The 48743-nt window shown below is 58.8% G+C and carries 43 protein-coding genes, 3 tRNA genes and 5 pseudogenes; 36 read left to right on the top strand and 15 right to left on the bottom strand.

Going from position 1 to position 48743, the window contains the following annotated elements; genetic code table 11:
- The coding region (locus AACS24_RS17955; RefSeq protein WP_258222989.1) for a LysR substrate-binding domain-containing protein at positions 1-547 on the top strand (547 nt) is incomplete at its 5' end.
- Positions 548-702: 155 nt separating this feature from the next.
- Here the strand turns inward: AACS24_RS17955 and AACS24_RS17950 are convergent.
- The 4 genes from AACS24_RS17950 to AACS24_RS17935 all read right to left on the bottom strand — a co-directional run bounded on the left by AACS24_RS17950 (position 703) and on the right by AACS24_RS17935 (position 5683).
- Positions 703-921 carry a hypothetical protein gene (locus tag AACS24_RS17950; RefSeq protein ID WP_108571525.1) on the bottom strand — a complete coding sequence of 73 codons (219 nt, stop codon included), beginning with the start codon at positions 919-921 and terminating at the stop codon, positions 703-705.
- A 184-nt stretch (positions 922-1105) separates the two neighbouring features.
- A complete protein-coding gene (locus AACS24_RS17945) occupies positions 1106-3082 on the bottom strand; it encodes a methyl-accepting chemotaxis protein (RefSeq protein ID WP_108571524.1) in 1977 nt (658 codons plus the stop codon).
- 195 nt (positions 3083-3277) lie between these two features.
- A complete protein-coding gene (gene glpK / locus AACS24_RS17940; protein ID WP_033112913.1) occupies positions 3278-4780 on the bottom strand; it encodes a glycerol kinase GlpK in 1503 nt (500 codons plus the stop codon).
- Positions 4781-4834: 54 nt separating this feature from the next.
- Entirely contained in the window at positions 4835-5683 is an 849-nt protein-coding gene (locus tag AACS24_RS17935; protein ID WP_033112912.1) for an MIP/aquaporin family protein, read from the bottom strand.
- 491 nt (positions 5684-6174) lie between these two features.
- Between AACS24_RS17935 and glpT the strand changes: the two genes are divergently transcribed.
- The 9 genes from glpT to AACS24_RS17890 all read left to right on the top strand — a co-directional run bounded on the left by glpT (position 6175) and on the right by AACS24_RS17890 (position 16062).
- Positions 6175-7530 carry a glycerol-3-phosphate transporter gene (gene glpT, locus AACS24_RS17930; protein ID WP_108571523.1) on the top strand — a complete coding sequence of 452 codons (1356 nt, stop codon included), beginning with the start codon at positions 6175-6177 and terminating at the stop codon, positions 7528-7530.
- A 102-nt stretch (positions 7531-7632) separates the two neighbouring features.
- On the top strand, positions 7633-8391 hold the full coding sequence (locus tag AACS24_RS17925; protein ID WP_033112910.1) for a DeoR/GlpR family transcriptional regulator: 759 nt from the start codon (positions 7633-7635) through the stop codon (positions 8389-8391).
- A gap of 293 nt (positions 8392-8684) precedes the next feature.
- Positions 8685-10172, top strand: a complete 1488-nt coding sequence (gene glpD, locus AACS24_RS17920; RefSeq protein ID WP_108571522.1) for a glycerol-3-phosphate dehydrogenase — start codon at positions 8685-8687, stop codon at positions 10170-10172.
- A 95-nt stretch (positions 10173-10267) separates the two neighbouring features.
- Entirely contained in the window at positions 10268-11356 is a 1089-nt protein-coding gene (glpQ, locus tag AACS24_RS17915) for a glycerophosphodiester phosphodiesterase (protein ID WP_108571521.1), read from the top strand.
- A gap of 219 nt (positions 11357-11575) precedes the next feature.
- Complete coding sequence (gene eco / locus AACS24_RS17910; RefSeq protein ID WP_033112907.1) at positions 11576-12058, top strand: serine protease inhibitor ecotin; 483 nt, start codon at positions 11576-11578, stop codon at positions 12056-12058.
- 299 nt (positions 12059-12357) lie between these two features.
- Positions 12358-12729 carry a DUF413 domain-containing protein gene (gene maoP, locus AACS24_RS17905; protein WP_033112906.1) on the top strand — a complete coding sequence of 124 codons (372 nt, stop codon included), beginning with the start codon at positions 12358-12360 and terminating at the stop codon, positions 12727-12729.
- Positions 12729-13601 (top strand): HTH-type transcriptional regulator HdfR, encoded by an 873-nt coding sequence (gene hdfR, locus AACS24_RS17900; protein ID WP_041208513.1) that lies wholly within the window; start codon positions 12729-12731, stop codon positions 13599-13601. The genes maoP and hdfR overlap by 1 nt, the downstream gene beginning before the upstream one ends.
- A 183-nt stretch (positions 13602-13784) precedes the next feature.
- Positions 13785-14726, top strand: a complete 942-nt coding sequence (locus tag AACS24_RS17895; protein ID WP_181364225.1) for a hypothetical protein — start codon at positions 13785-13787, stop codon at positions 14724-14726.
- A 145-nt stretch (positions 14727-14871) separates the two neighbouring features.
- Entirely contained in the window at positions 14872-16062 is a 1191-nt protein-coding gene (locus AACS24_RS17890) for an amino acid aminotransferase (RefSeq protein ID WP_108571519.1), read from the top strand.
- Positions 16063-16139: 77 nt separating this feature from the next.
- Here the strand turns inward: AACS24_RS17890 and AACS24_RS17885 are convergent, their stop codons facing one another.
- Positions 16140-16637: a DUF2062 domain-containing protein gene (locus tag AACS24_RS17885; RefSeq protein ID WP_033112902.1), complete on the bottom strand. Its 498-nt coding sequence runs from the start codon at positions 16635-16637 to the stop codon at positions 16140-16142.
- Positions 16631-17149 carry a DUF2062 domain-containing protein gene (locus tag AACS24_RS17880; RefSeq protein ID WP_033112901.1) on the bottom strand — a complete coding sequence of 173 codons (519 nt, stop codon included), beginning with the start codon at positions 17147-17149 and terminating at the stop codon, positions 16631-16633. The genes AACS24_RS17885 and AACS24_RS17880 overlap by 7 nt, the downstream gene beginning before the upstream one ends.
- Positions 17150-17176: 27 nt before the next feature.
- Here AACS24_RS17880 and AACS24_RS17875 point away from each other — a divergent pair, with 27 nt between their 5' ends.
- From AACS24_RS17875 to AACS24_RS17825, 11 genes are all read left to right on the top strand, one after another.
- The gene (locus AACS24_RS17875; RefSeq protein WP_108571518.1) at positions 17177-19393 is read left to right on the top strand and encodes a DNA internalization-related competence protein ComEC/Rec2; all 2217 of its coding nucleotides are present in this window, start codon (positions 17177-17179) and stop codon (positions 19391-19393) included.
- A gap of 383 nt (positions 19394-19776) precedes the next feature.
- A complete protein-coding gene (gene msbA / locus AACS24_RS17870) occupies positions 19777-21540 on the top strand; it encodes a lipid A ABC transporter ATP-binding protein/permease MsbA (RefSeq protein WP_108571517.1) in 1764 nt (587 codons plus the stop codon).
- Entirely contained in the window at positions 21540-22535 is a 996-nt protein-coding gene (gene lpxK / locus AACS24_RS17865; RefSeq protein WP_108571516.1) for a tetraacyldisaccharide 4'-kinase, read from the top strand. The genes msbA and lpxK overlap by 1 nt, the downstream gene beginning before the upstream one ends.
- Before the next feature lie 121 nt (positions 22536-22656).
- Complete coding sequence (locus AACS24_RS17860; RefSeq protein WP_005347033.1) at positions 22657-22845, top strand: Trm112 family protein; 189 nt, start codon at positions 22657-22659, stop codon at positions 22843-22845.
- Positions 22842-23591, top strand: a complete 750-nt coding sequence (gene kdsB, locus AACS24_RS17855) for a 3-deoxy-manno-octulosonate cytidylyltransferase (RefSeq protein ID WP_108571515.1) — start codon at positions 22842-22844, stop codon at positions 23589-23591. Before AACS24_RS17860 ends, kdsB begins: the two co-directional genes overlap by 4 nt.
- A 212-nt stretch (positions 23592-23803) precedes the next feature.
- A complete protein-coding gene (uvrY, locus tag AACS24_RS17850) occupies positions 23804-24448 on the top strand; it encodes a UvrY/SirA/GacA family response regulator transcription factor (RefSeq protein ID WP_033112896.1) in 645 nt (214 codons plus the stop codon).
- Between the two features lie 128 nt (positions 24449-24576).
- Positions 24577-26430 carry an excinuclease ABC subunit UvrC gene (gene uvrC / locus AACS24_RS17845; protein ID WP_041208502.1) on the top strand — a complete coding sequence of 618 codons (1854 nt, stop codon included), beginning with the start codon at positions 24577-24579 and terminating at the stop codon, positions 26428-26430.
- A gap of 223 nt (positions 26431-26653) precedes the next feature.
- Complete coding sequence (pgsA, locus tag AACS24_RS17840) at positions 26654-27208, top strand: CDP-diacylglycerol--glycerol-3-phosphate 3-phosphatidyltransferase (protein ID WP_041208501.1); 555 nt, start codon at positions 26654-26656, stop codon at positions 27206-27208.
- Between the two features lie 180 nt (positions 27209-27388).
- Positions 27389-27464 (top strand) — tRNA-Gly (locus tag AACS24_RS17835).
- Between the two features lie 35 nt (positions 27465-27499).
- A tRNA-Cys gene (locus tag AACS24_RS17830) sits at positions 27500-27573 on the top strand.
- A gap of 41 nt (positions 27574-27614) precedes the next feature.
- Positions 27615-27701: transfer RNA gene (locus AACS24_RS17825), tRNA-Leu, on the top strand.
- A gap of 188 nt (positions 27702-27889) precedes the next feature.
- Here the strand turns inward: AACS24_RS17825 and AACS24_RS17820 are convergent.
- Positions 27890-28696 carry a hypothetical protein gene (locus AACS24_RS17820; RefSeq protein WP_146181426.1) on the bottom strand — a complete coding sequence of 269 codons (807 nt, stop codon included), beginning with the start codon at positions 28694-28696 and terminating at the stop codon, positions 27890-27892.
- Between the two features lie 89 nt (positions 28697-28785).
- On the opposite strand from AACS24_RS17820, the pseudogene AACS24_RS17815 reads away from it, so the two are divergent.
- The 11 genes and pseudogenes from AACS24_RS17815 to AACS24_RS17760 all read left to right on the top strand — a co-directional run.
- Positions 28786-28929, top strand: a pseudogene (locus AACS24_RS17815) (IS5/IS1182 family transposase); the annotation flags it as partial.
- A gap of 67 nt (positions 28930-28996) precedes the next feature.
- Positions 28997-30163, top strand: a pseudogene (locus AACS24_RS21990) (IS3 family transposase).
- A gap of 9 nt (positions 30164-30172) precedes the next feature.
- Positions 30173-30655 (top strand): annotated as a pseudogene (locus AACS24_RS21985) (IS3 family transposase); the annotation flags it as partial.
- A gap of 244 nt (positions 30656-30899) precedes the next feature.
- On the top strand, positions 30900-31412 hold the full coding sequence (hcp1, locus tag AACS24_RS17795) for a type VI secretion system effector Hcp1 (protein WP_033115130.1): 513 nt from the start codon (positions 30900-30902) through the stop codon (positions 31410-31412).
- A gap of 24 nt (positions 31413-31436) precedes the next feature.
- Positions 31437-31724 (top strand): hypothetical protein, encoded by a 288-nt coding sequence (locus AACS24_RS17790; RefSeq protein WP_033115131.1) that lies wholly within the window; start codon positions 31437-31439, stop codon positions 31722-31724.
- Positions 31725-32001: 277 nt separating this feature from the next.
- Positions 32002-32289, top strand: coding sequence for a type VI secretion system PAAR protein (locus tag AACS24_RS17785; RefSeq protein ID WP_108571513.1), 288 nt, complete (start codon positions 32002-32004; stop codon positions 32287-32289).
- An 11-nt stretch (positions 32290-32300) separates the two neighbouring features.
- Entirely contained in the window at positions 32301-34343 is a 2043-nt protein-coding gene (locus tag AACS24_RS17780; protein ID WP_108571512.1) for a type VI secretion system Vgr family protein, read from the top strand.
- Entirely contained in the window at positions 34340-35134 is a 795-nt protein-coding gene (locus AACS24_RS17775) for a DUF4123 domain-containing protein (RefSeq protein WP_108571511.1), read from the top strand. The genes AACS24_RS17780 and AACS24_RS17775 overlap by 4 nt, the downstream gene beginning before the upstream one ends.
- Positions 35134-35529: pseudogene (locus AACS24_RS17770) on the top strand (hypothetical protein); the annotation flags it as partial. The gene AACS24_RS17775 and the pseudogene AACS24_RS17770, both read left to right, overlap by 1 nt.
- 213 nt (positions 35530-35742) lie before the next feature.
- Complete coding sequence (locus tag AACS24_RS17765; protein ID WP_258222990.1) at positions 35743-37686, top strand: T6SS phospholipase effector Tle1-like catalytic domain-containing protein; 1944 nt, start codon at positions 35743-35745, stop codon at positions 37684-37686.
- Entirely contained in the window at positions 37686-38387 is a 702-nt protein-coding gene (locus AACS24_RS17760) for a DUF2931 family protein (RefSeq protein WP_033115135.1), read from the top strand. Before AACS24_RS17765 ends, AACS24_RS17760 begins: the two co-directional genes overlap by 1 nt.
- 42 nt (positions 38388-38429) lie before the next feature.
- Here AACS24_RS17760 and AACS24_RS17755 read toward each other — a convergent pair whose 3' ends face one another.
- From AACS24_RS17755 to AACS24_RS17740, 4 genes are all read right to left on the bottom strand, one after another.
- Positions 38430-38591 carry a hypothetical protein gene (locus AACS24_RS17755; protein WP_161785987.1) on the bottom strand — a complete coding sequence of 54 codons (162 nt, stop codon included), beginning with the start codon at positions 38589-38591 and terminating at the stop codon, positions 38430-38432.
- 93 nt (positions 38592-38684) lie between these two features.
- Positions 38685-40217 carry a tripartite tricarboxylate transporter permease gene (locus AACS24_RS17750; protein WP_108571509.1) on the bottom strand — a complete coding sequence of 511 codons (1533 nt, stop codon included), beginning with the start codon at positions 40215-40217 and terminating at the stop codon, positions 38685-38687.
- Positions 40218-40226: 9 nt separating this feature from the next.
- Positions 40227-40658: a tripartite tricarboxylate transporter TctB family protein gene (locus tag AACS24_RS17745; RefSeq protein WP_108571508.1), complete on the bottom strand. Its 432-nt coding sequence runs from the start codon at positions 40656-40658 to the stop codon at positions 40227-40229.
- 11 nt (positions 40659-40669) lie between these two features.
- Positions 40670-41656: a Bug family tripartite tricarboxylate transporter substrate binding protein gene (locus AACS24_RS17740; RefSeq protein WP_108571507.1), complete on the bottom strand. Its 987-nt coding sequence runs from the start codon at positions 41654-41656 to the stop codon at positions 40670-40672.
- A 165-nt stretch (positions 41657-41821) separates the two neighbouring features.
- On the opposite strand from AACS24_RS17740, the gene tctD reads away from it, so the two are divergent.
- A complete protein-coding gene (gene tctD / locus AACS24_RS17735; protein ID WP_258222987.1) occupies positions 41822-42553 on the top strand; it encodes a transcriptional regulator TctD in 732 nt (243 codons plus the stop codon).
- Positions 42549-43952: a sensor histidine kinase gene (locus AACS24_RS17730; RefSeq protein ID WP_308810141.1), complete on the top strand. Its 1404-nt coding sequence runs from the start codon at positions 42549-42551 to the stop codon at positions 43950-43952. The genes tctD and AACS24_RS17730 overlap by 5 nt, the downstream gene beginning before the upstream one ends.
- Positions 43953-44017: 65 nt before the next feature.
- On the opposite strand, the gene AACS24_RS17725 is transcribed toward AACS24_RS17730, so the two are convergent.
- The 4 genes and pseudogenes from AACS24_RS17725 to AACS24_RS17710 form a co-directional block, all read right to left on the bottom strand.
- On the bottom strand, positions 44018-44266 hold the full coding sequence (locus tag AACS24_RS17725) for a GlsB/YeaQ/YmgE family stress response membrane protein (protein WP_033115141.1): 249 nt from the start codon (positions 44264-44266) through the stop codon (positions 44018-44020).
- Positions 44267-44499: 233 nt separating this feature from the next.
- Positions 44500-45234 (bottom strand): UDP-2,3-diacylglucosamine diphosphatase, encoded by a 735-nt coding sequence (gene lpxH / locus AACS24_RS17720; RefSeq protein WP_181364226.1) that lies wholly within the window; start codon positions 45232-45234, stop codon positions 44500-44502.
- Positions 45226-45948: pseudogene (locus AACS24_RS17715) on the bottom strand (DUF4269 domain-containing protein); the annotation flags it as partial. The pseudogene AACS24_RS17715 and the gene lpxH, both read right to left, overlap by 9 nt.
- A complete protein-coding gene (locus AACS24_RS17710) occupies positions 45938-46435 on the bottom strand; it encodes a peptidylprolyl isomerase (protein ID WP_033115878.1) in 498 nt (165 codons plus the stop codon). The gene AACS24_RS17710 and the pseudogene AACS24_RS17715, both read right to left, overlap by 11 nt.
- Positions 46436-46647: 212 nt before the next feature.
- Here AACS24_RS17710 and cysS point away from each other — a divergent pair, with 212 nt between their 5' ends.
- Together cysS and AACS24_RS17700 are read left to right on the top strand one after the other, a co-directional pair.
- Positions 46648-48024 carry a cysteine--tRNA ligase gene (gene cysS / locus AACS24_RS17705; RefSeq protein ID WP_108571503.1) on the top strand — a complete coding sequence of 459 codons (1377 nt, stop codon included), beginning with the start codon at positions 46648-46650 and terminating at the stop codon, positions 48022-48024.
- A 118-nt stretch (positions 48025-48142) separates the two neighbouring features.
- Positions 48143-48743, top strand: a 601-nt coding sequence (locus AACS24_RS17700) for a hypothetical protein (RefSeq protein ID WP_108571502.1), incomplete at its 3' end; no start/stop codon positions are given.

The raw sequence follows: 48743 nt of genomic DNA, 5'->3' as shown, positions 1-48743 counted from the left end.
CCCCGCCATCGAGCTGCAACTGCATAGCTCGGAGGGCTTTATCAATCTGATGGAGCGGCGGGTAGACATGGCCATCCGCATCGGCGAGCTGACCGACTCCTCCCTGCGTGCGCTGCCGCTGGGCCGTTCGCGGTTGCGGCTGCTGGCCTCTCCCGCCTATTTGAGCGGGCGCGGCACCCCGCGCCAACCGGCAGATCTGCTGAACGGCCACGAGCTGCTTGGCTTTTTGCATCCCGATCACCTCAACCACTGGCCGCTGCTCAGTGCCGAGCAGGGGGATCGCTTTGCCATCACCCCCAGTTTGCGTGCCAGCAGCGGTGAAACCTTGCGTCAGCTGGCGCTGGTGGGGCAGGGGATCGTCTGTCTGTCGGACTTTATGACCGGGCCGGATCGGGCGAGCGGGGCATTGGTGGAGGTGCTGGCGCGCAATAACAGCGGTGCCTCGCGCCCCATCAATGCGGTCTTCTACTCCGATGCCCAGCGGGATATCCGGCTGCGGGTCTGGCTCGATTTTCTCAAAGAGCAGCTGGGCAGCCATACCCTGTAGTGCAGCTTGGTTTATGCGGTTTGTTGCTGCTGTTTGCTTATCGAAGAACAAGTCGCTCATTCGTCGCAGTCAATCAGCAGCCAAGCGGCGGATAAACAGACGGCCAACTTGAGGGTCGGCCGTCTGTTCGGGAAGGTGTGTGAGCTGAAGCGCAGTTACCGTGGCAGTTTGCCCCAGACCCTGCTGAGCAGGGCGCCGCCGATGACGGGGGGGATGGCCAGCAGCAGGGTCCACTGCCATGAGAGCCCGCCCAGGGTAGCGGCCAGTACGATGGTGGTGAGGACCACCAGTTGAGCGACCATCATCAGAAAGGTGCCTTCGCGGGGGGTCAGTGCATTCTCTTCTTGGGCGGTGCGGGTGCTGGTCGGTTTCATGATCTCATTCCTCTTATTGAGCCTGATATCACTAAGCAACCGCCGTTCCATCTTTTTTCATGTTAATAATCAATATGTTGTGGTTTTTCTCGTTATTCCTGTTATGAGAGCGCTAGCAAAATGATTCGCAAAATGAAAACGCCACCTTGCGGTGGCGTTTTCATTTGCATGAGAGGCTGGCAGGTCAACGAATGCGGTATTGGCGGATCTGCTCATCGATCGCTTTTGCCAGCTCGAACAGCTCGCGACTGGCGGCATTGCTCTCCTCTGCATGCTCGCGCTGATGTTCAGCCACCATGGCCAGTTCGTCGAGGGCGGCCTTGGCTTGCCCCATCTGCTGATGCTGGGATTGGGCCAGCGCGCTTATTTCGTTGATCTCGAGTGCCGCCTGATTGATCTGGCTGGTGGCATCGATCAGTACCTCCTTGGCCTGACTCATCCGGCTGTATCCCTCTTCGCTCAAGGTGCGCGAGTCGGTCATCGAGTTGCTAGCCTGGCGGGTCCCTTCCTGCAGGCGCAGGATCAGATCCTGCACATCCTTGGTCGCTGTCTGGGTGCGCACCGCCAGTTGGCGCACCTCGTCGGCCACCACGGCAAAACCGCGCCCCATGTCGCCCGCCCGGGCGGCTTCGATGGCGGCGTTGAGGGCCAGCAGGTTGGTCTGGTTCGAGACGTCGCGGATGAGGTTCATGATCTGGGTAATATCGTTGCTGTCCTTGACCACTTCATCGAGCAGGGTTGATGAGGTGCTAATGCTGCTGCGCAGCGTCTCAAGCCGGTTTGCACTCTGGGTGACATCCTGCTCGATGGTGCGCATATGGCCGGCGATATGGTGGGTCACCTCGTTGACGCCCATGGAGCGGCTGGCTATCTGTTCGGCATTATCCCCGATGATGGTGACGACGTTGGTCAACTCCTGAATGCTCTGGGCCTGCTGGTACGCCTCACCAGCCAGCGCTTGCGCCTGATGCAGGGATTGGGAGGATTGGGCCGACAGGGCGCTGCCCGATTGCTGGAAGCGGTAGAAGCTCTGGTTCAGGCTCTGGATCAGCCGGTTGAAACTCTGGGCCATCAACCCCAGCTCCGACTCGTCGGAAAAGTCGAGGCGGGTTGCCAGATCCCGGTCTGCGGTGATGTGGTGCATGCCATCGGCCGCAAGGCGAATGGGACGGCTGATGGAGTGGGCGAGCCAGGCCGATGCCAGCATCGCTAGGGTGCCGATGGCGAGCGAGACGATGATGATGAGCTGACGGGATTCATGCAACCCCTCCTCCAGCTCGGCGCCGTTTATCTCGCCGATCAGCACGCGGTTGAGTGCCGGTATGTAACGCACCGCGATAAGGTAGGTTTCACCATTCTGCGAAAGGGATTGGACGGCAACCTGTTCATGGGCGTTGGGAATGAGCTGTTTGACCGTTGCAAGGAAAGCGGCCTGATGGTGGGCCGCACCCTCTTGCTCCTGATCCGGGTGGATTTCGATGGAGCCGTTCATATCAGCCATATAGACCTGACCGCTCTTGCCGATCCGGTAGCTGCTGATGAGCTTGCGCAGCGCATTCATATTGATGGAAGTGCCTGCTACCGCCAGCGTCTTGCCCTCGGACGTGACCGCCGTATTGATGTAGAGCGAGGCGCGCTTGTCAAAGTCCGAGATATCGAGGTTCAGCTCGTAGGGGTGATTGCGTTTGAGAAAGCCGTAGAACCAGTCATCTTTCAGGTCTGACTCGTGCAGCTGTTTCTGGGCGGTGGGGCCACCGCTGAAGTTGATCAGGGTATTGGTCTGGAGCGGCGCGATAAAGACATTGCCGCCAATGCGCTGCTGCAGTGCCTGAAAATAGTGCTCCATCTTGGGCCACTCTGCTGCCGGCATCCCCTGAGCCAACCAGTCGATGACGAAGCTGTTGCTGGCCAGTGCCTGTGCTTCGGTCAAGTGGTGGGTCAGTTCGGCAGTGAGCTGGTTGGCGATGCGATCCACGCTGCTTGGCAGCTCATAGCGCTCGACCCGCTGCTGCGCCTGAGTGTGGGAGATCTGTTCCAGGATCAGGGTGATACAACTGATGGCGATGACCATCAGTATGGCGACACCGGAGAGGATCCGGGTTCTGATCCCGAGTCCTGACCAGAGGAAGTGAAGTGAAAATCGGTTTATCGCTCTGTCCATGTCCCTAGCTCCTGTAAAAAACAGGTCGCAGATGCGACCCAGAAGCAAATTATAGATAAACAGCTCAATTGCGTTGTGCCGAGTGCATAAGTGAATAGCGACGAGGGATGGAGAGGGGATATAGAGGTAAAAAGAGAGGCCGACATGAGTGTCGGCCTCTCTTGTTTTTCAGGTCAACGGGGATCGGTTATCCGATCACTCCTCTTCAGCCCAGCGGCGTGAACGCTCGACCGCTTTTTTCCAACCGCTGTAGCGTTTGGCTCGGTCGTCGCGGTCCATCTGCGGGATGAACTCGCGGTCCACGCTGAACTTGTCTTCCAGCTCGTCCGAGCTCTTCCAGAAGCCGACGGCAAGACCTGCTAGGAAGGCGGCACCCATGGCGGTGGTCTCGATACGGGTCGGACGCACCACCGGGGTATGCATCATGTCGGACTGGAACTGCATCAGGAAGTCGTTGGCCACAGCGCCGCCGTCCACCTTGAGGGCGGCCAGCTTGATGCCGGAGTCCTGCTGCATCGCATCCAGCACATCGCGGCTCTGATAGGCGATGGATTCCAGCGCGGCACGGATGATGTGGTTGCGGTTGGCGCCGCGGGTCAGGCCGACCATGGTGCCGCGAGCATACGGATCCCAGTAGGGAGCCCCCAGACCAACGAAGGCCGGTACCAGATAGACGCCGTTGGTGTCACCCACCTTGGAGGCGAAGTAGTCGGTGTCGCGGGCATCGTGAATGATCTTGAGCTCGTCACGCAGCCACTGGATGGTGGCACCGCCCATAAACACCGCACCTTCCAGCGCGTAGTTCACTTCCCCTTTCGGGCCGATGGCGACCGTGGTCAGCAGGCCGTTACTGGAGCGAACCGGCTCGGTACCGGTGTTCATCAGCATGAAGCAGCCGGTGCCGTAGGTGTTCTTGGCCATCCCTTTTTCGAAGCAGAGCTGGCCGAACAGGGCAGACTGCTGGTCACCGGCGATACCGGCGATGGGGATGCGGGAGCCGCCGCCACGGGTGGTGTAGCCATAGACCTCGGAGGAGGGTTTGACTTCCGGCAGCATGGACATGGGGATGCCCAGCTCGTCCAGCATGCGCTGATCCCACTTCAGATCGCGGATGTTGTAGAGCATGGTACGGGAGGCGTTGGTCGGATCGGTGACGTGCACTTCACCGTTGGTCATCTTCCACACCAGCCAGGTGTCGATGGTGCCGAACAGCAGCTCGCCGTTCATCGCCTTCTCGCGGGCACCTTCGACGTTGTCGAGGATCCACTTCACCTTGGTACCGGAGAAGTAGGCATCCAGCACCAGACCGGTGTTTTCACGCACGTACTCTTCCAGACCACGCGCTTTCAGCTCTTCACAGATGGCGGCGGTGCGGCGGCACTGCCAGACGATGGCGTTGTAGATGGGTTTGCCGGTGGCTTTTTCCCACACCACTGTGGTTTCACGCTGGTTGGTGATACCGATGGCGGCGATCTCTTCGCTGCGCAGGCCGGTCTTGGCCAGCACTTCGGTGAAGACGGAGGACTGGGTCGCCCAGATCTCCATCGGGTCGTGCTCTACCCAGCCCGCTTTCGGGTAGTGCTGGGTGAATTCGCGCTGGGAGGTGCCAACGATATTGGCATCCTGATCAAAGACGATGGCGCGGGAAGAGGTAGTACCCTGGTCCAGAGCGACGACATATTTCTTTTCAGCAGACATGATGTTCTCCACGTTTTTATTTTCCACGTTTTTACACGTTGGGGAGGGGCGCTCTTAGGCGGCGGCCTCTTCTTTGGCGGTTTGGGCAGCTTGCTCGGTGGCGGCAACACGGTTGCCCGGTACACAGGGAGCCAGCACTTTGACATAGAGGGCAGTACCAATCTGGGCACCGACGATGGGGCCAAGGATGGGGACCCAGAAGTAGGGGTTGTCACGACCACCGGTCATGGCCACATCACCCCAGCCGGCCAGGAAGGCAAACAGTTTGGGGCCAAAATCACGGGCAGGGTTCATGGCAAAACCGGTTAACGGGCCGAGGGAGGCACCGATCACGGCGATCAGGATACCGATCAGCAAGGCGGCGGCAAAGCCTTTGGGGGCGCCGTTGTTGTTGTCACCCAGCGCCATGATGCCCAGCATCAGGACGGCGGTGATCACCAGCTCGACGGTGAAGGCCTGCAGGTTGGAGATAGCGCCATTGGGATAGGTAGAGAAGATCCCGGCGGTGCCGAGGCTCTCGACGCTGCCGCGCACCACGTTGTGGGTCACTTCCCACTGGGTGAACAGGTTGCTATAGAGGAAGTAGACCAGCGCGGCGAAGCAAAAGGCGCCGGCGATCTGGGCGATGATGTAGGGCACCACTTTGCGCTTGTCGAAACCGGCGAAGGTCATCAGCGCCAGGGTGACGGCCGGGTTGAGGTGGGCACCAGAAATACCGCCGGTCACATAGATGGCGATGGCAACGCCCAGACCCCAGGTAATGGAAATTTCCCACTGCCCGAAGTTGGCTCCCGCCAGTACCAGTGCGGCGACACACCCGACGCCGAAGAAGATCAGCAGGCCGGTTCCGATAAACTCGGCGATGCACTCGCCAAGCAGGGTATTGGGTCTTTGTATGCTCATAAGTATTCCTTAGGTATCCACCCGTAGAGGTTTGATGTTCCGTTTTATCTTTATTGTGGCTATCCATTGCGACCGAAAACGTTTCCTTGTTCTTTATTCTTCTTGCGCAAACGTTATGTTCGTTTTCGCTCGTTCTCGGACGTGAGAGAAAATAAACCTTCCCATAAATTTCACCATCCCCCCGCCATGGGAAATGTGGACAAGATCCCACTCATTGCTAAGAAAATGTGACGTAAAGCAATATGTAATCTCCATAATACCCCCTATGGGGTAGTCGCTAACCCTTGCTGTACAAGGGATGACGCTTGATGAGCGTTTTCTCATTTGGAGCTTTTTTTTGTAATAAAACTGCAATATTTGAGCATGCATCACAGAACTTATGAGCGCATATGAGCACAATTGGCTCGCTTACGAATCAATGGACTCACCTGATTCGTCTGACTGTTCAAGGGCACCCTCAACAGCCCATAACAACAATAAGGAAGCAGAACATGCTTAGTCTCTTCAGGCCTGCGGCGCACATCGACAGGCTCCCGGCCGACAAGGTCGACCCCTTCTACAAACGCATGCGTTGGCAAGTGTTCTTCGGGATCTTCTTCGGTTACGCCGGCTACTATCTGGTGCGGAAAAACTTCAGTCTGGCCATGCCCTACCTGGTCGAGCAGGGGTTTTCCCGCGGAGATCTCGGCTTTGCCCTCTCCGGGGTGTCCATCGCCTATGGTCTCTCCAAGTTCCTGATGGGGAACGTCTCTGACCGCTCCAACGCCCGTTACTTCCTCTCTGCCGGCCTGCTGCTGTCAGCTGCGCTGATGTTCATGATGGGTACCATGCACTGGGCCACCTCCAGCATCGGCATCATGTTCGTGCTCTTGTTCCTGAACGGCTGGGCACAGGGCATGGGCTGGCCGCCCTGCGGTCGCACCATGGTGCACTGGTGGTCACAGAAAGAGCGGGGCGAGGTGGTCTCGGTCTGGAACGTGGCTCACAACGTGGGTGGCGGCATGATTGGTCCGCTGTTTATTCTGGGGATGGGTTGGTTCAACGACTGGCGCAGTGCCTTCTATGTTCCGGCAGCCGCAGCGGCAGCCATCGCGGTGATCGCCTTCTTCGTGATGCGCGATACCCCGCAATCGGTCGGTCTGCCTCCCATCGAGGAGTACAAGAACGACTATCCGAAGGATTACAACGAGAGCCACGAGCAGGAGTTTTCCGCCAAGGAGATCTTCGTCAAGTACGTGCTGCACAACAAACTGCTGTGGTACATCGCCATTGCCAACGCCTTCGTTTACCTCATTCGTTACGGTGTGCTGGACTGGGCGCCGACCTACCTGAAAGAGGCCAAGGATTTCAGCGTCGACAAATCCTCCTGGGCTTACTTCCTCTATGAGTGGGCCGGTATTCCGGGCACCCTGCTGTGCGGCTGGATCTCTGACAAGATGTTCCAGGGCCGCCGTGCTCCGGCCGGTATCCTGTTCATGGTGCTGGTAACCCTGTTCGTGCTGGTCTACTGGCTCAACCCGGCCGGCAACCCGACCGTCGACATGCTGGCACTGGTGGCCATCGGCTTCCTCATCTACGGCCCTGTCATGCTGATCGGTCTCTATGCGCTGGAGCTGGCGCCGAAGAAAGCAGCTGGTACTGCGGCAGGTTTCACCGGTCTGTTTGGTTATCTGGGTGGCGCTGTGGCTGCCAACGCCATGCTGGGCTACACCGTTGACCACTTCGGCTGGGACGGCGGCTTTATGGTGCTGACCGTATCCTGCGTGCTCTCCATCATCTTGCTGGCGATGACCCTCAAGCACGAGAACCTCGCCGTGGCAGCCAGAGCCGAGGCGCATAAGGCATAAAACGTGATCCTCAGCTTATTGATCCCCAAGGGGATCGGGTAAACTGCCAAAAGGCCCCGCACCTGCCGGGGCCTTTTTTCGTCTCATCATCGGAGTGCAAGCGTGAAGCAAACCCAACGACATCTGGAAATCCTGGACGTCCTGACGCGGCAGGGATTTGTCTCGACCGACGATCTGGTGACCCATTTTGATGTCAGTCCCCAGACCATTCGCCGGGATCTGAACGATCTCGCCGAACAGAACAAGATCCGGCGCCATCATGGCGGTGCCTCCCTGCATTCGAGTACCGTCAATACCGCCTACAGCGCCCGCAAAGTGATGCAGCTCAAGGAGAAAGAGCGTATCGCCCGCGAGGTAGCCGCCAATATTCCCGATGGCTCCTCCCTCTTTATCGATATCGGCACCACTACCGAGGCCATTGCCCGTGCCCTGCTTGATCACCGCGAGCTGCGCATCGTCACCAACAACCTCAACGTGGCCAGCATTCTCACCGCCAAGGATGACTTCACCGTTATCATCGCCGGTGGCGAGATCCGCAACCGGGATGGCGGCATCGTGGGGGAGGCAACCCGCGACTTTATCGGCCAGTTCCGCATGGACTATGGCGTCATCGGCATCTCGGGTATCGACAACGACGGCTCCCTTCTCGATTTCGACTATCACGAGGTGAAGATCGCCCAGGCCATCATCGCCCACTCCCGCCAAGTCTTTCTGGCGGCTGACCACACCAAGTTTGGTCGCAATGCCATGGTCAACCTCGGCAACATCAATCAGGTTCACGCGCTCTTTACCGACCAGGAGCCGCCCGAGAAATTGACAAGATTGATGGCCCAGCATCAGGTCGCCTGCCATATCTGCTGATATAGCGCCTGTGTTGTGGAGTTCAGGTCGCCCTGTCGGGCGGCCTCCCTTCCGTTACCCCCCCCTTTGGGGTATTGCGTTCCTGCTCTTCCCCCCTTCGTTTTTTGAACGTCATTGCCATGGTATTGGCAACACCTCCTTTCATTGCCCAACGCGAAGCGCCAAGCCTGTTTGGCTGCACATTGTGATCACACTTTTACAACTAAATGTTCGTTTGATGCTTTTTTATGTTCTAAAATGAGCGAAATCAAACATTGCTGTCATGGCAATCATAAAAATGAAAGTAGGTGAACATGAGCGAACATTATGATCTGGTCGTCGTTGGTGGCGGCATCAACGGGGTAGGCATTGCAGCTGATGCGGCAGGGCGGGGTTTGAAAGTTGCCCTGTTCGAGGCGCAGGATCTCGCCTCAGCCACCTCTTCCAACTCCAGCAAGTTGATCCACGGTGGTCTGCGCTATCTCGAACATTACGAATTCCGGTTGGTGAAAGAGGCGCTGGCGGAGCGGGAGGTGCTGCTCGGCATGGCGCCTCACATCGCCCGTCCCATGCGTTTTCGGTTGCCCCATCGCCCGCACCTGCGTCCGGCCTGGATGATCCGCGCCGGTCTCTTCCTCTATGACAATCTGGCCAAGCGCGACAAGCTCAAGGGGAGCTGTGGCGTGCGCTTCTTGCCGCAAGATGGCCTCACCACCGGTATCAACAAGGGATTCGAGTATTCGGACGCATGGGTCGACGATGCCCGCCTGGTGGTGCTCAACGCCATGATGGCGCGCGACAAGGGGGCCGATGTGCAGACCCGCACCCGCTGCGTCAAGGCGGTGCGCGGCTCCAAGCACTGGACGTTGGCTCTGGAGCGGGAAGGGGGCGAGCAGTTCAGCGTCACTTGCCGCGGTCTGGTCAATGCGGCCGGCCCCTGGGTCAAGACCTTCTATGACGAGAGCCTGCACGAGAAATCCCCGCGCGGCATTCGCCTGATCAAGGGCAGCCACATGATAGTGCCGCGCATCCATGAGCGCGAAGAGGCCTACATCCTGCAAAACGAGGACAACCGCATCGTCTTCGTCATCCCTTATCAGCAGGACTACTCCCTCATCGGCACTACCGATGTGGAGCACAAGGGCAGCCCGCGCGAAGCGAAGATTAGTGACGCCGAGATCAACTACTTGTGCAAGGTGGTCAACGCCCACTTCACCCGCCAGATCGCACCCAAAGACGTGATCTGGACTTATGCCGGGGTGCGTCCGCTGTGCGATGACGAATCCGACTCGCCGCAAGCGGTGACGCGCGACTACACCCTCGAACTCTCCGGTGAATCCGACGGTGCGCCGCTGCTCTCGGTATTTGGCGGCAAGCTCACCACTTACCGCAAGCTGGCTCAGGCCGCCTGCAACAAGCTCAAGCCCTGGTTCAACCAGATGGGGGAGGACTGGACTGCCAGCAGCCGGTTGCCAGGCGGTGAGTTTGACTGCTCGGTTCGCGAGCTGGCACGCGCCTTTGCGCTGGAGTTTGACTGGCTCGATGATCGCAGCGCCCTGCGTATCGCCGAAGCCTATGGCGCCCATGCCCGGCTCTGGCTCAAGGAGCCCCGTGGCCAGCACTTTGGTGCCGGACTATACGAATCTGAGGTTCGCTACCTTATCGAGCGGGAGTGGGCCTGCACTCTGGAAGATATCCTCTGGCGTCGCAGCAAGCTGGGGCTGCGCCTGTCCGATTCCGAGCAACAGCAACTGGGTGAATGGCTGGCACACCATCACCACGGCCTGCGCAAAGCAAGCTGAATCCTCTGAAGGGCGGCCCTGCGTCGCCCTTCCTATAACTGCAATAAACCTCTGATATAACAACTACCTACACACAATAATAAAGAGTGTCACATATGAAAAAACTCACCGTCTCCCTCATTGCGCTAAGCCTTGGGGCATCCCTCTCATTACCTGTTCTGGCCGCCGACGAAGGCAAGATAGTGATCGCTCACCGGGGCGCCTCCGGCTACCTGCCCGAGCACACCCTAGAGTCCAAGGCATTGGCCTACGGAATGGGGGCCGACTATCTGGAGCAGGATCTGGTGATGACCAAGGATGACCAGCTGGTGGTGATGCACGATCACTTCCTCGACGGCATCACCGATGTGGCCGAGCGCTTCCCCGGCCGGGCCCGCCCGGATGGTCGCTACTATGTGGTGGATTTCACCCTGGATGAAGTGCGCTCCCTGCGCATGACCGAGCCGTTCCAGCTGGTGGACGGCAAGCAGGTTCCGGTCTATCCGGCGCGCTTCCCGCTCTGGCAGTCCAGCTTCAAGATCCACACTTTCCAGGAAGAGATCGAGATGATCCAGGGACTCAACAAGAGCACCGGCAAGAACATCGGTATCTACCCGGAGATTAAAGCCCCCTGGCTGTTCCGCCACGAGGGCAAAGACATCTCCAAGGCGGTGCTGAAGGTATTGAAGCAGTACGGCTACACCAGCAAGGATGACAAGGTCTATCTGCAGTGTTTCGACACCAACGAGCTCAAGCGCATCAACAGCGAGCTGATGCCGGCTATGGGCATGGATCTCAAACTGGTGCAGCTGATGGCCGAGACCGACTGGAACGAGACCATGGTCTATGACGCCAAAGGCAAGGCAACCCCCTACAGCTATGACTGGATGTTCAAGCCGGGCGCCATGAAGGAGATCGCCAGTTACGCCGAGGGGATCGGCCCGTGGAAACCGATGATAGTGCCGGAGCCGGGTACCTTGGGTAAACCGACCTTCACCGGCATGGTAAAAGAGGCCCACGCGGCGGGTCTCAAGGTTCACCCATATACCTTCCGTCAGGATGAGGGGCAGATCCCGGCCTATGCGAAAGACTTCACTGATCTGCTCAACATCTTCCTCTATCAGGCCGATGTGGACGGAGTATTCAGCGACTTCCCCGACAAGGCGGTTGCCGTCATCCAAGCCCATGAAGGGACACGGAAATAGTTGGCAAAGTGTCATTTGAATTCAGTGCGGGGCCAGATGGCCTCGCTTTTTATTTAATGGGAGCTGCAAGGGAGTGTGCGCGGTGTCAGAAAATAGCCAAATCACGTCATCGTGTGCCGGATCTGCATCATTTTACGTACTTTTTACGTTGCAGAGCGCTGGCATGAAATCGGCAGAGCGGTTAGTCTAGCGGCGTTGAACCAACCCCAAGAGGTACAGATGAAAACCGTATTGCGTTTTAGCCTGCTGGGCGCCTTGTTGCTGGGTGGCCATGCCTTCGCCGCCGAGCCGAAAAAATTTGATATCAGCATGTTCCCAGCCGCTGACGTGAATCAGGAACGTGTGGTGATCCGCCTGCCTGAAGTCGAAAACGAAGCCGACATGATGGTCGAGCTGCAGGTCGGCAAGAAGATGATGGTTGACTGCAACGTGCCGCGTTTTGCGGGCAACCTGGAACAGCACAGCGTCAAGGGCTGGGGCTACAACTATCTGCAACTGGGTCAGGTCTCTGACCCCATCAGCACCCTGATGGCTTGCCCGGATGGCCAGAAGAAAGAGACCTTCGTCCAGATCTATGGTCAGGGTTTCTTCGTGAACTACAACTCCAAGCTGCCGTTCGTGATCTACGTGCCGCAGGAGTACGAAGTGCGCTACCGTTTGTGGCGTGCCGACAACCTGGCACAGCCAGCCATGATCGAGTAACGATCTTTGCACCAAAAGTTCAGCTGGTTCACCTGACGAAACAAATAAAGCGCCGTATGGCGCTTTATTTTTTGCCCGATTTATCTGAAAACCCCCCGGCAATGTTTACGAAATTTTACATAAGCCTGTTATTTATCAACGATTTTTGTGTGCTTCCCCGCAAAATCGGCCCTGTCTGACGGATAATGCAGCTTCGATGAAAGATATTTATTAACATAGTAAGAAAATTGATTTTGCACTCGGCGATGGCCTGATGATACTTGCCCGCAAAGGTCAAACTAACCAGAAAAAAGAGCATTATGAGCTTCGAATCAGACAAGCGTTTCAACGACTTCAAACATTTTCCCCGTGGCCTGCGTCGCAGTGGCGAATTCACTGTGGCCGAAGCGGATAGTCTGGAAAAATACGGCACCGCCATGCTGTCACTCTATCAGGGCACCCTTGCCCCCCGTGACGATGTAGAGGCTGCCTTCATCGAGCAGGTTAAATCCGGTGCTGCCGGTGCCAACCCCCACGCCAAGGTATGGTTCAAGTACCTCAAGGTGATCGGGCCCAAGCGTGTTCACCGTCTCTGCACCGTCGTTGGCGGCGCCAGCGAAGAGAGCAGCGGTGGCGGCAGCTTTGATGTCGGCGGTGGTAGCGGCGGTGGCAGTGACGAGTCCATCGATTAATGGATACCGAGCTGCTTCGGACCTTTATCGAGGTGAGCAAGACCCGGCACTTTGGCCGGGCTGCTGAAAATCTATATCTGACCCAGTCGGCGGTGAGCTTCAGGATCCGCCAGCTTGAACAGCAACTCGGGGTCAGTCTGTTTGCCCGTCATCGCAACAACATCCGTTTGACAGCCTCCGGTGAGCGTCTGCTGCCCTATGCAGACGCCATTCTCCATACCCTCGGTCGTGCCAAACAGGATGTGGCGTTGTCGCCCGGTTTCAGCCAGCAACTGGCTATCGGTGCTCCCGCCGTCTTCTGGGAGCTCGATTTCAATGACTGGCTCAACCACATCTATGCGCTGGCGCCAGGTTTGGCGGTGCGGCTGGAAACGGCTTCCCGCGAGCACCTCTGCCGTCAGTTGCTGGAGCGCTCCCTCGATCTGGCCCTGCTCTCCGAGCCGACCAAGATCGACGAGATCGCCCTGCACCCCATTGGGGAGCTGGTGTTCGAGTTGGTGAGCCGGGATCCGGCGGCCAATGCCGACAACCTGATGCAGATGCCCCATATCCATCTCGACTGGGGTACCAGCTTTGAGCCGCAGCCGAGCCGGTTGCAGAGCCTGCAAAAGACCCCGGTGCTGCACTCCAGCTCTGCCAGCATGGCGCTGCAATTTGTGCTGGCCAACGGCGGCGCCGCCTATCTGCCGCGGCGCATGGTCAGCCCCTTCCTCGAGAAAGGGGCGTTGCATCTGGTAGAAGGGGGCCAGCCGCTCAGCCGCCCGCTCTATCTTGCCTATCTGGAGAAATCAGATCGCCGCGAGCTGATCGATCAGCTGCTGACATTGCCGCTCGGCTGGCATGATGCCGAACTGCGGCTCGCCGCCGAATAGTTTCTGCCTCATCTTTCGTCACAGCCCACCTCTCGGTGGGCTGTCTATTTCTGGCGCAAAGGCGGGGGAGAGGTCACGTAATTGACGCAGAAGGGTTGGCGTCATCAGCCGGTAACTGTACCTTTTCAGGCTCTTTGTCTGTCAGCCAGTTACAGGGATGCGATTTACAGGGATGAAGTGCACATGATCGACTTTAGTCACCCCGAATGGCGGGCGTTGGCGCAACAGCTGCTCGAGTGTTCGCCTGCGGTGATCCGGGGCCGGCAATGGCAACCGCTGATAGGTCTGCTCAAGGATAACCAGCTGCTGCTTGCCCACGGCAACCATAGCTATGAATTGACTCCGGCCGGGCGCCGCTATCTGACTCGCGAACTGATGCTGGCGGAGATCGCCACGGCGCCGCCTGCGCTGGAGGAGTGGCTGCACGGGCAGGGGTGGCAGCTGGGAGAGCTGGTTAACGAACGGGTGCTCGCCGCGCTCTATCGCAAGAGCGAGGTGAACTTCACCCCCAACGAGCAGATCGACTTCGAAGACAAGGGGATCCGGCTCTGCGCCGATCAGCTGCTGCGCCTGCGCGCCGTCCAGCCGTTCAGCCTCTTTTTCAGCGGTGGCACCCTGCTCGATGCCGCTCCCTGGCTGCAGGCCCTCGGTGAAATAGCGCTCCCCGAGCGTACCCTGGCCAGCCTTGGCAAGATCCTGTGGGGGGAGGGGGAGCTGTTGCGGGTGATTACCACCGATAGCGTCGGTGCCTTTGCCGAGCTACAACTGCCTGTCGGTACTTTGCTGGTGTGGGCGCCGACGGCTGCCCAGCTGGCGCTGCAACAGGTGATCGCTGCGCTGCCACCCAATGTGCAGTGGAGCCACCTGACCTCGCTCGATCCCGCCGGGGTCGACAGGGTGGTGACGCTGGCCCAGCGCTTGAGTCGTCCGCCGAGCTGGTGGCTGCCCAGAACACTGGCTCCCATTATCACCAACTACGCCACCCCGCTCGGGGAGGCTCGTCGCTGGGAACCGAGCCGGATCCCCAAATCCTTGTTGGCAATTTGTAACGGTTTGGTTGAGTCCAATGGTGCCTTGTCGGCCGAGGTGTGCGCCCTTGCACCCGAGTGGCATGCCGTCGGTTGAAATCCCCGCCAGCGCGGGCCAAAAAGCGGTTTTCCCCCACTGAACGCGGTGATATAAAGAGTTGACGAAGCGCTCGCCGGATGGGCGCTTTTGTTTACCACGCCGCTTTGCCACCCAATGAACTCAACGGAATACAGGGAATACCATGTTTGAAAAGGTTGTTGCCGCCCCAGCGGATCCGATCCTGGGCCTGACCGAAGCCTTCCGCGCCGACTCTCGCAGCCACAAAATCAATCTGGGGGTCGGGATCTACAAGGATGAGACCGGTGCCACCCCCATTCTTCACTGCGTCAAGCAAGCTGAGCAGAAGCTCCTGACCGACGAGAAGACCAAGAATTACCTCGGTATTGAAGGCAATATCGAATATGGCCGCATCGTGCAGCAGCTGCTGTTCGGGCAGAACTTCGCGCTGGTCGCCAGCGGCCGAGCCAAGACCGCCCAAGCGCCGGGCGGGACCGGTGCCCTGCGCATCGCTGCCGAATTTGTGGTGCGCAACGGTCTGGCCAAGACCATCTGGATCTCCGATCCCACCTGGGCCAACCATGTCAGCGTGTTCCAGGCCGCGGGTCTGACCGTCAAGTGGTACAAGTACTACGATGCTGCCACCAAGGGGCTCGACTTTGCCGCCATGCAGGCCTCGCTGGCTGAAGTGCAGGCAGGCGATCTGGTGCTGCTGCACGGCTGCTGCCACAACCCGACCGGTATCGACCCCACAGCTGATCAGTGGCGCGCCCTGGCCAAGCAGAGTGCTGCCGCCGGCTGGTTGCCGCTGTTTGACTTCGCCTATCAGGGTTTTGCCCGTGGTATCGAAGAGGATGCCGAAGGTCTGCGCATCTTTGCCGAGTGCCACGACGAGCTGCTGGTGGCGAGCTCCTTCTCCAAGAACTTCGGTCTCTACAACGAGCGGGTCGGTGCCTTCACTCTGGTCAGTGCGACCAAAGAGATCGCCGACGTGGCCTTCACCCAGGTCAAGACCGTCATTCGTGCCAACTACTCCAACCCGCCGTCACACGGCGCGGCCGTCGTCACCGCCGTGGTGAGCGATCCGGCGCTCTATGCCGAATGGATCGAAGAAGTGGCCGCCATGCGGGTGCGCATCCGCGAGATGCGTGAGCTGTTGGTGGAGAAACTGGCCGCGCGCGGCGTGAACCAGGATTTCAGCTTTATCCGCGAGCAGAACGGCATGTTCTCCTTCTCCGGTCTCTCCAAGGATCAGGTTGAGCGCCTCAAGAGCGAGTTTGCCATCTATATCGTCGGCTCCGGCCGGATCAGCGTGGCCGGTATCACCCGTGCCAACATAGATCCGCTCTGTGATGCCATCGCCAAGGTGCTCTAACGCCAGCCGTTAACCGCACTACTGAAAAAGCCCGTCACGCCAGTGACGGGCTTTTTTGATCCAGCCGGGTGAGCGGTTCAGCGAGAGCCCTGCAACCAGCGGCGCAGCTGAAGCACCAGCAAGGTGAGGGCGCCGCCAAGCAGTGCGGTGAGCACCGCCAGCAGCATGCTGCCGAGCAGGAAGGGGGGAACCAGCGTTGCCGCTTCCTGCTCCAGCCAGTGGAGCGTCCAGGTGAGGTGGAAAGGCTCCGGCGTCTTGTGCAGCACCAGACAGCCGGTGCGATAGGCATAGAGGTACATGAAGGGGAGGGTGAGCGGGTTGTTGAACCAGACAGCCAGCAGCGCCAGCGGCAGGTTGAGGCTGAACGCCAGCGCCAGCCCGACCGCGATCAGCGAATGCATCGGGATGGGGAACCAGCAGGCGAAGATGCCGGCCGCCACGGCGCCGCTAAGGGCGCGGGTGCCCCCTTGCCAGAGGGCGGGAGCGAGCAGTCGCTCACCAAACAGGGCAAACCACTTCTGCTTGCGCAGGGTATCGGGATCGATTTTGAAACGGGAGAGCCAGCGACTCAGCATGGGCGTGCCACCTTGCGTTTTTGCCATTGACGCACCGTGCTGATGCGCCAGAAGGTGCGGATCACGGCGTAACCGGTGAGCGAGCTGAGCAGGGCCAGTACCAGCGAGCCCAGCAGGAGCGGCGGGGCGACGGTTTCAAATACCGATGCCAGCCAGGCCCAGGTGAACTGGATGTCGACATGTTGCGAGGTCTGCCCCAGCAACTGGCAACCGACCAGATAGGCGCCATAGAGCATGGGGGGAATGGTCAGTGGATTGGATAGCCAGACCAGCGCCACCGCGAGGGGCAGATTGACCCGGCAGGCGATGGCGAGCCCGGCGGCCAGCAACATCTGGCAGGGGAGCGGCACCCAGGCCATGAACAGCCCCACGGCGAAGGCGCCCGCGGCCGATCGCCGGTTGAGATGCCAGAGATTGGCATCGAGCAGCAGGCGACCAAAGAGGCGCAAGTGCTTGTGTTCTTTCAGGGTTTGCGGGTCGGGCATCCAGCGTTTGATGAGTCGTTTGGGCATATTGAAACCTTGCTAAATACTTGCACCATGGATCTGCGTCTGTTGTCGTTTGCCCTCGGGGCAAGCTCCTCACTGCTCTGGCCATGGTTACCTTCACTTGCATGGGGGGGCCTGTTGCTGTCCCTGCTGGTTCCCCTTGCCTGTTGCCGCGCGTGGCGGCTGCTGTTTCTGCTGCTGGGCATCCTCTGGATGCAGGCCACTCTCTCGTATCATCTGGCCTGGCTGGAGCTGCTTGACAAAAAAACGAGCCATATCATAACCGCACAGCTGCAAAGTGCAGAGTCCGAAGGGGATAAATTTGTCCGGCTGACCCTCAGCGTCCATGAACTGGATGGTCGGCAGCTCCGTCCGTCACCCCTGATCCGGGTCAATGCCTATCAGCAGTTACCGCCCCTGACGGCGGGGAGTGAACTGACGCTGGTGACCACTCTCAAGCCGGCCCACGGCCTTGCCAACGAGGCGGGGATTGATGGCCGCCGCCTGCTGCTTGGCAAGGGGATTACGGCTACCGGCAACCTACGGCGGGTGATCCATATCGCGCCGGTGGCGCCCGGTTTGCGCGAGCGCTGGCTGGCTGCGGCCAACGAGAGCTGGCTCACTCTCTCGCAGGCCCCCTTGCTGGCGGCGCTCACCTTCGGTGAACAGAGCGGTATCACGGATGAGCAGTGGAGCCTGTTTCGCGGCAGCGGGCTGACCCACATCATCGCCATCTCTGGCCAGCACATCGCGCTGGTCGCGGTGCTGGGATGGTGGCTGGGCCGTTTGTTCGGGCTGCGCGGGGCGATCTGTGTGTCGCTGCTGTTTGCCGCCACTTACAGCTGGCTGGCGGGGTTTGCTGTGGCGACCGAGCGGGCTCTCATCATGGTACTGGTCTGGAGTGTGCTGCGCTGGCGACGGCGGGAGTGGCCGGCCTACCGCATCTGGCTCTGGGCTTTTGTGGTGCTGACCCTTTGGGATCCCTTTGCCCTCTACTCAGCAGGGTTCTGGCTCTCGTTTCTGGCGGTCGCTATCTTGCTGCTGGTCGGTTACTTCCATGAAAAACCAACACTCTGGCAGATCCAGCTCTGGATGCTGCTTGGTCTGCTGCCGCTGCAGTTGGCGCTGTTTGAGGGGATTGCGCCGCTCGCCATGGTGATCAACCTGCTGGCGGTACCGCTCTTTTGCATCGTCATTATCCCGCTGGCGCTGATCGGCGTGCTGCTGGCGCCGCTCTCTGGCACGCTCGCCTACGGTTTGTTCTGGCTGGCCAATCTCGGTCTGGAGTGGGTGCTCACCCTGCTCGATATGCTCGCCTCCCGAGTCCAGCTCTGGTGGCCACTGCCGGGCTGGTGGCTGCCGGTGAGCACGCTCTTGCTGTTGCTCTGGTTCTGCTGGCAGTGGCGGGCGGCCCGCTGGCTCTCGCTGCCGGGGCTGCTTGCCCTGACGCTCTTTCTCTGGCCAGCGGCGCCGCGCTGGCAGGTGAGGGTACTCGATGTGGGGCAGGGGTTGGCAGTGCTCATCAGCAAGGGGGATCGCGCCATCCTCTATGACACCGGCGATCGCTATCCCGGCGGCTACAACATGGCGGATGCGGCGATCTTGCCCACCTTGAGCCACCTCGGCATCAGGGTCATCGATCGCCTCATCATCAGCCACAAGGATCGGGATCATGCGGGCAACCGCAAGCGGCTGCTCAGCGCCCTGACGGTGCGCAGCGAGCTCTCCTCCTACCCTTTCACCCCGTCCACCACCCTCTGTCAGCGTGGTCAGGCGTGGTCATGGCAAGGGTTGCAGTTTCGCGTGCTCTGGCCCAAGCAGTCCGGAGGAGGGCACAACAACGATGGCTGCGTGATACGCATCAGCGATGGCGAGCGCAGCGTGCTGCTGAGCGCCGATATCGAACGGCAGGCGGAGCAGCGGCTGGTGGCGCTCGAGGGGGCCGGGCTTGCCAGCACCCTGCTGGTGAGCCCGCACCACGGCAGTCGCACCTCCTCCACCCCGCCTTTTGTCGCAGCCGTGGCGCCTCGTTATGTGGTGCACAGCGCCGGCTTCATGAACCAGTGGGGCTTTCCTCGTCCCGAAGTAGTCGCTCGTTATCAGGAGGCGACCCAGTGGGTGACCGGTCTGGGCGGGGAGGTGGTGATCGCGCCGGTCGCAGGTGGCCTGCAGGTGAAAGCCGAGCGGGATCATGGCCCCTGGTATCGGCAAGCCGGCAACTGGTGGCAGCCAAGAGTATGGGGAGATCGGCCAGACCCATCACCTTGAGCGGAAGTGTTTCTGCAGCTCGTTTTTCCCGCTGACACCATCTTGCACCAACCATATTGTTGCAAATCTCTGCGTCTGAAATGGAATTCAGTCTTACTGGTGAAACAATCAAGGGTCAGCGAGTCGAGCCATGTGGCTCAGGGCGACCAAATCCCGGTGGCCGAATAGCCCCGCAGTGATGTTGCTGGCTGGCCGTGGCTTGCGAGCTCCATGGTATGGTCGGTCGCCGTATGAAAAGGCGAATGTGCGGGATAATCGGGGCGTGATGAAGGCATCTCATCCCTGATTTGGGGGGCGAATCCCTGCTATCTGTATGGTGGCGCTTGGTGGATGTCTACTGTTTGGCTAGAATAGCCCGTCATTTCCATTACCAACGGCTATTCATGCAACAAGAAACTTCACAAGGTAGCTGGCCTGTATTCAAGCGCCTGCTCGGTTATGTCCGTGACCGCAAGCTTGGCCTGATCGGCGGCATCATCGGCATGCTGGGTTATGCCGCTGTCGATACCACCTTCGTTTACTCCATCAAGCCGCTGATCGATCAGGGCATCAATGGCAACGACAGCACTGTATTGAAATGGATGCCTTTCTTCGTCCTTGGCATCGTGGCCCTGCGCGGCGTCGCCAACTTTCTCTCCAACTACTGTATGGCCTGGGTTGGCAACCACGTGGTGATGCGTCTGCAACAGCAGGTGTTCAATCACATGGTGGCGATGCCGATGAGCTTCTTCGACCGCCAGAATACCGGTCATCTGCTCTCCAAGGTGACCTATGACGCCAGTCAGGTCTCCTCGGCAGCCAGTACCACCCTGGTGACGCTGGTGCGGGAAGGGGCGACCGTGGTCGGCCTGCTCGGCCTGATGTTCTGGCACTCCTGGCAGCTGTCGGTGATCTTCCTGGTGGTTGGCCCGCTTGTGGGCATTATCATCGGTCTTATCAGCCGCCGTTTCCGCCAGATCAGCCGTCACATCCAGCAGGCGGTAGGGGATATCACCACCTCCACCGAGCAGATGCTCAAAGGGCACAAAGAGGTGCTGATGTTTGGTGGCCAGAAGGTTGAAGAGAAGCGCTTCTTCCAGGTCAGCAACAACATGCGCCAGCAGACCATGAAGATGGTCGCCGCCGATGCCATCGGCAGCCCGGTGGTGCAGATGGTTGCCTCCATCGCGCTGGCGGCGTTCCTTTACGTCGCGACCATTGACAGCGTCAAATCAACCCTGACTGCCGGTACCTTCACCGTCATGATCACCTCCATGATGATGCTGCTCAAGCCGCTGAAAAGCCTGACCGACGTCAACAACCAGTTCCAGCGTGCTATCACCGCCTGCCACAGCCTGTTTGGCCTGCTCGACACCGAGCCGGAGCAGGATACCGGTACCCGCACTCTGGAGCGCGCCCGCGGCGAGATCGAGTTTCGCAATGTCACCTTCACCTACCCGACCAAGGACACCCCGGCGCTGCACAATGTCAGCTTCAAGGTGGAGGCGGGTAAATCGGTGGCGCTGGTGGGCCGTTCCGGCTCAGGCAAGAGTACCATTGCCAGCCTGTTGACCCGTTTCTACGACATCGATCAGGGGGAGATCCTGCTCGACGGCGTCAACATCCGCGAATACAAGTTGAGCGAGCTGCGCAAGCAGTACGCGCTGGTCTCCCAGCATGTTCACCTGTTCAACGACTCGGTGGCCAACAACATCGCCTACGCCGCGGAAGAGAAATACAGTCTCGACGAGATCAAGCAGGCCGCCCGCATCGCTCATGCCGACGAGTTCGTCAGCAAGATGAGCCACGGTTATGACACTGTGGTCGGCGAGAATGGTGCATCCCTCTCTGGCGGTCAGCGCCAGCGTGTGGCCATCGCCCGCGCCCTGCTGCGCGATGCCCCGGTCTTGCTGCTGGATGAGGCCACCTCGGCCCTCGATACCGAGTCCGAGCGCCACATTCAGGCTGCCATCGACGAGCTGTGCAAGGCGCGTACCTCGCTGGTGATCGCCCACCGCCTCTCCACCATCGAGAAGGCGGACGAGATCCTGGTGATCGACGAAGGCCATATCGTCGAGCGTGGCAACCACGCAGCACTGATGGAGCAGCGTGGCACCTATGCCCAGCTGCGCGCCATTCAGTTTGGCAATGCAGGAAACAAGGCCTGATGCTGGAACGGCTTTGGTATCGCAAAAGTGGCTGGCGCTGGTTGCTGACCCCTTTTGCCCTGCTGTTTGCCATCATCAGCGGCACCCGCCGCTACGCCTATCGCCACCGCTGGCTAAAGGGGTATCGCTCCTCCTTGCCAGTGATCGTGGTGGGCAATATCTCGGTGGGGGGCAACGGCAAGACCCCGGTAGTGGTCTGGCTGGTGGAGCAGTTGCAGGCACGCGGCTATCGCCCCGGGGTGGTGAGCCGTGGTTATGGCGGCAAGGCGCCCCATTACCCATATCGACTCGATGCTGCCAGCACCACGGCGCAGGCGGGGGATGAGCCGGTACTGATTTCCCGGCGCTGCGGCTGCCCGGTGGTGGTCGCCCCGAAACGGGCCGATGCGGTACGTCTGCTGGAGCAGAGCGGCGAGGTGGACATCATCATCACCGACGACGGCCTGCAGCACTACGCGCTGGCACGCGACATCGAGCTGGTGGTGGTGGACGGAGCGCGCCGTTTCGGCAATGCCTGCCTGTTGCCGATGGGGCCGCTGCGTGAGCCGGTCACCCGGCTCAAACGGGTGGACGCGATCATCTGCAACGGCGGTGAACCGGGCAAGGGGGAGTATCCCATGCAACTGGTCGCCGATGCGCCGCGTCGGGTGCGCGATGATGCACCGCTGGCTGCCCCTCTTGCAAGGCCCGTCGATGCGCTGGCAGGGATTGGTCATCCACTCCGTTTCTTCACCACCCTCGAGGGGCTCGGTTATCAGCTGGATCAGCAGGTTGCCTACGGCGATCACCACCCCTTCGATCGGGATGAGCTGGTGGGCCGCTTTGCCAGCAAGCCTCTGCTGATGACCGAGAAGGATGCGGTCAAGTGCCGCTCGTTTGCCCTCGATAACTGGTGGTATCTGCCGGTCAGCGCCGAATTGCCCGCCTCCCTGCTCGATGCCCTGCTGCACAAGTTGGGGACGAAGGGGAAGGGCGCAGCCAAGGCGCAAGATTAATCTCTCTCGCCTCGGCGGGGGAGCAGGGGGGTGATATGCCCCGTATGGAATATCTGGTTGCTCGACATCCATCGCTGGCGTGATGAATCCGCCAGCGCGACATCGTTGAAGGAGTATCGTTTTGGCTTTGGACATCAAGTTGCTCGACATCATCGCCTGCCCGGTCTGCAAGGGTAAGCTGCACTACAACAAGGCCGTGCATGAGCTGGTCTGCCGCTTTGACAAGCTGGCCTATCCGCTGGAAGAGGGGATCCCGGTGCTGCTGGAGAACCGCGCCCGTCCGCTCAATAGCGACGAGCTGCCGTCATGAGTTTCGTCGTTGTCATTCCTGCCCGCTACGCCTCTACCCGGCTGCCGGGCAAGCCGCTGGCTGACATCCATGGCAAGCCCATGGTGCAGCACGTGGTGGAAAAGGCCCTGCAATCCGGTGCCGATCGGGTGATTGTTGCCACTGACGATGCCCGGGTACAGCAGGCACTGCTGACCACCGGCGTCGAGGTGTGCATGACCTCACCGGATCACCAGTCCGGTACCGAGCGTCTGGCGGAAGTGTGCCGTCACTACGGTTTTGCCGCCGATACCATCATCGTCAATGTGCAGGGGGATGAGCCGCTTATTCCGCCCGCCATCATTCGTCAGGTGGCGGACAATCTGGCCGCCGCCACAGCGCCGATGGCGACGTTGTCGGTGCCGATCAAGGATGCCGAAGAGGCGTTCAACCCCAATGCGGTCAAGGTGGTAACTGACAAGGATGGCTACGCCCTCTACTTCAGTCGCGCCACCATCCCTTGGGATCGGGATCGCTTTGCCAACAGTCACGAGCAGATTGGCGATCATTACCAGCGTCATATCGGCATCTATGCCTATCGCGCCGGCTTCATCCAGCGTTATGTGGACTGGGTGCCGAGCGTGCTGGAGCAGGTCGAGGCGCTGGAGCAGCTGCGGGTGCTCTGGTACGGGGAGAAGATCCACGTGGCTCAGGCGCTCGAAGCGCCACCGGTTGGTGTCGATACCCAGGCCGATCTGGAGAAGGTGCGAGCCTTCCTGGCGGGTTGACCCGGCAGGCTGAAGATAAGAAAAACGGTGTCGCAAGACGCCGTTTTTTGTTTTGAGTATCTCGATAATTATCTGATTACAAACACTATAAATGCGCTTTATCAAACTTTTGGCGTGCATGGTTTGCCAAAGCGGCGAGTTTGGTTATGATGCAAGACGCCCTGTTAACCCTAACCGGGCGGCCAAAACGAGATAAAAAACGGGGTGTTTGGGTGATAAATGTATTCCTGGTCGATGACCATGAGCTGGTGCGTACAGGGATAAGACGCATTCTGGAAGATGTTCGCGGGATCAAGGTGGTAGGCGAAGCACAGAGTGGCGAAAACGCAGTTGCTTTCTGTCGTCAGCACCATCCGGACGTGATCCTGATGGACATGAACATGCCGGGTATTGGTGGTCTGGAAGCGACCCGCAAAATTCTGCGGATCCGCCCCGATGTGCGCATCATAGTGCTGACCATCCACTCAGAAAATCCCTTCCCGACCAAGGTGATGCAGGCCGGTGCCGCCGGTTATCTGACCAAGGGGGCCGGGCCGGACGAGATGATTCAGGCGATCCGGTTGGTGCACTCCGGTCAACGCTACATCTCCCCGGAGATCGCCCAGCAGATGGCCTTGAGCCAGTTTGCCTCGGCGGACGAGAACCCCTTCAAGTCCCTCTCCGAGCGGGAGCTGCAGATCATGATGATGATCACTAAGGGGCAGAAGGTGACCGATATCTCCGAGCAGCTCAACCTGAGCCCGAAAACGGTCAACAGCTACCGCTACCGACTGTTCAGCAAGCTGGGGATCAACGGTGACGTGGAGCTGACCCATCTGGCCATTCGCTACGGCATGCTGGATGCCGACACCCTGTAACCGGGGTACTGTGGTCACCAAGGCGGCATCTGCCGCCTTTTGCTTTTTAGCCCCCTTTTGCATTTCAATGAGTGGGCGCAGTATGCTCTCCCCGTCTTTTTGCCATCATCCGTTGAGTCGAGTTGCCGATGACCCTCTCTCCCGAGCCCCTTTTTGACAGCAAAGCCTTTCTCGCCGCCGTGACGCACCAGAGCGGTGTCTACCGCATGTATGACAGCGGCGGTACCGTCATCTACGTGGGCAAGGCCAAGGATCTGAAAAAACGGCTCGCCTCCTACTTTCGGGCCAACGTCGACAGCATCAAGACCCGTACTCTGGTACGCCAGATCGCCGATATCCAGGTCACTGTCACCCACACCGAGACCGAGGCGCTGATCCTCGAGCACAACCTGATCAAGCAGTACCAGCCCCGTTACAACGTGCTGCTGCGGGACGACAAATCCTATCCCTGGATCATCATCACCGCGCACCAGCATCCGCGCATCGGCGTGCATCGCGGTGCCCGCAAGATCAAGGGGGAGTACTTCGGCCCGTACCCTTCCGGCGGCGCGGTGCGCGAGAGCCTGCACCTGATGCAGAAGATCTTTCCGGTGCGCCAATGCGAGGATGCGGTCTATGCCAACCGCACCCGTCCCTGCCTGCTCTATCAGCTCAAACGCTGCGCTGGCCCTTGCGTGCCCGGACTGGTGAGCGAGGCCGAATATGCCCAGCAGGTGGAGCTGGCCAAGCTGTTTCTGGCGGGCAAGAACCAGCAGGTGATTGGCGAGCTGGTGGGCAAGATGGAGTCCGCCAGCGGTGATCTGCGCTTTGAAGAGGCGGCCCGCTACCGGGATCAGATCCTGGCGCTGCGTCGGGTCACTGAGCAGCAGTCGGTGAGCGGCAACGTACTGGACGAGCTGGATGTGGTGGGGGTCGCCTTCGAACAGGGGGCGGCTTGCATCCATGTGCTCTTTATCCGTCAGGGCAAGGTGCTCGGCTCGCGCAGCTACTTCCCAAAAGTGCCGGCCGATACCCAGCTCGACGAGGTGGTGCAATCCTTCCTGCTGCAGTTCTATCTGTCGGGGCAGGGAGGACGGCAGATCCCGAGCGAGGTGCTGCTCGATGTGGCGCTGGAGGATGAGAACGTCATCGCCGAAACCCTGAGTCAGACCGCGGGTTACAAGGTGCGGGTGGTGAGCCGCACCCGTGCTGAACGGGCCCGTTTCATCAAGCTCGCCTCCATCAATGCCGAGACGGCGCTGCGCTCGCGGCTTGCCCACAAGAGCACCATTACCGCTCGTTATGACCAGCTGGAAGAGCTGCTGGAACTGGAGCGCCCCATCGCCCGCATGGAGTGTTTCGATATTTCCCACACCATGGGGGAGCGCACGGTGGCCTCCTGCGTGGTGTTCAACCGGGAGGGGCCGCTTTCCTCCGAATATCGCCGCTTCAATATCGATGGCATCACCGGCGGCGATGACTACGCGGCCATGGAGCAGGCGCTGGAGCGCCGCTTTGGCAAGCAGCAGGAGCCGGACAAGGTGCCGGACGTGCTCTTTATCGATGGCGGCCTCGGCCAGCTGCGCCGCGCCGAAGAGATCCTGGCGCGCCAGCTGGAGTTCCTCGGCGGCAAATACCCGCTGCTGGTGGGCATTGCCAAGGGGGTGACCCGCAAGGCGGGGTTGGAAACGCTCATCATGGGGGAGAGCCACGAAGAGTTGCATTTGCCGGCAGATATGCCCGCTTTGCACCTTATTCAGCATATTCGCGATGAATCCCACCGTTTTGCCATTACCGGCCACCGGGCACGGCGAGCCAAAGCCCGCACCAGCAGCACGCTGGAGGATATTCCGGGAGTGGGGCCGAAGCGGCGTCAGGCACTGCTCAAATATCTGGGCGGTTTGCAGGAGGTGAAAAAGGCGAGTGTGGATGAACTGGCCAAGGTGCCCGGCATCAGTCAGGAGCTGGCCCAAGCCATCCACGATGGCCTGCATTCAGCCTGAGTGTTGAATGACACTGTTTTTTTCATGTGATGATTAACCGGGAACATTCGCTAACTCCTTGATGCACAAGAGCCGTGACGCAGGGGGGCCGTAAATGCCATAATGGCGCGGTATTGCGAAAGGGTTGATGGATTAAAAAAGACCAAGACGGGCGTCAGTGCGGTTGCATCGCAAATCGGCTTTGGCGCACTATGTAGCGACGTACAAGAAGTGGCTGAAAATAATGACAAACATACCTAACATGCTGACGTTTTTCCGGATTTTGCTCATTCCCGTCTTCGTCATCCTGTTCTATCTGCCTTATCAGTGGTCCTATCTGGCCGCTGCCATCGTCTTTATTCTGGCCGCTGCCACCGACTGGTTTGATGGCTATCTTGCCCGCAAGCTCAATCAATCCACCGCCTTCGGTGCCTTCCTCGACCCGGTCGCCGACAAGATCATGGTGGCTACGGCACTGGTCATCATCGTCGAACACTACAACACCATCTGGGTCACCATTCCCGCCATGACCATGATTGGCCGCGAGATCATCATCTCCGCCCTGCGCGAGTGGATGGCTGAGCTCGGCAAGCGCTCTTCGGTGGCCGTGAGCTGGATTGGAAAATGGAAGACCATGATCCAGATGGTGTCGCTGACCGGTCTTATCTGGCAGTACAACGTCTGGATGGTGTGGCTGGCCTACGTGCTGCTCTATGTCGCTACCGTGCTCACCTTCTGGTCCATGTTCCAGTACATGAAGGCGGCGTGGAGCGATCTGACCCATCACTCCAGCTTCTGAGTTATCAGGCAGTAACAGGCCGTTTCTCGCAATTTCAGACAAGAAACGGCCAAAGGCGCTAAAAGTGTGCAAAAAGGGCAAAAAACGCCCGAACGATCAGTTAATTAAATATTTCTGGTTGACTGGGCGGGGAACATCGCTAGAATGCGTCCTCGTAGTCAGGCAGTCAGCCAGACCAATGCGGGAATAGCTCAGTTGGTAGAGCACGACCTTGCCAAGGTCGGGGTCGCGAGTTCGAGTCTCGTTTCCCGCTCCAAATTCAGACAATAGAGAGCCAACTCTCTTTTGCATGGCGCGTTAGCAAAGCGGTTATGCAGCGGATTGCAAATCCGTTTAGTCCGGTTCGACTCCGGAACGTGCCTCCATATTGACAAGCCCGCGGCGCGAGCTTGATACCGATTACGGTGCCCGAGTGGTGAAATCGGTAGACACAAGGGATTTAAAATCCCTCGACGTTCGCGTCGTGCCGGTTCGATTCCGGCCTCGGGCACCATTAAAATCAAAGAGTTACGAAAGGCCACTAGAAATAGTGGCCTTTTTATTTTGTCTAAGTGGTGCCAAAGTGGCGACAGCGATTGTGTCGAGTCCACAGCCTCATAACAACAAAGCCTGCTGAAGGCAGGCTTTTATAGGGTCTGTATATAGCCGAGGAATTTACCGCGTGGGGTAGGGTATGGCCGATTACTTCCACCACTCCTTGCTCGGTAAGTTATTCCATTCTCCAATCGGGTATTCATGGCCATTGAAGCGCAGTGTGGTGCTCAATGTTCTCTTACTGGTGGTTTGAGAGGTGCCGTCCTGCTCTACGGTCTCTGTTTTCGCTTTGGTTACTACTCTCAGATCGTGCAGCCCGTTAGATATCCCTGGCAGGACTTGGATGTAGGATATTCCTTGTTCTAAATCAATTTTCTCTGGTAAGCAGGGCACGCCCTTTCGGATGTAGGTGTGCAGCATAGGGGCACCGTTCATGACGTGTTGAAGGGTTCCATTATGTTGTCTGAATAGATGTAAGAATCTGGATCTAAAACCGTCAGCACAGGAGGGACCATAGCCGATATCCAATCTCACGCCAAAGGCCCGTTCTCCTTTGGCCAGTAGGTAAGGTGCTGTGTCGAGCCATATACTGGAGCTCCCAATTCTTATGCTGGCATCTTCTTCAATAGGCTCCTCGAACCGCTGTTGTACTTTCCCTTGGGAAATGAGTTCTACTCGCCAGACACTCGTGGGTAGAGACATTTCATCATGGCGATCTGCACTATCTGGGAAAATGTAGGAGGTCAATGTCACTTCTGGCTGGTTTGGTAAAGTCTTACATGCGCTGGCAGTCAGTTCGGTGTCTGAAGGCAAACTTGCCTTGATAGCAGCTAGTTGTTCTGAAGAGCAAACTTGTTCTCCGTCAGCCCATGCGCCAGAACTAATCCCTTGGAGCAACAGCGTGGATATTGCTGCACTCACTTTCCACGCGAGTGATTTTGTTATCACTATCACTTTCTCCTTGCTAAGGACGCATATTGGTTGTTGAGTTTTATGCGGGCTGGCACTGTAACAATATTTTAGGGGTTGTGCGAGTCTGTATCATGGGCGCGTCACATAACCCCATCACCAACTGGCCTCAATACAACAAGTCTTTGATTAACCGTGGTTCACTCACCTTCTGGGTTGATGCCGAGGCCATGAGCAACTGGTTTCACCACGACCATCATGGGCGGAGGGGCCGCAGTGTAGTGGTCTAATCATCCCGGACACCATTTTAGGTGGTACAGTCGCCACCATGACCTGAGGTGTTCAATGACAAGATTACGTCGCTCATTTACTGCCGAATTCAAACTCGAAACCGCATCCCTGGTGCTTGACCAGGGATATTCTGTCCCTGAAGCCAGCCGTTCACTGGATGTCGGTGAAACCGTACTGTGCCGCTGGGTTCAGCAACTGCAATCCGAACGAACTGGCACAACCCCAATCAGCAAAGCGCTGACTCCTGAGCAGCAGAAAATCCAGGAGCTGGAAGCCCGCATCAATCGACTCGAACGTGAAAAGGACATTCTAAAAAAGGCTACTGCTCTCTTGATGGCGGACGAGTTCACACGTACGCGCTGATAGACCGATTAAGGGAGCAAGCCCCCATCACCTTGGTCTGTTGCGCTTTCGATGTGCCCACTTCCTGTTTTTACGATTATCTGGCCCGCAGGCGGGCGATTAACCGTGAGCGCATGCAACAGCGCTCTGAGTTGCGCCGTTTGTTCAAAGAAAGCCGGAACTCAGCGGGCAGCCGCGCCTTGATGTCGATGATGCGGGAGTTGGGGTATCAGATTGGTCGATTCAAAGTACGTAACCTGATGAAGGAAGCCGGTCGGGTATCCAAGCAACCGGGCGCTCATAGCTATCAGGTCGCTCGGTCTGAGCGACCGGATATTCCCACCCAATCTGCTGGCCCGCGAATTTGATGTCCAGCAACCTAATCAGGTGTGGTGTGGCGATATCACCTACGTCTGGGCAGGTGGTCGTTGGCATTACCTGGCAGCGGTTCTTGACCTGCACACCCGGCGGGTCGTGGGCTGGGCGATGTCTGATAAACCTGATGCGGAATTGGCAATCAAAGCACTGGAGATGGCCTATCAGCAGCGGGGTTGCCCATGCGGTGTGCTGTTTCACTCCGACCAGGGCAGCCAATATGGCAGCCGGGCATTTCGGCAACGACTGTGGCGCTATCGCATGACCCAGAGTATGAGTCGGCGTGGAAACTGCTGGGATAACGCCCCGATGGAACGGTTGTTCAGAAGCCTGAAGTCAGAGTGGCTCCCGGCTATGGGATATATGAGCTTGCGAGAGGCGAAACGAGATATCAGTTATTACCTGATGGATTACTACAACTGGCGGCGTCCACATCACCACAATGACGGGATACCGCCAGCAAAAGCCGAGGTTCGGCCTAACCAAGTGTCCGGATTTAGTTGACCACTACAGACTGACATTACCTACATCCGCACTCAAGAAGGGTGGCTGCACCTGGCGGAGGTGCTCGACCTGTTCTCTCGCCAGATCGTCGGCTGGGCGATGAAGTCACGCATGACGGCAGACTTGGCGGTTGATGCGTTATTGATGGCCGTCTGGCGGCGCAAGCCCAAGCAGCCGGTACTGGTGCATTCGGATCAGGGCAGCCAGTTTACCGGCGGTGAATGGCAGGACTTTCTGAAGGCCGACAACCTGAGTTGCAGCATGAGCCGACGTGGCAACTGTCACGACAATGCTGTCGCCGAGAGCTTCTTTCAGTTGCTCAAACGGGAGCGGATCAAACACAGGATTTACGCGACAAGAGACGAAGCCCGCAGCGATGTGTTTGATTATATCGAGATGTTTTACAACCCAATCAGGCGCCATGGTTCCAATGATGGGCTGTCGCCGGTAGAGTTTGAAAGGCAGTTTATTTTTCAGCAACAGAGTGTCTAGAAAACCAGGGGCGATTCACTGCAGGAGGCAATAACTTGCGCAGTAAGTGAACGTAATCACTCAAGGCGCCTCTTTTATTAGCGGATTTGTCTGGTTGGAGCAAAATATTGCGAAGAAATGAGGCGTACAAAATAGAAATTCGCCTAACCACATGATAAATAAGAATTAAGAAAAGTGGCATGGTCACTGCTTAAAGATTGGGCGAGTGCTATCTCATTTAACCAATATATTTAGGAGCATACCCATGCCAACTCCATGTTATATCAGCATCGAAGGAAAAACTCAGGGCAACATCACCGCCGGTGCCTTCACCTCTGACTCCGTCGGCAACATCTTCGTACAAGGTCACGAAGACGAGATGCTGGTACAAGAGTTCCAGCACGTTGTGACCGTCCCGACTGACCCGCAATCCGGCCAGCCTGCTGGTCAGCGTGTCCACAAGCCATTTCGCTTCACCGTTGCGCTGAACAAAGCCGTGCCGCTGATGTACAACGCCCTGGCGTCTGGCGAGATGCTGCCGAAAGTGACCTTGAAGTGGTATCGCACCTCTGTGGAAGGCAAGCAGGAGCACTTCTTCTCTACCGTGCTGACCGATGCCATCATTGTTGACATCGATTGCCATATGCCGCACTGCCAAGACCCGGCGAAGTCTGACTTCACCCAACTGCTTCAGGTTTCTCTGGCGTATCGCAAAATTGACTGGGAGCACACTGTTGCTGGTACCTCGGGCAGCGATGACTGGCGCGCACCGGTTTAAGTCACCTGTTATCAAGGAAATACAATGGGAAATTGTGTTGGGAAAAATAAAAGCGCCAACATTTCGCCTGAAGCGAAAATAATCTTAACCAAAATGGCCATCAGCAATATTTTGGCGAAGCCTATATATCGAAACGCCAGCTTATCAAGAAAGCTCAAGTCTGAATTGGGTGAGCTATCGACAGATGCGATGGTCGGGCAAGGAATGGTGGCATTCGAACGTCTCTATCAAGACATCTACGAGGCGTCAGAAAAAAACAAACCGATAGATTATATTGAGTCCCTTGTTAGGCGATATAAAAGAGAACACTAATATAATCTTGATGGTGTGCGGATATGGCCATACGCACTCGAACATCAAATTCCCCATCGAACAGCGTGCTACCCATGCGTTTAGATTATCTGCGTACCTGTCGAGACCTCATACGTTGGGGGCTTGTCGGGCGCCCTGCTGTTGAATGCAGGCGCGGCGGGTCTGATATCCCGAGTTTCTCCGGTCTGCCTTGGCGGCTGGAGCTTTTATGTTTTGCCATCCCCCTGTTTTGACGTTCAGTGCGGAGTGATGGCAAAGCACACAAGAGGTTTCAGTTATGTGTCCCTCCATTGCACTGCTCGGTGACATTGGCACCGACCACGACGGTTTTCACCCCTCATCGGTCAGCGCGGCCAGTCCCGATGTGTTCCTCGATGGCAAACCGGTAGCCCGTCAGGGCGATCCGCTGGAGCCTCATGACAAGCCCAACAACCCTCCTCACCCACGCAGCATTGCAGGAGGCGTTGGCTCGGTGCTGGTCAACGGCAAACCCATCGCTGTCACAGGCGTGGCAGTGGATTGTGGTGGCGTGGTGATTGGTTCCGGTAGCGGACAGGCTGGATAAGGAACAAGGTCATGGCACAGAGCACAGGATTACAATTCACCGTCAAGGTTGGCGCACTGGCTGACAGTACCTTTGTGGTTGCCAGCTTCAAGCTGGATGAGGGGCTGAACAGCCCGTTTAACCTTCACCTCGAGGTTGCCAGTCAGCAATCAGATATCGATTTTGGTGCCGTGCTGGATCAGCCCTGTGAACTGTTGGTGTGGTACAACGGCGAGCTGCAGCGCAGGGTGTGCGGGGTAGTGAGCGAGTTTGCCCAAGGGGACAGCGGCTTTCGCCGTACCCGTTACAGCATGGAGGTGAAACCTGCCCTGTGGCGATTGGGGCTGCGCCAAAACTCCCGCATTTTCCAGGCACAAAAGCCTGACGAAATCCTCAGTATCCTGCTGCAAGAGCACGGCATCACCGACTACGCCTTTGCGCTTAAGAACGAGCACGCCCAGCGGGAATACTGCGTCCAGTACCGCGAGACCGACCTCGATTTTGTGAATCGCCTCGCTGCCGAAGAGGGCTTGTTCTACTTCCACGAGTTTGAAGCAGGCAAACACCGCATCGTGTTTGCCGACGATGCGGCAGCATTGACTCAAGGCCCCGAGCTTTTCTTCAACCTCGGCAACCGCTCGCTGGAGCAGGGCGCCTACGTGCGCCAGTTCCACTACCGCGAGGCGGTGCGCCCCTCGGATGTGGAGCTCAAAGATTACAGCTTCAAGACCCCGGCTTATGGTCTCTCCCACAAGAAGATGGGGGCAGAGCTTGAGCATCAACGGGACACCTACCAGCACTTCGACTACCCGGGTCGCTACAAGCAGGACCCGAGCGGCAAGGCGTTTGCCCAGCATCGGCTCGATGCGCTGCGCAATGACGCGGTGGCAGGCAGTGGCAAATCCAATAGCGCTGCCCTGCTACCGGGTCAGCACTTCTCACTCACCGAACACCCCAACGGCAGCCTCAACACCGACTGGCAAATCGTCCATATCCGCCATATCGGTGAACAACCGCAGGCGCTGGAGGAAGAGGGCGGCAGCGGCCCGACCGTCTATCACAACGAATTTGGCGTGGTGAAGGCGAGCACCACCTGGCGCGCCCGTATCGGCAGCCCAGAGGCACCCCACAAGCCAATGGTGGATGGCCCGCAAATCGCCATGGTGGTGGGTCCCGAGGGGGAGGAGATTTACTGCGACGAACATGGCCGGGTGAAGCTGCAATTCCCGTGGGACCGCTACGGCAGTTCCAACGACCAGAGTTCCTGCTGGGTTCGGGTATCGCAAGGTTGGGCAGGCGGTCAGTATGGCATGATGGCCATCCCGCGCATCGGCCACGAAGTCATCGTCTCGTTTCTGGAAGGAGACCCCGACCAGCCCATCGTGACCGGTCGCACCTTCCATGCCACCAACCGGCCGCCGTATGAGCTGCCTGCCCACAAGACCCGCACCGTGCTGCGCACCGAAACCCACAAGGGCGAGGGCTTTAACGAGCTGCGCTTCGAAGACCAGGCAGGTCAGGAAGAGATTTATATCCACGGTCAGAAAGACCTGAACGTGCTTATCGAAAATGATGCCGCTTGGCATATCAAGCACGACCAGCACACCGACATCGACAACGAGCGGGTGACTCGCATCAAGGCCAACGACCACCTGACGGTGGAGGGTGAAAAACGCGACCACATCAAGGGTGACTTTTCCCTCACGGTAGACACATCACTTCACCAGAAGCTGGGACAGTCGCTGCTGGTTGAAGCAGGCCAAGAGGTCCATATCAAGGCTGGTAACAAGATTGTGCTGGAGGCAGGCTCCGAGCTGACCCTCAAGGTGGGCGGCAGTTTTGTGAAAGTTGACCCAAGCGGCGTGACCCTGGCCGGCTCAAGCATCAAGATGAACTCTGGGGGAAGCCCGGGAGCTGGCTCTGGGTGGGCTGGTCAGATGCCCAGCTTGCCTGGCTCAGTCCAGGTGCCGCCCGCACCACTTGCCACTATCCCTGCGAACGCCATTCAAAAGAGCATGGAGTCTATGGCCCCGCTGGTGAAACCCTGCCCCTTTGCTCAGGGAGGTAAGGCATGACTTTTCAAGAATGGCGCAGCCAATATCTCGGCAAACTGTTTGCCATCGTCGATGCCGCACTTGATACCACTGCGGTGGCGGATTACTGCAACCATGGCGGCGCAAACGCGATTCCTTTATTTGCCGGCACCGCGTTTACGGATCAAGCAGAACAAGGTCCTTGGCTATTTCCATCTCCGACTCCCGAGTTTATTGCTGCTCACCCGCAACTGGGTGGCGTATACGTCACAAGCGATGCTGCTATCGACGTCATCCAGCAGCACTGGCAAAGCCTGATAGAGGTGGCCTTTGAAGGGGAGGTGATGTGGCTGCGTTATGCCGATAATCGGGTCTTTCCCAAGATGCTGGCCACCATGAGCCAGCAGGAGCTTGATGATGTACTGGGGCCCTGCTCAAGCCTGTGGGCCAGCGACGTTGCCTGGCAACGCACGCCTGATACCGAATTCACTCCCCGCCAAGCCCCCTGGTTTCGCATTCAGCCTCACCATCTGGCGCCACTGTACGACGAGAGTCGTCACGCCTACATCCTCTCCCGCCACTTTTGGCAACGCATGGAGGAGATGATGACGCGTCATCCTAATCCGGAGGCAGCCATTGCGCGTGTCCTCAAGCAAGCCAATCAAACTGGGTTGGAAGGTGATGTTCGCGATGGCGCTGTGGCTGGGGCGATCTCTTTGCAGGCAAGCATGTCGCTCGATGCCATCAGAGCACCCTTGATGCTTAACGACGAAGAGATGGTTCAGGTAAATAACTGGCTGAGCAAACATCCTGAATTGATAGGAGCCGCGTAATGCCCAAAAATGAATTAAGCACTCTTCCCACACGGGTTTACCGGAGCGATTTAAGAAGTCCAGATGAGGTATTTAACAATGGGATGCCAATCAGTGGAACTGATGATGATATCTATCGCCATGTGAATGGTAGTAGCTGCAAAAAAGGGACATCTGCATTTCTTGCAACCTCAGATAATCTTGAATTCTTGAAAAAGCATTGGGCTAAAGACGGTTTGCTCATGAGCAAGCAGGACCTTATCTACATTTATGAAATTATTCCAGATGCTCGCTTTTTCAATGCGTACCACAGCTTAAGCTATACCAGCAAAAAGAATAAAGATAGCTCACTCCAGAGTACTGCTGAGAGGTTCAAACACCAGGGCGAATGGCTGGCTAAGGGCGGCGTCAGTGCGGGAAATATTGTCTCAGCAGAGGTATATGGTCGCACTGATAAAGGAAACGATATTGTATTTATCAAGAAGGTTGAAAATAGCAACGTTACAGCAACCCCTTCAGCAAATGCATACCCTTATCAATATAAATCCTCAAAAGATAAAACAGGTTCTTTATTGAGCTGCTTCGGTTATGGCAAAAAAGAGCCGAAAGAACAGTATGCTGCCGGGGGTATTAGTCCTCACTGCATTCCCTGCGAGAAGAATAATTGCTGGATTGAAATAGATGTCCGTGATGAGCACAACCAGTCATTCCAAGGGCTTAAAGCCACGTTGACTGATGCCACCGGCACTACCAAGACAGTGACGCTGCAAAACGGCCCGACTCTGGTGGAGGGCTTTGCCGTGGGGCCGGTGACCGTCAAGCTGGAAACCAAGCCCTGGCTCAAAGCCGTCCAATCCCGAGAAACCCTGAAAGAGGGAGAAACCAGCCAGGTTCCCGCTTATACCGACAAACTCTTCGGGCACGACGATGTGAAGCGCGAGCATGTCAAAGTGACTACTGGCGACCTTTGCCTTACTGACCCTGAACAGCCGCTAGCGGAAGGACACAAAGCCGGGCAGGCCCAGCCGCCCAGGTTTATCACCAAGCATTCCTACGTGATTGAGGTAAAGGGCTATCAGCTGAATATCTTGCGTATCGGCGTGTTCTTTGACGGTACAGCCAACAACACCTTCAAGCACAGGGAAGGTAAAAGTGCGTTGGAGACAGCCTTGGCCCAATGCAGCCCAGAAGAGCAACAGGTATTGCTGGAGCAGTGTTTTGAAGGGGCCTTGCCTGATGGCCTCAATAACAGCGAGAAGAACGATATCACCAATATCGGCAAGGCTAGGGATCTATATAAGCTGCCGACAAAATCCGAATTGAATGTAGCTGTTTATGTTGAAGGTATTGGTACAGTGGAAGGGCAGGACGATGCAAAAACAGGTCTTGCCGCAGACAAGGGCGACACCTCTAGTGCGGTTCGGGTTGAGCAGGCCTGTCAAACCCAAATTGTGGCAGAAGTAAAAAAACAACTTGAACGAATACTGCCCACTATTGAGTGTATTAATAAGGTCGAGTTCGATGTCTTTGGCTTTAGCCGAGGAGCCTCTGCCGCCCGCCAGTTTGTAAACCGTATCGATAAGAAGGGGGATCACCCCCTAGTGGATGCCATGGCTGCTGACCCAGATATTCCCTTGAAAGCAGGCTTTGATTGGGCCAGTCGTGATAATGTGCGGATCCAGTTTGTCGGGCTGTTTGATACCGTGGTCAGTTCCTATCTGTGGGGCAAACGTAATGTGACATTGGCCGCTGACTGCGCCGAGCGGGTGGTGCATATCGTGGCGGCTGATGAGTGGCGGTATCACTTTGACTTGACTCGTATCACCGACGATGCCGCTGGCACCGCAATCGCGAAGAATTTTACCGAAGTGATTATTCCCGGCGCTCACTCCGATATCGGTGGGGGCTATTACAGCCGCTGGAGTTTGCGTGATCCCAACGGGGCATCACCGCTTATCACTGAAAACTGCGTGATCGCGACCTTCAATTCCGATGCGATGCCATACGTCAATCCAACCGATACCCAGGCATATCGGGATGCCCTTGCCTATGCAAAAATGCGGGCTGGACAAGGCTGGGTCAAAGGCGTTGTGCCCCTAGCTAACCATCGTGACACAACTCAGCTTGGCTATTTGAATGTGCGCCCTAGGCCACTGGGGCCGATCACGGGCAGTCAATCTGGGGGCCATAGGAACATTAGCATCGATGTGGTGCTGTACCGGGTGGTTGAGGGGGAATATTCACGTATACCGCTGCACATGATGGTGGAAGCGGCGCGAGATGCTGGAGTGCCATTTATAGAGTGGGACCCTACTCGACGGGATTTGATCATGGATAGCGCTCTTTCATGCCCCACAATGAACCTCGCCAAACTCGATGAGCTATGGGTTGATGTGGCCAAACGGCGCGGAGAGGTAATCAACTTGGCTCGTGGCTTACCTGACGAGGAGTACCAAAAGTTGCGACAACATTATGCGCACTACAGCGCAGATACCGGGCTAGTCAACAAGCCCAATAGAGTTGGTGACCAAGAGGTCCGCAAGCTGACGGGTAATAAAAAGGGAGGTTATTAATGCGCTGGATACTCTTACTTCTGTTGATGCCGCTAGTCACTGCTTGTCAGGCCGCCTCCACATCTCCCAAAAATTTGGAGTGGTGGCATATGGTTGGTTCCAACTCAGATGAACTATGGGTGACCGAAGTACTCTTTTATCGCCAGGGCAAGTTGGTGGATGCCTCGACGAATGGCTCCGCCGGATTTTTTGGGGTTGAAGGGTTAAAAGACAAAGATTATCGCTGGAGTATTTCTAAAGGAAGCCACACAACTCGTCCTGTACCTGACCAAGTCGAAGTTGAATGGGTTTCATTCCACGACAAGAAGCGCTATCGGATTAGCTTGGCGTTGCCAGCAGAGCTGGAAAGCATGATTGCACAACCTTATCGCATCAAGGTGAGGAATGAGTGGCGTGAAGAGCGTCGAGACAACATCGGTTTAGGCATGGCCACTGGCGGCTATGTGGAAGCATTCTTAACCAGTGTCAGGGTGACACCTGATATCCTACTGGCCAAAGGGATTGCTAAGGAAGTTACTGATGATCCCTATGATCAACGTTACCCACTAGCAAGTCAGTTTAAAAATGCTTGGGCCCGTTTTGACAAAGATTACACGGATGCCTACAAGCAATATCCCACACCCAGTGGTATGGCTTGGGCTCCGATCATGGATGCTTATCGCGCCGCTCAACCCAAGACAGATACTGACCCAGTAAGGTAATACCTACGGAGTTTAAAATGTCGGTAGAATTACGAGAGGCCGCTAGTAATAGCGGCCTTTTTGTGTTCGGCTAAATGCTGCCAACATCTCCGCACTGTTTTCCGCTTTGGGCGTTCTATTTTTGCGATCAGCAATCTGCATATCTTTTTGCCTGGCACGGTCCAGCCTGTTGACTGACTTTATCTGGCTGTCTTCTTTGGTCATGACTTCTGGCACAACAGTGTGCTGTTAGATGAAATAAGAAGGGCCCCACATGGTGGGGTCCTTCTTATTTGTGTGTGCAGAATCGCCCGGTTATCAGGAGCTTTGCTCTGTGCTGGCATCTGTGGCAGCCACGACTGCGTTGCGGCGGCGTAGCAGGCGTACCAGCGGGGGCAGGGCGATCACCACGATAGCCAGTACCAGCAGGGTCTGGCTGATGCTGCTGCTCCACAGGATGGTGGTGTCGCCATTGCTGATGGAGAGGGCGCGGCGCAGGTTCTGCTCCAGCATTTCACCTAGCACGAAGCCCAGAATGAGCGGCGACATGGGGAAGTGCATCTTGCGCAGCAGGTAGCCAAAGACTCCGAGGCCCACCATCAGCAGCAGATCGAAGGTGGTGCTGTGCACCGCATAGACTCCCACCGCCGAGACGCTGGCGATGGCGGGCACCAGAAACCAGAGCGGGATGGAGAGCATGCGGGTGAAAATGCCCACCATGGGGATGTTCATCACCAGCAGCATGACGTTGGCCAGCAAGAGGGCGGCGATCAGTCCCCACACCACATCGGGCTGTTCGGTGAACATGGTGGGGCCCGGGGTGATGTTGTAGAGGGTCAGTGCCCCCATCATCACTGCCGTGGTGCCGGATCCCGGCACCCCCAGGGTCAGCATGGGGATAAAGGAGCCACAGGCCGAGGCGTTGTTGGCCGCCTCTGGCGCGGCCACGCCGCGAATGTCCCCTTCACCGAATTTGGCATTGGGCCCCGCCAACCGCTTCTCGCTCATGTAGGTGATGGCGCTGGCGATGGTGGCGCCGGCCCCCGGCAGAATGCCGACGAAAAAGCCGATGGTGGAGGAGCGCAGCATGGTGCCGGTGCAATAGACCAGTTCCTTGAAGTTGAACAGCATCCGCCCGGTGGTGCGCACCAGCTTGCCGCCGCCGCTGGTGTGCTCCAGCATCAGCAGGATCTCGCTCACCGAGAAGAGGCCGATCACCACCACGATAAACTGCACCCCGTCCGAAAGGTGCACGCTGTCGAAGGTGAAGCGATAGATGCCGGTGTTGGCATCCACCCCGACGGTGGCGAGCCCCAGCCCAATCAGCGCCGCCATAAAGGACTTGAGCGGGTTCTGGCTCATCATGCTGCCGAGGCAGGCGATGGCGAACACCATCAGGGCGAAATACTCAGCCGGGCCGAAGGCGAGCGACCAGCGCGCCAGTGCCGGGGCGAACATAATGATTCCCCCGATGGCAAGCATGGAGCCGACAAAGGAGCTGACCGCCGAGATGGAGAGGGCTACTCCCGCCTTGCCCTGCTGGGCCATGGGGTAGCCATCCAGCGCAGTCATGATGGCGGCGGCATCCCCCGGTACGTTGAGCAGGATCGAGGAGATCCGCCCGCCATATTCGCAACCGATATAGACGGTGGCGAGCAGAATGAGCGCCGATTCGGGGGGAAGCTTGAGGGCAAAGGCCAGCGGCAACAGGATGGCGACGCCGTTGATGGGGCCAAGGCCCGGCAGCAGGCCGACCACGGTGCCGACAAAGCAGCCGATGAGGGCAATCACCAGATTCTCCGGGGTGAGTGCCACCGCAAAGCCCTGGGAGAGGTACATCCAGGTATCCATATTGACTCCTTAAGAGAACCAGACGCCGAGGGGCAGGGTGACATCCAGCAGCCTGTCAAAGGCGAAATAGAGCACCAGCCCGCCGACGATGCCGGAGAGCAGGGCTGCCTTGGCCGAGGCGCCAAACAGGCGCCCCAGCACAAAGGTGAGCAGGGCGGTAGCCAGTGGAAAGCCCAGCCACTCGAAGCTGGCGCCGTAACCGGCCAGCGCTGCCACCATGATGGCGAGATGGCGCAGGGTACGCAGCGGCGGCCAGCTGACGGTGTCCGGCTGGCGGCGTAGCAGGAGCAGGGCACAAATTGCCATCAGGCCGAGGATCCCGAGCGGAAAGGGGCGTGGCCCCAGCGGCTCATAGCTGTATTCGCTCTGGTACTGCCAAGCGAGGGAGGCCCCCGCCAGACAGAGCAGCAGCCAGATGGCGGCAAAGATGCGATCGCTCATGGCTGCGGCTCCTATTTGGCCAGACCGAAGGCTCTGGCCTGCTCGCGGTATTGCGCCACCTGGGTCTTGACGTAGCTGTCGAGCGCATCCCCGGTCAGGTCAAATTCGAACAAGCCGCGCAGATCACGCTGCGCCTTGAAGGTGTCGGTTTTCACCAGCTGATCGAAGGTCTCTTTCCACCACTGGTATTCGCTGTCACTCACCTTGGGGCCGACATAGAAGCCGCGGATCACCGGCCACTCCAGGTCATAACCCTGTTCTCTGGCGGTGGGAATGGTGGCTAGCTTGCCGGGCAGCCGCTCTTTGGCGAACACCGCCAGCACCCGCAGCTTGTCGCCGCCGATATAGGGCTCCATCTCGCTCAGATCGCCGGAGACCGCCTGCACATGGTTGCCAAGCAGCGCGGTGACCGGCTCGCCACCTCCTTCAAAGGCGACGTAGCGCATCTTGTGGGGGTCAACTCCGGCCTGTTTGGCCAGCAGCGCCGTCTTCATCCAGTCCTGACTGCCGATGGAGGCGCCTGCTCCAATCACCACGCTGTTGGGGTCGTTTGCCATGGCATTCACCAGATCCTTGAGGTTCTGATAGGGGGCATCGTGGCGCACCGCGATCATGCCGTAGTCGGTCCCCACCGCCGCCAGCCAGCGCACATCGTCCACCCCGTAACGGCCAAATTTCCCCTGTGAGAGGTTGAGCAGGGAGCCGCCGGAGAAGGCGACCACGGTCCCCGCCTCGGCAGGGCGCTGCGCCACGATGGCGTTGTAGGCCACGGCACCGACCCCGCCCGGCATATAGGTGACCCGCATCGGTTTGTCGATGGTGCCGGTCTCCTGCAGGCTCACCTGCAGCAACTTGCAGGTGAGATCGAAACCACCGCCCGGTTTGGCCGGTGCGATGCATTCGGTACGGCTCGGGGCGGTGGCACTCTCGGCCGCCTGCAGCGGCAGGGCGCCGAGCAGGGTCAGCAGGGCGAGGGCATGGCGTGTGCGTTGCTTCATGTTTGTGTGCTCCATCTTGTCGTTGTTTTTTCTCGGTGTGACTCCGTCGATGGACGAAGTGATGCGAAATTGTTAAAACAACAACCTTTCATTCACCTTTCAATCGCTGACCAATTGGCGGGAGTGTGAGCGTGATCGCACCTTGTTCCGCTCAGGCAATGGTGAATGGATGCAGTTGCAGCACTGTGGTTGCACGCCGTCGTTAAGAACAAGGGGATAGGGATGCGCTTGCTGTTGGCAGAAGATAATCACGAACTGGCCCACTGGCTGTCGCGGGCGCTCACCAGCGCCGGTTTCGTGGTGGATTGGGTGGCTGACGGTGCCCGGGCTGATCACCTGCTGCGTCACGAACAGTACGCGCTGGCGGTGCTCGATATCGAGATGCCCAAGCTGGACGGACTGGCGGTACTCGGCCGGTTGCGCAGCCGGGGGCAGGGGGTGCCGGTGCTGCTGCTCACCGCCCGCGGCGCGGTGGAGGAGCGGATCTGCGGCCTCAATGCCGGTGCCGATGACTATCTGGCCAAGCCATTCGATCTGGGGGAGCTGGATGCCCGGCTGCGGGCACTGCTGCGGCGCAGCGAAAGCGGTGGTGCCGAGCTGCGGCTGGGGCGCCTGACCCTGCACCCCGACGGCTATTTTCTGCTGGCCGATGCCCGGCTGGCCCTGACTCCGCGCGAGCAGGCGCTGCTGACTGCGCTGATGTACCGCCACGGGCGCCCCGTCGCCAAAGGGCAGCTGTTCGAACAGGTGTTCAACCTCGATGACGAGGCGGGGCTCGACAGCATCGATCTCTATATCCACCGACTGCGCAAAAAGCTGGTGGGCAGCGGGGTGGTGATCACCACCCTGCGCGGGCTGGGCTATCTGCTGGAAGCAGCGCCGGGGGCCTCCCATTAATCGCTCCCTGCTCAATCAACTGCTGCTGTTTCTGGGGGGCCCTCTGCTGATCCTTTGGGTCGCCTCGGCCTGGTACAGCTACTACGGTGCGCTGGCGGCGGCCACCTCGGCTTATGATCGCACCCTGCTCGCCTCGGCCCGTACAGTCGCCGAGCGGCTGACGGCGGCCGAGGGCAGCCTCAGGGTGGATGTGCCCTACGTGGTGCTCGACAGCTTCGAGCGCAACATGCGCGATCGCCTCTTCTATCAGGTGCGCGGTATCGACGATGGGGTCATCTCCGGCTTTGACGATCTGCCCCCCATGCCGGACGGTACGCCGCTGACCGACCGCTATCCGGCGCTCGCCTACTTCTACGACGGGCTCTATCAGGAGGCGCCAATCCGCGCCGTGATGTTGCTGAAACCGGTGGGCGAGGGGGGCGTCAACGGCATGGCCCGCATCACGGTGGCGGAAACCCTGCTTGGCCGCCAGCAACTGGCGCAGCAGCTGCTCTGGTCGGCCCTGCTGACGCAGGGGGCGCTGGTGGTGCTCACCCTGCTGCTCGCTTATCTGTTGCTCAAGCGGCTGCTCACCCCGATGCGCCGCCTGTCGCGGGAGATCCTGCGCCGCGATGCCGCCACGCTCGCCCCCTTGCCGGATTTGCTCCCCTGGCAGGAGACCCGGCCGCTGGTGCAGGCCTTCAACCGCCAGCTGACCCGCTTGCGCCAGCTGGTAGCCCGGCAGGAGCGCTTTAGTGCCGATGCAGCCCATCAGCTGCGCACCCCGCTCACCATCCTGAAAACCCAAGTTGAGGTGGCGCGTGGCAGCGGCGATCCCGCCCTGATGCGCGAGAGCCTCGATGCCATGGCTGTGCGGCTCGATCACACCATCGCCCTGACCGAGCGGCTCCTGCTGCTGGCCCGGCTCAAGTCGGACGAGTGCTCGGGGCTGCGACAGCGTGAGCCAATCGAGTTGACGGCGCTGGTGCAGCAGGCCTGTCTGTCACGGTTGGCGCAGGCGCGCAGCAAGGGGATCGATCTCGGTTACGAAGGGGAGGAGTCCGCCATCATGGTGGCGGGGGAGCCGCTGCTGCTTGGGGAGCTTTGCGCCAACCTGCTCGACAACGCCATCAAATACACCCCGACCCACGGCACGGTGACGGCGCGGGTACTGCGCTGCAACGGGCAGATCTGGCTGGAGGTGGAGGATAGCGGCCCCGGCATCGCTCCCGAGCTGGCGGAGCGGGTCTGGCAGCCGTTTCAGCGCCTCGAGCAGGGCAGCGAACAGCCAGGGGCGGGGCTTGGTCTGGCGCTGGTGCGCGATATAGCCCACTACCACCACGGCGAGGTGCTGCTGATGCCAGCCCCGCAACTGGGTGGCTTGCTGGTCAGGCTGATCTTGCCGCTGGCAAAATCGTGAGGGTGATAAAAACAGAGGGCACCTCGCGGTGCCCTGTTTATCTACACATAGATGGCGTTGGGTTGTCAGCTGCGGATCTTGTTGAAGACAAACAGGACGATAAGGGCACCCACGGTGGCCAGCGCGATGCTCGAAATATTGAAGCCGGTCACCGAACCCAGACCCAGCAAGGTGCCCACATAGCCGCCGACCATGGCGCCGACAATCCCCAGCAGGGCGGTCATGAAGAAGCCACCACCATCGCGGCCCGGCATGATCCACTTGGCCAGCATGCCAACCAGCAATCCCAAAATAATCCAGGTGATGAAACCCATGAGTAACTCCTCTCTGTTTATGTGAGGGGCACATTATAGGGATGCGGCTGGCGATGCGAAGGGCCCCACCCCCTTGGCTGGTCACAAGCTGTCGGACTTGTTATGACGCAGGAGATGCGGCGACGGCTGCGCCTCTTTGAGCCAAGCACCGGTCTTGCCTATGAACAAGGGGCGCGTCACTGCTGACGCGCCCCTCTCTTTAAGAATGTTACTGATACCTTGTGAACCTGCTGTCAGCGTGCGGCAGCCAGCGGCCTTGTTTCCAGCTGCTGCTCGCCGGGGCGGCAGACCAGCACCGAGCCCTGCTCGAACCAGTCCCCCAGTACGATGCGCCGGGCTGGCGCGCCATCGAGCTGGAAGTGGTGGATGGCGGGTCTGTGGGTGTGGCCGTGGATCATCACCTTGCAGCCGTGCTGGCGCAGCATCTCGTCAACCGCAGCTGGCGTCACATCCATGATGCACTGGCTCTTGTGGGCGTTCTCCATCTGGCTTTGGCCGCGCATCTTGCGGGCGATGGCCTGACGGCGGGCGAGCGGCAGGCGCAGGAACAGCCAGCGCAGCCACTTGAGCTGGGTGATGCGGCGAAACTTCTGATACCCCTCATCCAGGGTGCAGAGCAGATCGCCGTGGCTCAGTACCACCCGCTCGCCATAGAGATCGATAACGCAAGGATCCCCCAGCAGGGTGATGCCGGCACGTTTGGCAAACTGCTGGCCCAGCAGAAAGTCACGGTTGCCGTGGATAAAGTAGATGGGCACGTTCTGCTGGCTCAGGGCCAGAAAAGCGTCGGCCATCTGCTGGTGGAGCGGATTGGGGTCATCGTCGCCAATCCAGAATTCGAAGAGATCGCCGAGCACATAGAGGGCATCGGCGCCCACCGCCTCCTTGGCCAGAAAGTGCACCAGCGCGGCGGTCATATCGGGCCGATCGCTGCACAGGTGAATGTCGCTGATAAAGAGGGTGCGCATGGCCGAGCCGTGGCTGCTGCTGGTGGCATCTGCTTCGGGAGTCGCGATAGTCGCGGGCCACACCAGATGGGTCAGATCCTGCCCCTCCAGCGTGAGCAGCGCTTCATAAGGATCGCCTGCCAGCCCGAGCAACCGGCACATGGCCGCTTCCCCTTTCAATCCCTCTTCAAGGCGCAGACGCAGCACTTCGTGATAGAAAGCATCGCCAAAGCGCTCGAGCAGGGCCGCCATCAGGGTGAGGTGGCGCCAGCCATTCTGCGTCTCGATGGGGGCTGCGGTGACGTACAGCTCTACCGGCCAGCTGGCCTCGCTTTGATCGCAACCGCTATCGACACAGTTCTGGTCGAGGCAGGGAAAGGTGCGCTCCAGCAGCCAGACATTGTCGCCCTTGGCGCTCGCCAGCCAACCTTGAGCCTCGAGCGTTGCTGCAAACTCGGCGGGATCTGGATGCTGGCAGAGGATATCGAGATCGCTGCCCGGCCGATCGAGGCCGATGGCCAGCGTGCTCACCAGCGCCAGATCGGCGCACTGCGCTGCAAGCTCATCCCACACACCGGCGGTGAGCAGGGCATGGGCCGAGCGCTGGCGCGGGTTGCCGTGGGCCAGATAGTCGAGGCGGCGCCAGTTCGGACTGGCAGTGGGGGAGGCAGATGGAAAAACTGCGGCCGGGGCCGCAGTTTTATCAGTGCCGAGTCGGCAGAGATCAGTCAGCAAGGGTCACCTTGGTGATCACCACGTCTTCGGTCGGAACGTCCTGGTGGATACGGCCGTAGTTGCCGGTCTTGACGCCCTTGATCTTGTTGACCACGTCCATGCCGGCGGTCACTTCACCGAATACGCAGTAGCCGAAGCCCTGGGTGGTAGCGGATTTGAAGTCGAGGAAGTCGTTGTTGTTCACGTTGATGAAGAACTGGGCGCTGGCAGAGTGCGGCTCCATGGTGCGGGCCATGGCGATGGTGCCGATCTTGTTGGACAGACCGTTGGCCGCTTCGTTCTTGATGGGGGCGCGGGTGTCTTTCTCTTCAAAGCCCGGGGCATAGCCGCCGCCCTGGATCATGAAGCCGTCGATGACGCGGTGGAAAATGGTGTTGTCGTAGTGACCGTCACGGCAGTATTGCAGGAAGTTGGCCACGGTTTCCGGGGCTTTTTCAGCATTCAGGGTGAGGGTGATGTCGCCGTGATTGGTGTGCAGAGTGACCATGATATGTCCTTTCATTTGATGCGGGCGACGAAGTGCCCGCAGGTGTATGGCATAAAGTGGTGGCAATTCTAGCCCATCAGGGGCTGGCGGCATAGTCTCTCTGGCGCCGTAACCGTGCTGGCAGGCGGGATTGGCCACGTTTTCTGCCTCGTTTTCTGCCCCTGAACGGGGTATCATGACCAACCATTTTACTCACAGGCAGTGGTTAGAAGATGCTGAAGATATACAACACACTCACTCGTCAAAAAGAAGAATTCAAACCTATCCACCCGGGCAAGGTGGGCATGTATGTGTGTGGTGTCACCATCTACGATCACTGTCATATCGGCCACGGCCGCACCTTCGTCGCCTTTGATGTGGTGGCTCGCTACCTGCGTTACGCCGGTTTTGATCTCACCTACGTGCGCAACATCACCGACGTGGATGACAAGATCATCAAGCGTGCCGCCGAGACCAAAGTGACCTGCGACGAGCTGACCGAGCGGCTGATTGGCGACATGCACGCCGACTTCGACGCCCTTGGCATGGTGCGCCCGGATATCGAACCGCGCGCCACCCAGCACATCGAAGAGATCATCGAGCTGGTGCAATCCCTGCTGGATAAAGAGCACGCCTACGTGGCGGATAACGGCGATGTGATGTTTATCGTCGAATCCTATGCCGACTACGGCAAGCTCTCCGGCCAGGATCTGGAGCAGCTGCAAGCCGGTGCCCGCGTTGACGTGGTCGATGCCAAGCGCAACCCGCTCGACTTCGTGCTGTGGAAGATGTCCAAGCCGGGCGAGCCGACCTGGGAAAGCCCCTGGGGCCCGGGCCGTCCTGGCTGGCACATCGAGTGCTCCGCCATGAACTCCAAGCACCTTGGCAACCACTTCGACATCCACGGCGGCGGCTCCGATCTGCAGTTCCCGCACCACGAGAACGAGATCGCCCAGTCCTGCTGCGCCCACGGTGGCGATTACGTCAACACCTGGATGCACAGCGGCATGGTGATGGTGGATAAAGAGAAGATGTCCAAATCCCTTGGCAACTTCTTCACCATCCGCGACGTCTTGGCCCACTACGACGCCGAAACCGTCCGTTACTTCCTGATGTCTGGCCACTACCGCAGCCAGCTCAACTACTCGGAAGATAACCTGAAGCAAGCCCGCGCCGCGCTGGAGCGGATGTATACCGCCCTGCGCGATCTGCCAGTAGCCGCTGCTGCCGGTGGCGACGAGCAGGTGGCGCGCTTCAAGGAAGCGATGGACGACGACTTCAACACCCCGGAAGCCTACTCCGCCCTGTTCGATCTGGTGCGCGAGATCAACCGCCAGAAGGGTGAAGACATAGCCGTTGCCGCCGCGCTGGGCGCCCGTCTGCGCGAGCTGGGCGCCGTGCTCGGCATCCTGCAGCAAGACCCCGAGGCTTTCTTGAAGGGTGACGAAGCGGACGAAGAGGTTGCCGAAATCGAGCGCCTGATCGCCGAGCGCAATCAGGCCCGTGCCGACAAGAACTGGGCTGCTGCCGATGCCGCCCGTAACCGTCTCACCGAGATGGGCATCGTGCTGGAAGACAGCGCCGGCAAAACCAGCTGGCGCCGTGCCTAAGGCCAGCCGGTTGACGACCTGACGCAGAGCGCAGCCCTTGGGCTGCGCTCTTTTTTTCAGGGCCCGGCGCTTTGTTCAAGGCTCGGCCCATGCAATCGAACATAAGGAAGATGGCATCATGAAGATATCCAGCTGGCCCGTGCTGGCACTGGCCCTCTCTGCGGCGGCCCTGATCGCCCCGGCCCATGCGGGCACCACCACCAGCGGCAAACTCGATCCGGCCGCCAGTGCCCGCGCCAAGGCCAAGGTGGCCCAGTTTCTTGACTGGGAGCGCCAAGTCAAACCGAGCGGCCTCTATCAGAGCGATCTCGGTGGCGCGCTGCCCACTATCGTCTCCCCCGAGATGCTCTGTCTGCTCAATGCCGCCTCAAAGGCGCGCGAAATAGCCACCCGCGAGGCTCCCGACGAGAAGCCCCCCTTTGTCGAGGGCAACCCCTTCCTGCCCAACGCCTGGGATAACCTGCTGGGCTCGGAGATCCTCTCGTCGCGCGCCATCGCCGGCAGCCGGGATCGCAGCGAGGTCAAGGTGCGCTTCACCTTTGGCGAGCCGGGCACCCCGCTCGACGCCCCCAGCGGCACCTACCGTTTTGTCAGCACCTATCTGGTACTGGACGGGCCGCAAGGCGCCCGCATCACCGATATCGACGCTGGCGGCAGCTGCGATTTCTGCCAATCCGGCAGCCTGCGCGCCGCCCTCTATGAGACGCTCACCGCCTATC

The sequence above is a fragment of the Aeromonas sp. HMWF016 genome, assembly GCF_963878195.1.
GTDB classification, from domain to species: domain Bacteria; phylum Pseudomonadota; class Gammaproteobacteria; order Enterobacterales; family Aeromonadaceae; genus Aeromonas; species Aeromonas lacus.
The sequence above is the reverse complement of the archived record's forward strand: the minus strand, read 5'-3'. Positions and strand labels throughout refer to the sequence as shown.

What these genes read in the sequence shown, in the direction of transcription:
- tctD (WP_258222987.1), top strand. Translation starts at nt 41,822, where the DNA reads ATGGATGCAGTTGCAGCACTGTGGTTGCACGCCGTCGTTAAGAACAAG.
- hdfR (WP_041208513.1), top strand. Translation starts at nt 12,729, where the DNA reads ATGGATACCGAGCTGCTTCGGACCTTTATCGAGGTGAGCAAGACCCGG.
- AACS24_RS17895 (WP_181364225.1), top strand. Translation starts at nt 13,785, where the DNA reads ATGATCGACTTTAGTCACCCCGAATGGCGGGCGTTGGCGCAACAGCTG.
- AACS24_RS17790 (WP_033115131.1), top strand. Translation starts at nt 31,437, where the DNA reads ATGGGAAATTGTGTTGGGAAAAATAAAAGCGCCAACATTTCGCCTGAA.
- AACS24_RS17775 (WP_108571511.1), top strand. Translation starts at nt 34,340, where the DNA reads ATGACTTTTCAAGAATGGCGCAGCCAATATCTCGGCAAACTGTTTGCC.
- lpxH (WP_181364226.1), bottom strand. Translation starts at nt 45,234, where the DNA reads ATGCGCACCCTCTTTATCAGCGACATTCACCTGTGCAGCGATCGGCCC.
- AACS24_RS17745 (WP_108571508.1), bottom strand. Translation starts at nt 40,658, where the DNA reads ATGAGCGATCGCATCTTTGCCGCCATCTGGCTGCTGCTCTGTCTGGCG.
- AACS24_RS17935 (WP_033112912.1), bottom strand. Translation starts at nt 5,683, where the DNA reads ATGAGCATACAAAGACCCAATACCCTGCTTGGCGAGTGCATCGCCGAG.
- AACS24_RS17785 (WP_108571513.1), top strand. Translation starts at nt 32,002, where the DNA reads ATGTGTCCCTCCATTGCACTGCTCGGTGACATTGGCACCGACCACGAC.
- lpxK (WP_108571516.1), top strand. Translation starts at nt 21,540, where the DNA reads ATGCTGGAACGGCTTTGGTATCGCAAAAGTGGCTGGCGCTGGTTGCTG.
- eco (WP_033112907.1), top strand. Translation starts at nt 11,576, where the DNA reads ATGAAAACCGTATTGCGTTTTAGCCTGCTGGGCGCCTTGTTGCTGGGT.
- glpQ (WP_108571521.1), top strand. Translation starts at nt 10,268, where the DNA reads ATGAAAAAACTCACCGTCTCCCTCATTGCGCTAAGCCTTGGGGCATCC.
- AACS24_RS17890 (WP_108571519.1), top strand. Translation starts at nt 14,872, where the DNA reads ATGTTTGAAAAGGTTGTTGCCGCCCCAGCGGATCCGATCCTGGGCCTG.
- glpD (WP_108571522.1), top strand. Translation starts at nt 8,685, where the DNA reads ATGAGCGAACATTATGATCTGGTCGTCGTTGGTGGCGGCATCAACGGG.
- uvrC (WP_041208502.1), top strand. Translation starts at nt 24,577, where the DNA reads ATGACCCTCTCTCCCGAGCCCCTTTTTGACAGCAAAGCCTTTCTCGCC.
- AACS24_RS17885 (WP_033112902.1), bottom strand. Translation starts at nt 16,637, where the DNA reads ATGCTGAGTCGCTGGCTCTCCCGTTTCAAAATCGATCCCGATACCCTG.
- AACS24_RS17725 (WP_033115141.1), bottom strand. Translation starts at nt 44,266, where the DNA reads ATGGGTTTCATCACCTGGATTATTTTGGGATTGCTGGTTGGCATGCTG.
- AACS24_RS17750 (WP_108571509.1), bottom strand. Translation starts at nt 40,217, where the DNA reads ATGGATACCTGGATGTACCTCTCCCAGGGCTTTGCGGTGGCACTCACC.
- AACS24_RS17880 (WP_033112901.1), bottom strand. Translation starts at nt 17,149, where the DNA reads ATGCCCAAACGACTCATCAAACGCTGGATGCCCGACCCGCAAACCCTG.
- AACS24_RS17780 (WP_108571512.1), top strand. Translation starts at nt 32,301, where the DNA reads ATGGCACAGAGCACAGGATTACAATTCACCGTCAAGGTTGGCGCACTG.
- AACS24_RS17755 (WP_161785987.1), bottom strand. Translation starts at nt 38,591, where the DNA reads ATGACCAAAGAAGACAGCCAGATAAAGTCAGTCAACAGGCTGGACCGT.
- glpK (WP_033112913.1), bottom strand. Translation starts at nt 4,780, where the DNA reads ATGTCTGCTGAAAAGAAATATGTCGTCGCTCTGGACCAGGGTACTACC.
- kdsB (WP_108571515.1), top strand. Translation starts at nt 22,842, where the DNA reads ATGAGTTTCGTCGTTGTCATTCCTGCCCGCTACGCCTCTACCCGGCTG.
- AACS24_RS17945 (WP_108571524.1), bottom strand. Translation starts at nt 3,082, where the DNA reads ATGGACAGAGCGATAAACCGATTTTCACTTCACTTCCTCTGGTCAGGA.
- AACS24_RS17760 (WP_033115135.1), top strand. Translation starts at nt 37,686, where the DNA reads ATGCGCTGGATACTCTTACTTCTGTTGATGCCGCTAGTCACTGCTTGT.
- AACS24_RS17710 (WP_033115878.1), bottom strand. Translation starts at nt 46,435, where the DNA reads ATGGTCACTCTGCACACCAATCACGGCGACATCACCCTCACCCTGAAT.
- AACS24_RS17950 (WP_108571525.1), bottom strand. Translation starts at nt 921, where the DNA reads ATGAAACCGACCAGCACCCGCACCGCCCAAGAAGAGAATGCACTGACC.
- hcp1 (WP_033115130.1), top strand. Translation starts at nt 30,900, where the DNA reads ATGCCAACTCCATGTTATATCAGCATCGAAGGAAAAACTCAGGGCAAC.
- glpT (WP_108571523.1), top strand. Translation starts at nt 6,175, where the DNA reads ATGCTTAGTCTCTTCAGGCCTGCGGCGCACATCGACAGGCTCCCGGCC.
- msbA (WP_108571517.1), top strand. Translation starts at nt 19,777, where the DNA reads ATGCAACAAGAAACTTCACAAGGTAGCTGGCCTGTATTCAAGCGCCTG.
- cysS (WP_108571503.1), top strand. Translation starts at nt 46,648, where the DNA reads ATGCTGAAGATATACAACACACTCACTCGTCAAAAAGAAGAATTCAAA.
- AACS24_RS17740 (WP_108571507.1), bottom strand. Translation starts at nt 41,656, where the DNA reads ATGAAGCAACGCACACGCCATGCCCTCGCCCTGCTGACCCTGCTCGGC.
- AACS24_RS17875 (WP_108571518.1), top strand. Translation starts at nt 17,177, where the DNA reads ATGGATCTGCGTCTGTTGTCGTTTGCCCTCGGGGCAAGCTCCTCACTG.
- pgsA (WP_041208501.1), top strand. Translation starts at nt 26,654, where the DNA reads ATGACAAACATACCTAACATGCTGACGTTTTTCCGGATTTTGCTCATT.
- maoP (WP_033112906.1), top strand. Translation starts at nt 12,358, where the DNA reads ATGAGCTTCGAATCAGACAAGCGTTTCAACGACTTCAAACATTTTCCC.